Below are 56,308 nucleotides of genomic sequence, written 5' to 3' on the forward strand. Positions count from 1 at the left end.
TCTACGGGACCGCCCCGTTCCCGTCAACCAGACTTTTCAGTCTTTTTTCGAGAACTCCGAGATCAACTCGAAACCCTCGAAATGGTCGACGCCCAGACCGTTCCGACGCCTGCAAACCCAAGAAAACCAAGGTCTTCCGAAGTTCGTCCCGGCGGCGTCCCCGTCCAGGGAGGCGGCTATCTAGAGGGCCGCCCCGTCCTCGTCAACCCGGCTTTTTCAGCTTCTTTTCGAAGGCCTCCGGAAGAACCGGAAAACATCCGAAAACGGATCGACTCTCGACCGCTTCGCCATCGGCAAACCCAAGTGATCCAAGGGATCTCTTCAGTCCGTCCCGGCGGCGACCCGTCCGAGGAGGCGGCTGTCTAGGCCCCTCCCCTGAGGGAGTCAACAGCGCGCATGACGCTTCGATGAAACGGGTGGGGAGAACTCTGTGGGAACCGCCCGATCTGGCCCCCGCGCAGGGTCGGAGAGCGGCCGCACACCTTGTAGAAAGCCTCGCGTCGGCATCTAAGAGACGAACTAGGAGACTTATTGAAGCAATGCTCTCGCAAAAGGCCCGCTACGCGCTTCGCGCCCTCGTCGAGCTGGCGCGCGCCGACGGCGCCCAGGTCACGTCCGGAGAACTCGCCGTCCGCGCCGACGCGCCGCGCAAGTTCCTCGAGGCGATTCTGCTGGAGCTCGCCCGCAACCGCATCGTGGTCAGCCGGCGAGGAAAGTTCGGCGGCTACACCCTCGCCCGGCCGCCGGCGGAGGTGAGCTTCGCCGAAGTGATCCGGGTCATCGACGGCCCCTTGGCCCTGGCCCCCTGCGTCAGCCGCCTTTCCTTCCGCAAATGCGAGGACTGTCCGGACCTAGCCACCTGCGCGCTGCGCGAGGCCCTGCTCAAGGCCCGCGACGCCACGTCCGACGTGCTCGAGGGGTACAGCCTGGCCGACGCCGCCAAATCCGGCGGCGCCGAGGTGTTCACCGCGCCGTGACGGTCAACGGCAGGTCTTCACCGGCCTGATCGCCTCGCGCGGCAACGCCTGCCCGATCTCGAAGCCGTCAATCGCATCGAGAGAGATCAGATGCGCCGAGAAATCGGGCTCCAGCCGAACCCCCACACGATAGCGCACGCCCAGGCGCCCCAATTTTTCAGCGTCGCCATAGTCATGGCTGCAACGTCCCGTCGACACGACGAGACGCTCAGGAAATTCGTGCCAGTAAATGAAGCGCTTTCCGCCGGGTGCGACGTCGATTTCGAGAGGCGCCTTGGTCCCAGACCGCCAATTGTTCTTCACGGCTTGAAAGCTGATCGGCGCGCCAGTCTCGTTGACCACCAGCACCCCTGCGGGCGGCATGCATGCGGCCATCGACAAAAGGCCAGCCACAGCAACAATTCTCCCTCGCATCATGGCTTCGTCACCGGCCAGGGGCGTGGAGGATTCTGCAACGGGCCCGTCTCGTTCCAGTTGCCCCGCCCCCATGCCAGCCCTTACCGCGCACAACCGAATTCAGTCCGCCAAGCACATTTGACGGCAGATAAAATGGCCCCAGTTGCTCCCCCTGATAGGTGTGCTGCTTCTCGTGCTCGATCGCATTCTGCGGATCCGGCCAGAGAGGTCCCTTGGAATTCTTCGGATCATATGGATCCCCATTCCAGATGACGGTATTGCCCAGCGTGATCGCGCTCACGCCGCCGACCGGGTTGTTCGTGAACTGAATGGCGTTATCACGGACCCTGATACGTGGGTTCTTGCCCATGACCTTGCCGACACCATGCCCCGCCAGGCCGACGAGCGTCCCTCAGCCCGTGGCGATATAGGCCTTCAAGCCGTCGGCCTCAGCCTCGACCTCGGAGATTTTCCACTTCACCAGGTCGCCGATGGAGATGATTCCGACTAGGCGCTCCTCGACGCACACCGGCAAGTGACGGACGCGGCGGTCGGTCATTCGACCCAGCAACGAATCCACCGTCTCTCCGGGCTCGGCGAAGATCACGTCGTGGGTCATGAAAGCCGACACCGGCTTGTCGAGCGCGGCCGCGCCTTCCTTGGCCATGGCGCGCACCAGATCGCGTTCAGAGACGATCCCGACCACCCGGTCGGCGTCCAGCACCACCATCGCGCCCACCCTGCGGGAATGAAGCAGGGCGCAGATCGCGCCGACGGTTTCCGCCGGGCCGACCGTGAACACCAGGTCGCCCTTGGCCTTGAGGATCTGAGACACAAGCATCTGCACGTTCTCCCTGACACCGTCAGGGAAGCGTCGCGCAGGACGCCAGCGAAATCAACGTTCTCGCGAAAACGTCAAGCTTGCTGGGCGCCCGCCACGCGGCCGAACGCGCCGATCAGCAGCAACCCGGCGATGTAGCCGAAGATATGCGCTTCCCAGGCCACCCCGGCCCCGCCCAGCCCCGGCGCGAAGCCGACCAGGGCCAGCATCAGGTTCACCGCGATCCAGCCGAGCGTCATGCTGATCACCGGCGGGCTGAGGAAGGGACCGGGGGTCGGGCGTCCAATCAGGCGCGCGGCCGCGCCCACCAGCCCGGCCACCGCGCCCGAGGCGCCGATCATCAGCGTCGTGCTGCCCGGATTGACCAGGCCGTAGCCCAGGCTCGCGAGCCCGCCGCACAGCAGATAGAAAATGAGAAAGATCAGCGCGCCGCGGAGGCTGGCCCCGAAGTAGCGCGCGACCGGCGTCCCGAACGCCAGGGCCGCACCAGCGTTCATGAGGGCGTGCGCCCAGCTGCCGTGCAGGAAGATGGCGGTGAACAGCAACGGCCAGCGGCCCTGCTCGAAGGCCGCCGAGGAAAAGGCGAAGTTCGCCAGCAGCCAGTTCTGCGGCAGCAGGGTCTGCACGAAGTAACCGCCGACGATGACCAGCGTGGCCACGACCGCCGGCCACGGGGCGTTGAAGATCGGCTGCCGCTCGTCGTCGCTCAAGATCCGCACTCCGCATCCGGCCGGAGAGAAATGACCGGCCCTTCACCCTGGTTGACCGCCGAGCCAAATCGCCAGGGCCAAATCGCGAGGGGTTGGTCCCTAGATACACTCAAGTTCGGCCAGTCTGAGCGCAATGTGCGACCGGCCGTCGTCTTTTTCGGGGAGCGCCTGCCCCCAAGGCCGCTCGGCCGCCCGGTCGCTCTTCGGGCCATCCTGCGCCGCAACCGCGCCTTGCGAAGGCCACGCTCGCCTGCGCATGGTTCCATGGCTCAACTGGTCTCGGATCCGTAACACCTGATGCGACGTCTCTTCGGCGCGGCCTCCGTGCTCGCTATCGCCCTGTCCCTGCCCGTGGACGCCTCCAGCTTCCCCCTCCCGAAACTGGGACGCGACAAGGCGGCGGCCGACACGGCGCCGGCGGCGCTGAAGCCCGGCGAGTGGGCGCAAGCGCGCTCCGACGTCGCCCCTGACCCGACCATCCGCTTCGGCGCCCTGCCCAACGGCATGCGCTATGCGATCCGCAAGCAGACGATTCCCCCGGGGCAGGCGGCGATCCGGCTGCGCATCGGCGCTGGCTCGCTGATGGAGACGGACGCCCAGCAGGGCCTGGCCCACTTCCTCGAGCATATGGCCTTCAACGGATCCAAGGCGGTTCCAGAAGGCGAGATGATCAAGATCCTGGAGCGGCTGGGCCTGGCCTTCGGCGCCGACACCAACGCCTCCACCAACTTCGACGAGACGGTCTACAAGCTCGACCTGCCGCGCACCAACGACGAGACGGTCGACACCGCCCTGATGCTGATGCGCGAGGCGGCCGGAAATCTGACCCTCGACCAGGGCGCCATCGACCGTGAACGCGGCGTGGTGCTGTCCGAGGAGCGCGCCCGCGACACCCCGCCCTATCGCATCTACAAGGAGCGGCTCGGCTTCTTCCTGAAAGGCCAGCGTCCGCCGACCCGCTATCCGATCGGCCAGGTCCAGGTGCTGGAGGCCGCGCCGGCCGCCGAGTTCACCGATTTCTACAACCGCTACTATCGCCCCGAACGCGCAGTGCTCGTCGCTGTCGGCGACTTCGACCTCGATGCGATGGAGGCCAAGATCAAGGCCAAGTTCGGCGACTGGACGCCGACCGGTCCGGCCGGCGAATCCCCGAACCTCGGGCAGTTGCAGCCGCGCAAGACCGAGGCCAAGCTGGTCATCGAGGCCGGTGCGCCGCTGTCGATGCAATTCGCCTGGATGCGCAAGCCGGACCTGGCCGCCGACACGGTCGCCAAGCGCAAGGCCGACCTCATCGAGCAACTGGGCTTCTCGGTGGTCAACCGGCGGCTGCAGCGCCTGGCGCGCGCCGGCCAGCCCCCGTTCCTCGCGGCCGGGGTCTTCAAGAACAACGAGTACGATGCGGCCGAGTCCACCCTGCTGATCGTCAATGCCGAGCCGGGCCGCTGGCGCGAGGCGCTGGCCGCCGCCGAGCAGGAGCAGCGCCGCGCCGTACAGTATGGCGTGCGCCAGGACGAGCTGGACCGCGAGATCGCCGAGTACCGCGCCAACCTGAAGGCCGACGCCGCCGGCGCCGCCACCCGCACGCCGGCCCAGCTGGCTGGCGAGATCGTCGCCTCGCTGGGCGAGCGCGAGGTCGTCACCGACCCGGCCCAGGATCTGGCGCTGTTCGAACAGACCGTGAAGGATCTGAAGGCCGAGAAAGTGTCCGCGGCGCTGAAAGCCAGCTTCGCAGGTGAAGGCCCGCTGCTGTTCATGGCCTCGCCCCGACCGATCGAAGGCGGTGAGGCGAGCGTGCTGGCCGAACTGGACGCTTCGCGCAAGGTGGCGGTGGCCGAGCCGTCGGCCGCGGCCGAGGTCGCCTGGCCCTACACGTCGTTCGGCGGCGCGGGCCAGGTCGTGGAGACCAAGGAGGCGCCGGACTTCGACACCACCTTCATCCGCTTCGAGAGCGGGGTGCGCCTGACCGTCAAACCGACGCGTTTCAAGGACGACGAAATCCTGGTGCGGGTGAACATCGGCGACGGTCGGCTCGACCTGCCCAAGGACGCGCAGAGCCAGGGATGGGCCTCCGGAGCCTATATCGAAGGCGGCCTCAAGCAGATCAGCGCCGAGGACATGGAGCAGGTGCTCGCCAGCCGCGTCTATGGCGCGCAGTTCAGCGTCGCCGATGACGCCTTCGTGCTGAGCGGCTCCACCCGGCCCGAAGACCTGGATATCCAGCTCCAGGTGCTGACCGCCTATGCGGCCGAACCCGGCTGGCGCGGCGAAGCCTTCACGCGGCTGCAGAGCGCATACAAGACCGCCAACGACCAGTACGAGTCCACCGACTCCGGCGTGCTCAGTCGCGACCTGTCGCTCTTGCTGCGCGAGGGCGACAAACGCTGGGCGTTCCCCAGCCGCGAGCAGATCGCCGACGCCAAGCTGGACGACTTCCGCAAGATGGTCGCCCCAGCCCTGGCCGACGGCCCGGTCGAGGTCGTCATCGTCGGCGACACCACGGTCGAAAAGGCCACCGAAGCCGTCGCCCGCACCCTGGGCGCGCTGCCGCCCCGTCCCGGAACCCAGGTCCCCGCTGCACAGCGCGAGGTCGGCTTCCCGGCCGGCGTGCAGCAGCCGGTGGTCCTGACCCACAAGGGCCGCGCCGACCAGTCGATCGGCTATATCGCCTGGCGCACCAACGACTTCTTCGCCGACCCGCAGAAAGCGCGGGACACCGCCGTGCTGGGCGAGATCCTGGAGCTGCGGCTGGTCGAAGAACTGCGCGAAGCGCAGGGGGCGACCTATTCGCCCAGCGTTGTCTACAGCCACAGCATGATCTGGCCGCGCTGGGGCTATGTCTCGGCCAGCGTCGAGATCCCTCCGGCCAAGCTCCCGAACTTCTTCGCCGACGTGAAGAAGATCGCCGCCGACCTGCGCGACAAGCCGGTGACCGCGGACGAGCTGGCCCGCGCCAAGAAGCCCAGGATCGACCAGATCGAAAAGATCCGGGAAACCAACGGCTATTGGCTGTCCGAACTGTCCGGCGCGCAGACCGACCCACGCCGCCTGGACGCGACCCGCGCCCTGATCCCCGGCACCGAACGGGTGACCGCGGCCGACGTTCAGCGCGCCGCCCAGGCGGTGCTGAAGGACGACGCCATGTGGATGCTAGAGGTCGTTCCGGCCAAGAAATAGGGAACGGCGCCGATCGTCGCGCCCCGCGCGGCATAGCGTCATATGGTCAAGCTGTGGCCGCTCTGGCTCTATGGCTCAAGCGAATCCGCGGCGCTGTCGCGGGGCTGGAACGGCAGTTGGGGGGCCTCGCCCGTATCAGCGACCCCATCGCGCAGGCTTGCACATGTTCGGGATTGGCCGATGATCGTTCCCCAGCCGAGGGGGCCGGCCCATGCTGCCGTTAGACCACATTCCATTTCCCGGCCCTGACCTGGCGGCGACGGCCGTGGCGTTCGCCGCATTGGGCTTCAACGTCTCCCCCCGGTGCGCCTATACCTCCCCCGACGAGCCGGGCGCCCGCTGGGACAATCACTGCGTCTTTCTGGACAAGGGTTGGTTCGACCTGCTGCAGGCGCACGGCGCCCCGCAACCTGTTCGGCCGGGCGGAGCGCTGTTCCTGACCGGCGACCTGGACGCGGCGAGCGCGCGCCTTTCCTCGATGCGGCAGCTCCCGCCCTATCGGCTCATCCGCGGCTGGGACGACGCGCCGGGTCGCGGCCAGGAGGATTTCGCGATGTTCGCCGTGCGTGAACGTATCAGCCCGCTCGGCCTGGCGGTCATCCAGCACCACTATCCCTGCCTGGACGCCTCGCCTGCCTGGTTCGTCCATCCCAACAGCGCGAAGGAAGTCGCCGGCGTGGCTTTCGCAGGCGCCGAGCCTGGGCCCTTCGCCCAGGCGGCGGCCGAAGCCCTGGACCTGTCGGGCTTTGAGTACTGGGAGCAAGCGGAATTCAGCGATGCGTTCGGCGAGGGCGTCGACTGCGCGGTCCGCGTCCGCGTCAGTTCGCTGGCCGCTGCGCGGGCGTCGCTGAGCCCCAGCCTGGCGGTGGTGGAATCAAAAGGGCGGCTGCATGTGACGCCGCCCTCCCCGCTCGGCTGCGGGTTCCTGTTCTTCGAGAGCTAGCGCCCTCGGTCGATCTCCGATCTGCAGGTTCGACGCGTCTCGTTCTGGCACGTCCGCAGCGTGGCCCTGAATCTGCTTGCAAGCCCCATGCGGTCGCCAAGGGCCGCCTCGGAGGCGTCGAGATGTTCCATTCGAACACGCAGCAGATGATCGACTACTGGCGCAGCAAAAGCGGCGTTTCGGGGCTGCCCGTGCGCGCCGACATTGATCCGACGGAGTTCGCCAAGCTGGCGCCCCAGGCCTTCATGCTGGGCCGCGAAAGCGCGGGGATCTATCCGGTGCGGCTGTCGGGGGCCCTGGTGTCCGAACTGCACCAGCGCGACTTGCGCGGGCGCAACTTCCTGACCCTGCTCGATCCGCTCGGCCGCCACGAAGTGCAGACCGCCCTTGAGACCGGCCGCCGCCGTCCCGAGCCGGTGGTCGCCCGTATCGACGCGCTCAGCGACACCGCCACGCTCGAATTGGAGCTGCTGTTCGCGCCGATCGCCGGAGGTCGTGGTTCGCCGGAGCGCTACCTCGGCCTCTATCAGCCGATTTCGCTGGTCGCCGCTCTGCGCGACGAGCCGATCCGCCAACTGTTCGTGCGCGAGGTCCACGGCGTGGGCCACGCCAACGAGGAAACCCATCGTCTGCGCCTGGCGACCCTCGACGGCCGCTGGGTCGCCTGAGGCTCAGAGTGCTTCGCCGGCGTCGTCCAAGATCCGGGATACGGCCTCTTCGGCCCGCGCGCGGGCGTTGGGGGCGTGGAACAGCTTGGCCTGCTGCTGGAACGCCAGGCTGACGCCCACCAACTCGAAGACGACCTGCCGACAGTAGTCGGGCGGCGCCTTGCCCGCCTTGGGCAGGTCCGCGGCCACCCGGACCAGGGTTTCGTGCCACTCGCGTTGCGACTCGACCAGCCGGTCGCGGATGGCGCCGGGCCGGTCGTCGTACTCTTGAGCCGAGACCGCGAAGATGCAGCCGCGCATGTCGGGCTCGCCCTCCAACCAATCGAACCAGCGGCTGAGCAAGGCGTCCATGCGCGCCCGGCCGCGCGGCATGGCCAGGCTGGGCTCGATCACACGGCTGCTGAACCGCGCGATCGCCTCCTCAAGCACCGCCAGCTGCAGCGCTTCCTTCGAGCGGAAGTGAGCGAACAACCCGCTCTTGGACAGTTCCAGGCTGTCGGCCAGCGGGCCGAGCGACAGTCCCTCCAGTCCGACCGCAACGGCCTGCTGGAGGGCCCGCCCGACGATAGCCTCTCGTGTCGCGGCGCCTTTTTTCATGCGCCGCACATTAGCACGATCGGTCGTTTTTTCAAGAATCGATAGCGGACGCCTTGTCCAGCGTCGCCAGGTCCTCGGCGGTCAGCGTCAGGCGGGCCGAGCCCATCAGTTCGTCGAGCTGCTCGAGGCTGGTCGCCGAGGCGATCGGGCCGGTCAGGCCCGGCTGGGCCATGACCCAGGCCAAGGCGACCTGCGCCTGTGACGCCGTCCGGGCGGCCGAGACCTCGTCGAGCGCGTCCAGGATACGCATGCCGCGGGCGTCCATCATCCGCTTGACGCCCTGGCCGCGCGGGCTCTTCGAAAGGTCGGCCTCGGTGCGGTACTTGCCGGTCAGGAAGCCCGAGGCGAGGCCGTAGTATGGGATCACCCCCACCTCGTTCTCGATGCAGACCTGCTGTAGCCCGCTTTCGAAGCCTTGGCGGGCATAGAGGTTGTAGAGCGGCTGCTCGCTGTTGTAGCGGGCCAGGCCCTTGGCCTGGCTGATCTCAATGGCGGACTTCAAGCGCTCCGGCGTGAAGTTCGATGAGCCGATGGCGCGCACCTTGCCGGCCTTGACCAGCCGGTCGAAGGCCTCGGCGGTCTCCTCCTGCGGGGTGTCAGGGTCGTCGCGGTGTGACTGGTAGAGGTCGATGTAGTCCGTCTGCAGACGCTTGAGCGAGGCCTCCACCGCCTCGACCATGTACTTGGCCGAGAGGCCCTTCATGCCCTCGCCCATTTCGGAGCCGAACTTGGTCGCCAGCACGATCTTGTCGCGCTTGCCGCCTTGGGCCAGCCACTTGCCGATCACCGTTTCGGAGGCCCCGCCGCCGGCCGGCGCCCAGCGCGAATAGACGTCGGCCGTGTCGACCATGTTGAAGCCGCCGGCCACAAAGGCGTCCAGCAACTTGAACGAGGTGGCCTCGTCCGCTGTCCACCCGAACACATTGCCGCCGAGCACCAGCGGCGCGACCTTCAAATCGGACTTGCCCAGCCTGCGCAGTTCCATCGTCGCCTCCCATGAAAATTGCTAAAAGAAAAAGGCCCCCTCCAATCGGAGAGGGCCAAATCATAGCGCTAAGCGGCCTTCTGGTCGTCCTCGTAGACCGGCGCGTCCTCCGCCGGCAGCGCGGCCCGCCCGCGGATGATGTCTGAGATCTTTTCGGCGATCATGATGGTCGGGGCGTTGGTGTTGCCCCCGACCAGGGTCGGCATGACCGAGGCGTCGACCACCCGCAGCCCCTCGATCCCGCGCACCTTCAGTTCGCCGTCGACGACCGCCATCTCGTCGCCGTCCGCGCCCATCTTGCAGGTGCCGACGGGGTGATAGATCGTCTCGGCGTGTTTGCGGATCCAGGCGTCGATCTGCTCGTCGGTCTCGACGTCCTTGCCCGGGAACAGCTCCTGGGTGCGGTAGGGATCCAGCGCCGACTGGGCGGCGACCTTGCGCATCATCCGCACGCCCTCGCGCAGGGCGCGGCGGTCTTCCTCGGTGGCCAGATAGTTCGCGAAGATCGCCGGATCGTCCGACGGATTGGCCGACCGCAGGCCGACGCGGCCGCGGCTCTCCGGCCGCAGCTGGCAGATGTGGAAGGTGAAGCCGTCCTTGGGAACCGCGACCTTGCCGTGGTCCTGCATGATCGCCGCGACGGTATGGACCTGCAGGTCGGGACGGTCGAGATCCGGACGCGACTTCAGGAAGGCGCCCGATTCCAGGAACTGCTGGCGGCCCAGCCCCTTGCCGAAGAACATGTAGTTCATGCCGATGGCCAGGGTCTTGATCAGGCCCTTGCGCAGCGAGTGGGCGGTGATCGGCTGCGGGCACTCCCAGGACATGCAGACGTCCAGGTGGTCCTGGAGGTTGGCGCCGACGCCCTTCAACGCCTTGACCACCGGGATGCCGAACTTGCCGAGCTCCTCGGGGTCGCCAATCCCCGACAGTTGCAGGATCTGCGGCGATTGCACGGCGCCAGCCGAGAGCAGCACTTCCTTGTCGGCGTGTACGACGCGCTTTTCGCCGCTCTTGGCGTCGATGTACTCCACGCCCGTGGCGCGGCCGTTCTCGATGACGATCTTGCTGGTCCGCGCGCCGGTGATGCAGGTCAGGTTGGACCGCGACAGGGCCGGGTGCAGATAGCCGCGGGCGGCGCTCCAGCGCTGGCCGTCGTGAATGGTCAGCTGGTACGGCCCCCAGCCCTCCTGCTGGAAGCCATTGAAATCGCTGGTGACCTTAAAGCCCGCCTGGCGGCCGGCCTCAACCGTGGCCGAGTAGATCGGGTTCGGGGTCGAGGCCTTGGAGACCTTCAGCGGACCATCGCCGCCGTGCCAAGCGTCGCCGCCGCCCTCAAGGCTCTCCGAGCGCTTGAAGTAGGGCAGCACGTCCCGATACGACCAGCCCTGAAGGCCCATCTGCCGCCACTGGTCGTAGTCGCGGGCATGGCCGCGGATGTAGATCATGCCGTTGATCGACGACGATCCGCCCCAGCCCTTGCCGCGCGGCCACCAGAGCTTGCGGTCTTCCAGATTCGGCTCGGCCTCAGTCCAGAACCCCCAGTTGTAGGTCCCTTGCTTGCTGATCAGCGCGCCGACGCCGGCCGGCATCTTCACCAGAATCGAGCTGTCTTTGCCGCCCGCTTCCAGCAGCAGCACCTTGACCTGCGGATCCTCCGTCAACCGATTGGCGAGCACGCATCCTGCGGACCCCGCGCCAATGATGACGTAGTCGAAGCGATCCATCTGTTCCGTCCCTAAACACTGTTAAGTTAGCCGCACACTGGCCGAACCCCGAGCGCGAGACAAGGGCCGCAGAACTCTGTTTTTGGGCGCCCCAGCGGCAGGTTTCCCCGGACGCCCGTCAGGAATCGGCCGGACGGCATGACGCCTTGAGCGCGATTGAGTTTCATGCGCCAATGGACTTAGGCGGCAATCCGGTCCTAACGGCAGTCCATGAGCGCCCAGCAGACGGCCTCGGCGGGAGGCGGACACCGCCTCCTTCGAGGCCTGAACCATCAGGTGACCGCCGGCCTGACCGTCGGCGCGATCGTCTTTCTCGCGGCGATCGCAGGCATCCTGCTGCGCCCCAGCGGACACCTCAGCACATTCTGGGCGGCCAACGCGATCCTGCTCGGCCTGCTGGTGCGGCGCCCCGACCTGGCGACCCCGGCCGGCTGGCTGGCCGCCGCAGCCAGCCTGATCGCGGCCGACACCCTCACCGGCAGCGGCTGGGCGCGTACGCTGCTGCTGACCGCCGGCAATCTGGCCGGCGTGCTGACCGGCTATCTGCTGTTCAAGCGCCTATCGCCCGAGGACCGGCTGCTGCAGCGGCCGGCGTCCCTGCTCTCGGTCACCCTGATCGCACTGGCCGCCTCGGCGGCGACCAGCGTGCTGGGGGCGGCGGTCAACGCCCTGCTCTTCCACCGCGACCCGATCAGCGGCTTCTTCATCTGGCTGGCGACGGAACTGGCCAACTACATCGTCGTGCTGCCGGTGGCGCTGACCTTCCCGCGCCCGTCGGACCTCAGGTGCTGGCTGACGCGCACCTTCACGACCCGTCCGCAGCTGCGCACGGCCGCGCCGCTGCTTCTCTACCTGATCAGCCTGGCGATGGTGCCATCGGTAGGCGGCCCCGGGGCCCTGGCGTTCCCGGTCCCGACCCTGCTTTGGTGCGCCCTCACCTACAGCCTGGCGGCCACGACGCTGCTGACGCTGTCCTTTGCGGTCTGGAGCCTGCTGTTCCTGTCGACGGCGTCGGCCTCGATGGGCTTCGTCTCGGTGATGGGTTTCGACCTGATGTCGCTGCGCCTGGGCGTGATGCTGGTGGCGCTGGCCCCGATCACGGTGGCCGGCGTCATGGCCAGCCGCAACGCCTTGCTTCGCGAAGCCGAGGTCGCCCGCCGCGCGGCCGAGGAGGCGATGAGCGCCCGCACGCTGCTGCTGGCGACCATGACCCACGAACTGCGCTCGCCGCTGACCGCCGTGGTCGGCTTCTCAGGCATGATGGCGCGCCAGGCCTACGGGCCGGTCGGTCATCCGAAGTACCTCGACTACGCCCAGTCGATCGAAATCGCCGGCTCGCACCTCAGCGAACTGGTCACCGACCTGCTCGACACCGCCAAGATCGAGGCCGGGCAGATCGAACTGTCGCCGACGCCGGCCTCCAGCCGCGAGATCGTCGAGCAGGCGTTGCGGCTGGTCCGGGGCCTGTCGATCGACGCCGGAGTCACGGTGGTGATGGAGCCCGGCGACTGGCCGGAGGTCCACGCCGACCACCGGGCCGTAAAGCAGATCCTGATCAACCTGCTGGCCAACGCGGTGAAGTTCTCGCCCCCCACCGGCCTGATCGAAGTCTCCTCCGAGGTCAGGAACGAACGCCTGGTGATCTGCGTCCGCGACTTCGGCCAGGGAATCCGTGAGGAGGACCTGGCCGTCCTCGGCCGCCCCTATGTCCAGATGGGAGATCGGGTGACCCGCGCCGAGGGCTGGGGCCTGGGCCTGGCGCTGTCGCACGACCTGATCGAGCGGCACGGCGGGCGCCTGGAACTGGACAGCAAGCTCGGCGCAGGCACCCGCGCATGTTTCGACCTGCCGCTGGCCGACGCCGAGCCGGAAGCCATGACCGCCGGCTCGGCCCGCTAGTCCCGCTAGCCCCGCGGCAGCGCGGTTTCCGGCATCTCGATGTCGATCTCCAGGGTCGAGACCTGATCGCCGCGATCGAGCTTGACCACCACGCGGTCGCGGTCGATCGGGATGTGCTTGGCGATCACGGCCAGGATCTCCTGCTGAAGGATGGCCGCCAGGTCCTCGCCGCCTCCCAGCCCCCGCTCATGGGCCAGGAGCAGCTGCAGGCGGTCGCGCGCCACGGGCGCCGAACGCCGCCCTTTGCCGAAGAAATTCAGGAGGCTCATGCGACCGCCTTGCGGCCGAACAGCCGGCTCATGAAGCTCTGACGTTCCTTGGGCACGCTGACGGCGACATTGTCGCCCATCAGCCGCCGCGCGGCCTCGCTATAGGCCTGGGCGGCCGGCGACACCGGGTTGTGCAAGGTCACCGGACAGCCGACGTTGGAGGCGCTGAGCACGTCCGGGCTTTCCGAGACGATGCCCAGCAGCGGGATCGCCAGGATCTCCAGCACGTCCTCGACGCTCATCATCTCGCCCTTGGCCGCGCGGGCCGGGTCGTAGCGCGTCAGCAGCAGCTGTTTTTCCATCCGCTCGCCGCTCTCGGCGCGCTGGGTCTTGGAGTCCAGCAGGCCGATGATGCGGTCGGAGTCCCGCACCGACGAGACTTCCGGATTGGTGACCACCACCGCCAGGTCGGCGAACCGCATGGCCAGCGTGGCGCCCTTCTCGATTCCGGCGGGGCTGTCGCAGATCACCCAGTCGAACTGTTCGCGCAGATCTTCGATGACCCGCCCGACACCTTCCTCGGTCAGGGCGTCCTTGTCGCGGGTCTGCGAGGCCGGCAGCAGGCTGAGCGTCTCGACCCGCTTGTCGCGGATCAGGGCCTGGGCCAGCTTGGCGTCGCCCTGGACGACATTGACGAGGTCGAACACCACCCGCCGCTCGGCCCCCATGACCAGATCGAGGTTACGCAGGCCGACGTCGAAGTCGACCACCACCACCTTCTGGCCCGCCTGGGCGAGCGCCGCGCCCAGCGACGCCGAGGACGTGGTCTTGCCGACGCCCCCCTTGCCCGACGTGACGACGACTACCTTGGACATGTCTCACCGTTCCTTCCCCTCGCCCCACGACGAGCAACGCAACTAGCCGAGCGCCGAGAGGCGCAAGGCCCCACGATCGCAGCGGACCTGGACGGCATGGCCATGGAGGTCGGGCCCCCAGTGCTCGGCCGTCCGATACAAGTGATCGACCCCGACCAGCTCGGCCTCGAGCCGGCGGCAGAAGATGCGGGCCTCGGCGCCGGTCCGCAGGCCGGCGATCGCCCTGCCCCGCAGCGCGCCGTAGACGTGGATCGAACCGCCGGCGAGCACCTCGGCCCCCGAGGCGACCGCGCCGACGATGGTCACGTCGCCCTCCTCGAAGATCACCGACTGGCCGGAGCGCACCGGCCGGTCGATCAGCAGCGACGGAGAAACCGGCGAGGCGGCGGGGACGTCGACGGCCTCGGGCGCGACCGCGGCCGCCACGTCGCTGCGGGCCTTGCGGGCGACGTTGCCGTGCAGATTGGTCGGCAGGTGCGCCCATGGCGTTCCATTGAGCCCGGCCGGGCGCAGCCCCTCGACGCCGATCAGCTTGAGGCCGCGGGCGCTGATCCCATCGAGCGCGACCAGCACCGACTCGGGCCCGACGCTCTCCAGGGCCGGGCCAAGATCGACGACGATCGGGCGGTTATCGAACAACCCGGCCGAGGCGTGAAGCTGCTGGTCCAGCGCCGCAAACCACTGCGCGAACGGGGCTTCCGGCGCCAGGATCAGCGCCATGATGCTGCGCCCGCGCACCCGGATCTTAGGCAGGGAGAACGTGTCGGCGTTCACGTCGCGCGCCCGGCGATCCGATGCGAATTGTCGATATGCGCAGCCATGACGCCTCCGTCCGGATTGGGGGGACTGGGATCCCGCTCCGGGCGCTCCCTGCGTCGTAAGTTCTAGATTCGTGGGGCTTTCTTGCGGCCTGATCCCGCCGCAGTTTCGGCGCCATGCGGCCAAGCTTCAACGCGCCGGGCGGCGAAACTCCATGATCCAGTTGGTCTCCCAGGTCGCCCCGTCGTCGTACGAGAAGGCCTGGCTCCAGCGCGGGGTTTCGGTGTCGGTCCCGCTCCAGTCGAACAGCACCTTCACCGGATTGCCGTCATCGAAATCGTCGCCGGCGAAGACGCCCCGGCCGTTCTCGAAGCGACCGTAGACCGGCGGCTGCAGCTGACCGTCCTTCGAGTTGATCCAGTAGATGGCCCAGCGATCCTGGCCGGGGTCGTAGAGCCGCAGGGTCATGCCCCTGAAGCCCTTGGTCGGAAAGTCGCTCTCGTCGATCGAAACCGCGCCGTCCATCAGCAGCTGGGCGGTCTCGAAGGAGGGAAACACCTCCCAATCGTCCGAGCCGACGCCGCGGACCTTGAGCCGGCGGTTCGTCACGTCCCAGTCGCCGTGATTGAAATCGAAGTCGTGAGCCGCGCTCATCACCGGTCCTCCTGTCATGGATCGCCGGTCTAGCGAGGGGCTGCTGACAGGGGTCTGTCAGCAGCGTGTCAGGACACAGGTCAGGGGCGCATCGAACCGGTCTCGACGAACCGCTGGTGCCAGGACAGCGCCTCGTTCAACAACGACGGCGACTGCTGGCCGTAGGCGTGCTGGCGCGCGCGGGCGTAGTAGTCGGCCAGGGCCGGGCGATAGTCGGGGTGGGCGCAGTTGGCGATGATCACTTCCGCCTTCTGCTTGGGCGAGAGGCCGCGCAAATCGGCCAGGCCCTGCTCGGTGACGATCACCTGGACGTCCTGGTTGATGTGATCGACGTGGCTGGCCTGCGGCACGATCGCCGAGATCTTGCCGCCCTTGGCCGTCGAGGGCGTGACGAACATCGAGACATAGGCGTTGCGCGCGAAATCGCCCGAGCCGCCGATCCCGTTCTGGATCCGCGAGCCCATGATGTGGGTCGAGTTCACGTTGCCGTAGATGTCGGCCTCGATCATGCCGTTCATCGCCAGGCAGCCGAGGCGGCGGATCAGTTCGGGGTGATTGCTGATCTCCTGTGGACGCAGGATCAGCTTGTCCCGGTAGAAGGCCATGTTGTCGTTGAGCGCAGCGGCCGCTTCGGGGCTCAGCGAGAAGGCGGTGGCCGAGGCCATGCGCAGCTTGCCGGCGGTGATCAGGTCCAGCATGCCGTCCTGGATGACCTCGGTATAGGCGGTCATGTTCTCGAACGGGCCGTCGACCAGGCCGGTCAGCACGGCGTTGGCGATGTTGCCGACCCCCGACTGCAACGGCAGCAGGTTGGCGGGCAGCCGGCCCTTGGCGACCTCGTGGGCGAAGAACTCGAGAACGTGGCCGGCGATGGCCGAGGCGACGCCGTCCGGCGCGGCGAACGGCAGGTTGCGATCCGGCGCCTGCGTCTCGACAATGGCCACGACCTTGTCCGGGTCGCAGCGGAAGTAGGCCTCGCCGATGCGGTCGTCGGCCCGCACCAGCGGGATCGGGACACGGTCGGGCGGCAGGGCGGTGCCGTAGTAGATGTCGTGCATCCCCTCCAGCGCCGGATTCTGCCAGCTGTTGACCTCGAGGATCACCTGCTTGGCGCGGTCCAGCCAGGTCTTGTTGTTGCCGACCGAGGACGACGGAATCAACGAGCCGTCAGGACGGATGCCGGAGACTTCGATCACCGCGGTGTCGAGCGGGCCGAGGAACCCCTGCCAGGCCATGGGGGCGACCTGGCTGAGGTGCATGTCGAAATATTCCATCTCACCGCGGTTGATCTTCTCGCGGGCGATCGGGTCGGAATTGTAGGGCAGCCGGAACTCGATGCCGTCGGCCTTGGCCAGGGCGCCGTCCAGTTCAGGCCCGGTCGAGGCGCCGGTCCAGACCCGGACCTGGAACTTGCGGCCGGCGGCGTGCTCGGCCTCGATGCGGCTGGCGAGGGCCATCGGCACGGCCTTCGGATAGCCCGAGCCGGTGAAGCCGCTCATCGCAACGGTCGATCCCGACGCGATGAGCGAGGCGGCGTGAGCTGCGTCCGTCACCTTGGCGCGAAGTCTCTCGCAGCCGATCCGGGTGTTGCCTGCCATGGGGACGCCTCCACTGAAACTCACTCCTCCATACTCTCCCAGGCAGGGCGAGGACGGCGAAATCTTGTCGCAGCGTAAGGCGCCAATGAGACGGCCGGCGCGGCCTCAGCGTCCCTTCCAGGCCGGCGCGCGCTTCTGGGCGAAGGCCATCGGCCCCTCGACGAAGTCCTCTGACTTGAACAGCGCGCTGACCGCCGGATAGCGGTTCTGGCCCTTGATCGCCGCTTCCAGGGTCGGCTCGTCCAGCCCCTTGTAGACGGCCTCCTTCGAGGCGCGGATCGACATCGGCGACAGCTCGCAGATCTGGCCGGCCCAGCGGCGGGCGGCGGCCATCAGTTCCTTGGGCGGCGTGACCTCGTTGACGAAGCCGAGCACCTGCCCCTCGGCGGCGCTGACCCGGCGGCCGGTGAGGATCATGCCCAGCGCCTGCTTCTGGCCGATCATCCGCGGCAGGCGGTGCAGGCCTCCAGCCAGCGCGGCCAGGCCGACCCGCGGCTCCGGCAGGGCGAAGGTCGCGGTGTCCGCGGCCACGATCAGGTCGCAGGCCAGGGCGATCTCGAACCCGCCGCCCATCGCCACGCCGTTGACCGCGGCGATCAGCGGCTTGGTCAGGTCGAAGCGCGAGGTCAGGCCGGCGAAGCCCGACGGCGGGGACTTCATCTCGCCGCCGGTGGCCTGGTGCTTGAGGTCGTTGCCCGCCGAGAAGGCCCGATCGCCCGCGCCGGTGACGATGCCGACCCACTGGTCCGGATCGGCGGCGAAGGCGTTGAAGGCGTCGTCCAGCTCAAAATGGGCCGGCGAATGGAGGGCGTTCATCACCTCCGGCCGGTTGAGCGTGACGATGGTGATCGGACCCTCGCGGTCCACGCGGATGAACTCATAGGCCATCGAGGATCCCTTCCCTTTGCGGTCTGCGGCGCCCAGGGTTCAGTGGGCGCCGCTACGTCGGTCAAGCGTCAGCCGACGGGACGCAGGCCGGCGCGATACCGTTTCCAGTTCTCGACATAGTGCATGGCTCCGCCGGCCAGCGCTTTGGCCTGGTCTTCGGAAATCTCGCGCACGACCTTGCCCGGCGCGCCCATGACCAGCGAATTGTCCGGGATCTCCTTGCCCTCGGTGATCAGGCAGTTGGCGCCGATCAGGCAGTTCTTCCCGATCTTGGCGCCGTTGAGCACGATCGAGCCGATGCCGATCAGCGAGCCGTCGCCGATGGTGCAGCCATGCAGCATGACCTTGTGGCCCACGGTGACGTTGGCGCCGATGGTCAGCGGATAGCCGGTGTCGGTGTGCAGGACGCTGCCGTCCTGGACGTTCGAGTTCTCGCCGATGGTGATCGGGTCGTTATCGCCGCGGATCGTCGCGCCGAACCAGACCGACGCGTTCTTCTTGAGAATCACCCGGCCGATCACCGCCGCGTTCGGCGCGATCCAGTATTCATCTTCTTTAGGCAGTTGCGGGGCGACTTCGCCCAAGTTGTAGACACTCATCCGTACACCCCGTTTATTTAATCAAATGAGCCATTTAAGGATTCAGAAACCGCGTTAGCATCATTCTAGTGATGCGATTCGAGAGGGGCGAGAGCCCTTCCGCATCACGCCGCGAGTCGGCGTCCGGTTCGCGGCCTGCGTTATGGGGCGGGGTACTAAGGTGTCGCGTTTGCTACGGCGGGGCTTCCCGCCTGGATCACGAACCGAAGACGGACCTCCGGGCCGTTGCGCGCGGCCCCGCCGCACCACTGCGAACTTCATCGATCCTCGAGGGCGAGCCGTTTCGGCGTCGCCCTTTTTTCTTGCCCCTATGGAGGCCTAGATGACCAAGCGAGCTCTGAAGCGACAACTGCGCGAAGGCGCGTTCGACGCCGCCCAGTTCGAGGATGACGCGAAAGTCCGCCGCCTGCCGGTGGACCGCGCATGGTCCCCCTTGGCTCATCACAACGACGACCGCGACCAGGCCTATCTCAAGACGATAAAGGCCAAGTCGCCGGGCCAGCAGGCGCTGATGGACGCGATCGACGCCAAGAACCTGGTCATGGCGCTCGGCCCGGCCGGCACCGGCAAGACCTATCTGGCGATCGCCAAGGCGGTGGAGGCGCTGGAGGCCGGGCGCGTCGGGCGCATCGTCCTGTCACGCCCCGCGGTCGAGGCCGGCGAATCGATCGGCTTCCTGCCCGGCGACGCCGAAGACAAGCTCGCCCCCTATCTGCGCCCGCTCTACGACGCGCTGTCGGACCGGCTGTCGATGAAGCGGGTGCGGGCGCTGATGGCCGAGGGCGCCATCGAGATCGCGCCGGTCGGGTTCATGCGCGGCCGCACGCTGAACAACGCCTTCGTGGTCATCGACGAGGCGCAGAACTGCACCTACGGGCAGCTGAAGATGCTGCTGACCCGGCTGGGCTGGCATTCGACCATGGTGGTGACCGGCGACCCGGCCCAGTCGGACCTGCTGCCGGAGCTCTCGGGCCTGGGCCCGGTCGCCGACCGCTTCGAGGAAATCTCGAACATCGCGGTCGTGCGGCTGAAGGACGTCGACATCGTGCGCCACCCGCTGGTGGCCGAGATGCTGGGCGTGCTCTGACGCCGTCATAGAGCCCGGCCCCGGAGCCCGGGGCCGGCGCTCGACCTGCGTTTAAGGCAGGTCTTCGGCCAGGATGGCCATTTCGAACATGAACGAACCGTCGCCGTCCTCGTCCTCGAAGACGACGCCGATGAACTCTTCGCCGATATAGACCTCGGCCGAGTCCTTCTGCTTGGGGCGGGGGACCAGCGTAATCCGCGCATTGGCGAAGGTGCCGCGCAGGTGGCCTTCGACTCGGCGGATAGTTTTTTCGTCCAGCACGCTGGGCTCCTTCGTAGATTTCGCCGGGAACCTAAGGGTTTTGCGCCGAGCCGCAAAGCGCCTGCGTCCGAAAAAGCTGGGGACGCGGCGCCGGCGCCCGCTAGTCTGGCCGCCGAACGAGGGGGAGGACCGCGTGGCGAACGTCGAGCTGGGACTGGTCGAGGGTTATTACGGCAAGCCGTGGTCGTGGGCCGAGCGGCGCGCGGTGGTCGAGGCGCTGGTCCCGCACGGCTACCGCTTCTTCCTCTATGCGCCGAAGGCCGACGCCTTTCTGCGCCGCCGCTGGCAGGAACCGCATCCGCAGGAGGCCGCCGCCGAGTTGCGGGCCTTTTCCGCCTTCTGCCGCGCCGCCGGGGTGCGGTTCGGCGTCGGCCTCAGCCCCTACGAGATCTATCGCGACTTCGGCCCTGCCGCGAAGGACGCGCTGGCCGCCAAGCTCGCCCAGCTCGACGCGCTCGGCCTCGACGACCTGGCCATCCTGTTCGACGACATGCGCGGCGATCTGCCGAACCTGGCCGCCAGCCAGGTCGACATCGTCCACTGGATCGCCGAGCGGACCACGGCGCGCCGGGTGATCGTCTGCCCGTCCTACTACACTGACGACTCGATCCTCGACCGCGTGTTCGGCCAGCGGCCGGAGAACTATCTCGAGGACCTCGGCGCAGGCCTCGACTCCGCCATCGAAGTGTTCTGGACCGGCGAGGAGGTCTGCGCGCGCGAGTTCAGCCCCGGGCACCTGGAACGGGTCGGCCGCCAGCTGCGCCGCAAGCCGCTGCTGTGGGACAACTATCCGGTCAACGACGGGCCGTTGATGTCGCCGTTCCTGCATCTGCGCGGCTTCACCGGGCGGCCGGCCAGCATCGGGGCCCAGATCGCCGGCCACGCCGTCAACCCCGCCCTGCAACCGACGCTGTCGCTGATCCCGGCGATCACCCTGGCGCGGAGCTATGCCCAGGGCGAGGCCTACGAATATGTCCGCGCCTTCCAGGACGCCGCCTGCCAGGTGCTGGGCGCCGACCTCGCCGCGGCGGTGGAGCGCAACATCACCCAGTTCCAGGGCTTCGGCCTCGACCGGCTGACGCAAGAGAACATGAGCCGCATGCGGCCGCGCTATGCCGGCTTCGACCATCCGGCCGCCCGCGAGATCGTAGCCTGGCTGGACGGCGCCTATCGCATCAGCCTCGCCGAGATCGAAGCGACTTGAGCCCTGCTCCGCCAGAGGCCTAGACTGAATAACCGCGTTCGCGGGAGAGCCGAGAGAACCGCCCAGTGGCCGTCTGATTCCGTCCTGAACCGCCATCCGCCCGCGCAGGTCCTGACCTGCGCCGCTCGACGCGCGCCTTCCGGACAGACCCATGGCCTTCTTCCGCAACACCACCGTCAATCTGCTCAATCTGCACTATGGAATCCACGCCCTCGCGCTCAGCGGCGGCGGCGCGTTCTTCGCCGCCTTCCTGCTGAAGGCCGGCGTCCCGGCGCATGGGGTGCTGACGGCGATGGCCGCCATCCTGATCGGCCGCTTCCTGATCCGGCCGGCGATCCTGCCGCTGGGCCGCCGCTTCGGCCTGAAGCCGCTGGTGATCGTCGGGACGATCATCAACGCGATGCAGTACCCCTTGCTGGCCGAGGTGCACGGCGTTGGCTGGCCGCTATTCGCGCTCTGCGCGTTCTCGTCGGTCGGCGACACGTTCTACTGGACCGCCTATCACGCCTACTTCGCCTCGCTGGGCGACGCCGAGCATCGCGGCCACCAGATCAGCGCCCGCGAGGCCGCCTCGGCGCTGGTCGGCATCGCCGCGCCCCTGCTGACGGGCTGGGCCCTGGTGACGCTAGGGCCGCGCTTCGCATTCGGGGCGACCTGCCTGGTCCTGATCCTCTCGGCCGCGCCGCTGCTGTGGACGCCCAATGTGGCGATCGCCGACGAGGCCCCGAACGCCCTGCGCGCAGCCATCCCCGGGGTGCTGCTGTTCGCCGCCGACGGCTGGACCGCCATGGGCTATGTCTTCGTCTGGCAGATCGCGCTGTTCAGCGCCCTGAAGGAGAGCTTCACGGCCTTCGGCGGGGCCATGGCCTTCGCCGCAATCGTCGGGGTGACCAGCGGCCTGGTGCTCGGGCGGTTCATCGACGCCGGACATGGCCGGCGCGCCGTGTGGTTGGCCTGCGGTGTGATGGCGGCGACGATCCTGGCGCGGACCGGAGCCTATCTGCATCCGGCCACCGCGATCCTGGCCAACGCCGCCGGCGCGGTCGTCGTCGGGCTCTACACGCCGACCATGATGACCGCGGTCTACAACCTCTCGAAGCGCTCGCCGTGCGTGCTGCGCTTCCACATCGCCGCCGAGGGCGGCTGGGACGCCGGCGGGGCTAGCGCCTGCCTGCTGGCCGCCGGCCTCATCTGGGCCGGCGCGCCGCTGTCGGCGGCGATCGCCGTTTCGTTGTTGGGCACGGTCGCGGCGTTCGTCCTGCTGCGCCGGGCCTACGGCGCCGAGCAGCCCGCGCCTCAGATGACGTAGTCGTAGACCGCCTCGGCCAAGGTGTGGTCCATGCTGCGCGCCGGCTCCTCGCAGGTCGGGCAGTTGACCAGCCGGGCCGGCACGCCGGCCGCCGTGCAATGCGGCGGCACGGGCTTGAGCACCACCGAGCCGGAGGCGACCTTGGCGTAGTCGCCGATGGTGATGTTGCCGAGGACCTTGGCGCCGGCGCCCAGCAGAACGCCCTTGCCGATCTTCGGATGGCGGTCGCCGCGTTCGGCGCCGGTGCCGCCCAGCGTCACGCCCTGCAGCAGCGAGACGTCGTCGCCGATCACTGCGGTCTCGCCGATGACGATGCCGGTGCCGTGGTCGATGAACACCCCCGAGCCGATCTTGGTCGCCGGGTGGATGTCGACCTGGAAGATCTCGGACATCCGGCTCTGCAGATAGTGCGCGATGGTCTCGCGGCCCTGATGCCACAGCCAGTGGGCCACGCGCTGGGTCTGCAGGGCCTGGAAGCCCTTGAAGAACAGGAACGGCTGGACGTAGCCCTTGCAGGCCGGGTCGCGTTCGAACACGGCCTTGAGATCCAATTCGGCGATCTCGACCAGCCGCGGATCGGCGCGATAGGCCGCGTCGGCCAGTTCGCGCAGGCTCATGGCCCGCAGCTCCTGATCGCCCAGCTTGCGCGCCAGTTGATACGACAGCGCCGCGCCCAGGTCGTCGTGGCTGAGCACCACGGCGTTCAGCAGCGAGGCGAGCGCCGGCTCGGCCTTGGCGGCCCGTTCGGATTCCATGCGCAACGCGGCCCATACCGGCGGCGCAGCCGAGGGGTCGATCACTTCCAGGCGCTGGCTCAAAGGCTCCTCCCGTCCCAAAGGCGGTCCCCTATCCTAGCATGGCGCGCGCGAGCGGCGCCGACAAAAGTCCTTCTTGGGCCATGTGGTATGCCCGAAGCAGCATGGCAACCGTTAAGGCGTCGCGGATGTGGCCGTCGATCGCCGCCTGCAGCGCCTCGCGAAACGGAACCCGGACCATGGCGATGTCCTCGGTGTCGTCGGCATGGACTGTCCCGGAGGCCGGACGCAGGTCGGTCGCCAGGTAGCCGATCGCCAGTTCGTCCGTAACCGAGTTCGACAGCTGCACGCGAAGGATCTCACGCCAGTCGCCCGCCGCCAGATCGGCCTCCTCGGCCAGCTCGCGCTGCGCGCCCGCCAGCGGGTCCTCGTCCTTCGGGCCTCCGCCTTCCGGAATCTCCCAGCTGTAGTCGGCGAATGGGAACCGGTGCTGCCCGACCAGCACCACCGCGCCGTCCTCGTCGATCGGCAACACCGCCAGGGCGTAGTTCTTAAATCCGACCACGCCGTAGAATGCGGCCGCACCAGTCGGCGCCGTGGCGTCGTGCTCGGTGATCCTGATCCATGGATTCTCGTAGGCGACCTTGGATTCGCCACGAAGCCAGGGCTTTCCATGCTCGGTCAGCCACGCCGGTTTTTGCGACATATTCTCAACTAACCTTGCAGTTCACGCCCGCGGCCCCCAATAAAGGCGCCTGACGATCACTCATCCCAGCGAGAAGCCCGTCTTGTCCATCGCACTTCCCGACGCCCCGTCCTTCGGCGCCCCGGTCGACCAGCATCCCTGCCCCGAACTGCTGAACTTCCTGGCCACCCGCCGCTCGGCCTCGGCAGTCACCCTGGCCGAGCCTGCGCCGGGCGACGACGACGTCGCCGCGCTGATTCGGCTGGCGGCCCGTGCGCCCGACCACGGCAAGCTGGCGCCGTGGCGCTTCATCGTGCTGCGCGGCGAGAACAAGGCCGCCTACGCCGCTCGCCTGGAGGCGTTGGCCCAAGGGCGCGGCGACGTGCGGGCCGCGGCCAAACTGGCCAAGCTGAAGACGCCGCCGCTGGGGATCGCGGTGGTGTCGGCCCCGCGCGCCCACGAGATTCCGGAATGGGAGCAGGTGCTGTCGGCCGGCGCGGTCTGCACTGGACTGCTCTACGCCGCCCAGGCGCTGGGCTACGGGGCCAACTGGATCACCGACTGGTACGCCTATGACGCCGAGGCCAAGTCCGTCCTGGGGCTTAATGCGGGTGAAAACGTCGCCGGCTTCATCTTCATCGGGACGGCGAAGGAACCGCCGATGGAACGCGAACGCCCCGACAGCGCGGTGTTGACCTCGGTCTGGAAACCGTAGCCCGACGGCGCTGCGCCAGAGACTCGGGCCCAAGAATCACGGCGGCCGGACAGCGATGGCCCGCTGCCCGGCCTGATGTGACACGCCCGAGGAGAGATGGGCACGGTCCTTATATCACGCGGCGGACCGACCCGCTAGTCAATCGCGCCTCTCGGTCACGCGGCCGGAGGCGGCTGCAGGTTCAAGAGCCGCCAGAACTACAACCATTGCGATGTATTCGGCGGAATGAATACTGTCAGGCGGCGGACCGACCCATATCCGTCAACCGTCCGGACCAGGATTACCGGCCCGGAGCATCCAAGGATGCTGGTCAGCCGCGCCCGCGATACGTGGCGACACCCTGATCGGGAACCCAAAGACCCTCCGGCGCCGGGCCGCTTTGCCAGAAAACGTCGATCGGAATCCCTCCGCGCGGAAACCAATAGCCGCCGATGCGCAGCCAGCGCGGCGCGGCGATCTCGACGATCTTGCGTCCGATAGCGACCGTGCAGTCCTCGTGAAACGCGCCATGGTTGCGGAACGAACCGAGGTACAGCTTCAAGGACTTCGATTCGATCAGCCAGTCGCCAGGCGCATAGTCAATGACCAAGTGCGCGAAATCAGGCTGGCCGGTCACCGGGCAGAGCGAGGTGAACTCAGGCGCCGTGAACCGCGCCAGATAGAGCGTGTCGCTCTGCGGATTGGGGACGCGCTCAAGGACCGCGGTCTCCGGGCTGTCGAAGCCCCGGACGTCCCGTCCCAGCTGGGTCAGATGCAGTTCTTCCATCGCCGGGATTTATCCCGACGGACGGTTTGCGGCAACCGAGCGACCCGCTATCAAACAAGCAAATAGACATATGGGGAGAACGCCATGTCCGGCGGCGATTTCGAAGGCTTCATAGTGGTGATCACCGGCGCATCGACGGGGCTCGGTCGGGCCATCGCCGTGGAGACGGCCAGCCGGGGCGCCCGGGCCGTGGTCATCAACTACGCGCGCAGCGCCGACGAGGCCAAGGAAACCGCTCGCCTGGTCGAAGCGCACGGCGCTCAGGCGGTGCTCGTGCAGGGCGATGTCGCCAATGACGCCGACTGCCGCAAGATCGCCGCGGCGGCCGAGCCGTTCGGCCGCATCGACGCGCTGTTCAATAATGCCGGCGTCACCAAGTTCGCGCCCAACCACGCCGACCTCGACGCGGTGTCCGCGGAGGACTTCCTGAACCTCTACGGCGTCAATGTCGTGGGCGCCTTCCAGATGACCCGCGCCGCCCGCGCCCTGCTTGAGGCCGCCGAGCGTCCGGGCGCGGTGGTCAACACCTCGTCGATCGCCGGCGTCGCCGGCATCGGTTCCTCGGTGCCCTACGCCGCCTCGAAGGGCGCCATGAACACCATGACCCTGTCGCTGGCCCGCGCCCTGGCGCCGAAGATCCGCGTCAACGCGATCTGTCCCGGCTTCATCGACACGCCCTGGTTCGACAAGGGCGTCGGCGCCGAACGCGCCCAGAAGATGCGCGAGGGCGCGGCCGCCAGCACCCCGCTGAAGGCCGCCTCGACCGCCGAGGACGTCGCCGCCGCCGCGGTGTTCCTGGCCTCGCCCGGCTCACGTCACGTCACCGGCGAGACTCTGCTGGTCGATGCGGGCACGCACCTCGGCTACGCGCCGATGGCCATGCGCTGAGCAGCAGGCTGACGCAATCTGGGGTGAAACCCTGACGCACAGGGAAGCCGTGGCGCCGAAGGCACAGTCATTCGCCCAAAAGCGCGGCGCCAGGGTTTGTTAACGCTCAAAAATCAAACAGCGAATACCCAGCGTAGGTGATCAGCTCCGCTCACGTTGATCTGCCGGTCGGCCGCATGGCGATCTCGGCTCGACGGTCAGCTGGAGCCTGATCGAATAATGGGGATACAACGCAAATGAAGACTCTCACCACCGCGCTTCTGGCCGCCGCAGCCACCGCCGCCATGAGCGGCGCCGCCTTCGCCCAGGACGAAAGCCCGCTGGACCTCTCGTTCAACGTCGGCGCGGCCACCGATTATGTCTGGCGCGGCGTCAGCCAAACCGATGAAAGCCCGCAGATCTACGGCGGCGTCGACGCCACCGTGGGCATGGTCTACGCCGGCACCTGGCTGTCCAACGTCGACTTCGGCACCGGCAACGACACCGACTTCGAACTCGACCTGTACGCCGGCATCCGTCCGCAGCTCGGCCCGGTGGCCCTCGACCTGGGCATCCAATACTACGGCTACATCAACGCCCCGGCCGGCTCGGACCAGGACTTCGTCGAATTCAAGCTGGCCGGCTCGGTTCCGGTCGGCCCGGCCACGGTCGGCGCGACCGTGTTCTGGTCGGACAACTTCTACGGCGGCACCGGCAACGCGACCTATGTCGAGCTGAACGGTTCGAGCCCGATCGGCGAGAAGTTCAGCGTCTCGGGCGCCGTCGGCCATCAGGACGTCGACTATGACGGCGACTACACCACCTGGAACCTCGGCGTCGGCTATGCGCTGACCGACTTCCTGGGCGTGGACCTGCGCTACCACGACACCAACGAGCACGACTTCGGCGACCTCTATGAGAGCCGCGTCGTTCTGGGTCTCAAGGCCGCCTTCTAAAGGCCGCGAGATTTGAGGAAATGGAGAGCCGCCTCGGCGACGGGGCGGCTCTCTTGCTTTATTCCCGGCGACTACTGCGGGAATTCGGCCACAGGGTAAAAAAACATCGTTCTCCTGCGGAGCGAAAACCTCGCCTTGGAGTTTCATTGGACGGTCGCGTTGACGCGTCTATGTTGCCAACCTTCGGACAGGACGCGGAGCGCGATTCATGGAGCAGATGGCCAATCGGGCTCAGACCATCGTCGCTGACGCCTTGATTGCAGCTGGCGGTTTCTTCCTGGCGTACCTGCTGGCCTCTGGTCAGTTCCTGGATACTGTCGATCCTGCTCTTCCTGCCTTGAAGCTACTTCAACTGATCGGAATCTATACCGGTCTGGCCGCGCTGTTTTCGACGCTGTTCCGCCGCGAGCTGTCGCCCTGGCGATACGTCTCGATCCCGGACGCCCTGGTCCTGGCCCGCACGGCCTTTCTCACCGCTGGCGTCTTCCTGCTGCTGGTGTTCGTGCTCAATCGCGCCGAAGGCCTGCCGCGCTCGGCCCTGGCCATGGCCGTGATCTTCCAGATGGGCGGTTCGATGGGCGCGCGCCTGATGCGCCGCGCCATGCACGAGCACGCGCTCGACAGCTTCTCGCCGCTCAAGACCATCAAGGACCGCGCGCCGAACACGCCGTCGCTGCTGCTGATCGGCTCGCCGGCGCTGGCCGACTCCTATCTGCGCGACGCCGCGCGCCGGCATGACCAAGCCTGGACCCCGGTCGGCATCGTCAGCCCCGACGCCCGCGACCTCGGCCAACAAGTCCGCGGAGTCTGCGTCATCGAGAGCCTCGCCAACCTGGACGACGCCCTGGCCGACCTGCGCCGGTGGAACCGCTATCCGCGCGCCATCCTGTTCCTCGACGAACCGGGCCGCCTGAAGGGCCTGACCGCAGACCAGTTGGGCCAGCTCAAGAACGACGGCATCCGCCTGCTGCGCCGCCCTTCGATCGTCGAACTGGCGCATCACGAGGGCATGCCGCTGCTGCCGATGCGCGAGATCAGCGTGGAGGAACTGCTGGCCCGCGACCCGATCGAGCTCGATCGCGCCGCGGTCGGCGCGCTGATCCAGGGCCGCCGCGTACTGATCACCGGGGCCGGAGGCTCGATCGGCGCCGAGCTGGTGCGCCAGGTCGCCCAGTTCCGGGCCGCCCACGTGACGTTGATGGATTTCTCCGAGACCTCGCTGTTCGAGATCGACCGCGAGATGTCCGAGACCTGGCCGCAGCTGTCGCGCACCGCCGTGCTTTGCGACGTGCGCAACGCTCATCGCCTGCACCAGGCGTTCCAGCGCGAGAAGCCGGACCTGGTGTTCCACGCCGCGGCGCTGAAACACGTCTCGATGGTCGAACAGCACCCCTGCGAAGGCGTGCTGACCAACGTCGTCGGCACCTGGAACGTGACCGAAGCGGCGCGCGCCTGCGGCGCGGCGCAGATGATCCTGATCTCGACCGACAAGGCCGTCGATCCGTCGAACGTCATGGGCGCCACCAAGCGCCTAGCCGAGGCGGTCATCCAGGCCCAGCAGTCGGGGCAAGGCACCCGCTTTTCGGCGGTCCGGTTCGGCAACGTGCTCGGCTCAGCCGGCTCGGTGGTGCCGATCTTCCGCTCGCAGATCGAGCGCGGCGGGCCGGTTCGGGTGACGCACGAGAACATCGAACGCTTCTTCATGACCATCCCGGAGGCCGCCCAGCTGGTGCTGCACGCCACCGCGCACTCGGCTGAGGGCGAAGAGACTCAGCACGCTCGCCTGTTCCTGCTGGAGATGGGCGAGCCGGTGCGAATCATGGACCTGGCCCGTCAGATGATCGCGCTGTCCGGCCACGTGCCGGGCAAGGACATCGAAATCGAGGTGACCGGCCTGCGTCCCGGCGAAAAGCTCACCGAGTTGCTGCTCGACGAGACCGAGCGCTCCCTGCCCTGCGCACCGAAGGTCATGGAGGTCGTCTCCTCCTCTGCGCTGCGGATCACCGCCAACCACCTGATCGAGCTGGAGGCCATGGCCCAGGGCGGCGACGTCGACCAGGTGCGCAGCAAGCTGTTCGACATCGTGGCCCAGGTGCGCGGCGAAAAGCCCTCGACCCCGGCCCTGCGGGTGGTGTCGAGCGCCTGACGCCCCCTGCGGCGCGGTGCGGACGTGACGTGGCCGCGCCGAACGTATAATTCGGCCATATGGCGATAATTCTGGTCACCGGCTCGGCCGGCTTCATCGGCTCCCATGTCGCGCATCGTCTGCTCGACCGCGGCGACACTGTGGTGGGCCTGGACAACCTCAACGCCTACTACGACCCGACGCTGAAGCAGGCGCGGCTGGCGCGGCTGGAGGCCCGCGAAGGCTACCGTCACGCCGCCATCGACCTCGCCGACCGCGAGGCCATGGCGCGGCTGTTCGCCGAGGCCAAGCCCGACCGGGTGATCCACCTGGCCGCCCAGGCCGGGGTTCGCTACAGCCTCGAACAGCCCGCGGCCTATGTGGACGCCAACCTCGTCGGCTTCGGGAACATCCTGGAAGGCTGCCGCGCGGTGCAGGCCCAGCATCTGGTGTTCGCCTCGACCAGCTCGGTGTACGGCGCCAACGGCAAACTGCCGTTTTCGGTGCACGACAGCGCCGTCCACCCGATCACCCTCTATGCGGCGACCAAGCTGGCCAACGAGGCCATGGCCCACTCCTACGCCCATCTGTTCGGGATCCCGTCGACCGGTTTCCGGTTCTTCACTGTCTACGGTCCGTGGGGCCGGCCGGACATGGCCCTGTTCAAGTTCACCAAGGCGATCCTGGACGACCAGCCCATCGACGTTTTCGGCCAGGGCAGGATGCAGCGCGACTTCACCTATGTGGACGACATCGTCTCCGGCGTGGTCGCCGCGCTCGACCGCCCGGCGCAGATCGATCCGAACTGGGACGCGATGGCCCCCGATCCCGCCACCAGCGGCGTCGCGCCGTACCGCATCCTCAACCTCGGCAACAGCCAGCGGGTCGAGCTGATGCGCTACATCGAGGTTCTGGAAGAGAAGTTGGGCCGTAAGGCCAAGCTGAACCTGCTGCCGATGCAGCCCGGCGACGTGACGCGCACGGAAGCCGACGTCACCGACACCAAGGCCGCGCTGGACTACGCCCCCTCCACGCCGATCGAAGTCGGGGTGTCGAACTTCGTCGACTGGTATCTCGACTACTACCGCGTCGGATCGAACTGAGAATCAGCGGCCGCGGGCTCGGTCGCGGGCGGCCGCCGCTTCTTCCTTCTCGCGTCGGGCGGCCTCGCGCGTTGCGCGACGCTCGTCGAGCACCGACCAGACGATCAGGCCGATGATGCAGGCCGCCAGGAACGGCAGGGAAAACTGGCCAAGTCGTTCCATCCGGAAGGGTCCCTCACCGCCGCGTCGATGGCTTAGTCGATAACAGGGTTCCGCGCCCTGGCAAGCGGCCCGCTAGAGCCGCAGGTCCGCCGCCCCCTGCGGGAACATCGCCTTGACGTCGTAGAGCACCGCGCCGGGCTTGCCCAAGGCGCGGATCGCCTCGACGCCCATCGCCTTGAACTCGTTATGAGCCACGGCGACCACGATAGCGTCGTAGGCGCCTTGCTCCAGCGTCGCGACCGGCGCGACACCGTATTCAGCCTCGGCCTCGGCCGGATCGGCCCAAGGCTCGTGGACGTCGACTGCGATTTCGTACTCGCCAAGCTCGCGGACGATGTCGATGACCCGGGTGTTGCGCAGATCCGGGCAGTTCTCCTTGAAGGTCAGCCCCATCACCAGCACCCGCGCCCCGCGCACCTGGATCTCGCGGCGGATCATGGTCTTGACCAGCTCCTGGGCGATGTAGCCGCCCATGCCGTCGTTGATCCGGCGTCCGGCCAGGATGACCTGCGGGTGGTAGCCGGCGTCCTCGGCCTTGGAGGTCAGGTAGTACGGGTCGACCCCGATGCAGTGGCCCCCGACCAGGCCGGGGGTGAACTTCAGGAAGTTCCACTTGGTGCCGGCCGCGGCCAGAACTTCCTGGGTGTCGATGCCCAGTCGATTGAAGATCAGCGCGAACTCGTTGATCAGCGCGATGTTCAGGTCGCGCTGGGTGTTTTCGATCACCTTCGCGGCCTCGGCCACGCGGATCGAGCTGGCCAGATGGGTGCCGGCCTGAACCACCGCGGCGTACAGCGCGTCGACGAACTGCGCGGCCTGCGGGGTCGAGCCTGCGGTCACCTTGATGATGGTCGACAGCCGATGCTGACGGTCGCCCGGATTGGCCCGCTCCGGGCTGTAGCCGGCGAAGAAGTCCGAATTAAACTTCAGTCCCGAGACGGCCTCGATCACCGGCACGCAGTCTTCTTCGGTCGCACCCGGGTAGACGGTGGATTCGAAGATCACCACCGCGCCCTTGGCGATCGCCCGGCCTACCGTGCGGCTGGCCGACAACAGCGCCGTGAGGTCCGGGCGCTTGTAGCGGTCGATCGGGGTCGGGACCGTGACGATGAAGACGTTGCAGTCTTTCAGCGCCGCCTCGTCGTCGGCGAAGGCCAGGCCAGCCGCCGCAGCCAGCTCCTCAGCCGACGTCTCCAGCGTGCGGTCGTGCCCTGCCTGCAGCTCGGCGATCCGCTCGGCGTCGATGTCGAACCCGACCACCGGATACTTTTCGGCCAGCGCCACCGCCAGCGGCAGCCCGACATAGCCAAGACCGATCACGCCGATCGCGGCCGGCGTGCGGGTGAAGGGGTTCTGCAGCATCGCCGATAGGTCTCCTAGCGTCCGGTCGCCCGGAACAGCTCCGTGCAGGCGCAGAGGATATGGTAGAATGACGTGGCCGGCGCCGGCTCGTCGACAAAGGTTCCGTCGGGCCGCAGCTTGTCGCGCCAGGCGCCAGCCGCAGGCGTCTGCAGATAGCGGCGCAGCACCTCGGCCGCCGCGATCTTGCCGGCCTCGTCGCCGAACAGCAGCTCAGCCTTCAGGTGCTCGGTCTGCGGCCAGAGGCGAGCAGTCGCCTCGCGCACCGAGAAGTCGTCCCACAGCTCGTTCATGACCACCTGGCGGCCCGGGTCGATCCCCCGCCGGCCGGCGTCATAGAGGCCGCGGGCCGCGGCCAGGGCGTCCTCGCGGCCGCGCAGGCGTCCCCATTTTTCCAGCAGCCAAGCCCACTCGAACTGGTGCCCCGGCTCGACCAGGCGACCGTCGTCGCCATCCACCAGCCGCCAGACGGCGTCGAAAAACTCGCGCAGGAAGCCGCCCTTCGGGTCGATGAAGACCCGCAGCGCCATCTCTACGATCTCGTCGGCCATGGCGTCCCAAACGCCACCGTCGTTCTCGGCCCAGGCCAGCGCACCTTCCAGCAGGTGCATGTGGGCGTTGGCCTGATAGGGATACGCAATGTTCTCGACGAAGCCGCCGGCTCGATTGCGCATCGCATCGAGGCCGTTCAGCACGCCGAGCGCGATTTGGCGCAGATCCATCCGTTCCGGATCGACCCGGTGCAGGGTCGCCGTGCCCAGCAGAGCGAATGCCTGGTCGTAGAGCATCGGCGTGTCGTCGAGCGGCTCGCCGTCCAGCCCCACCAGGGTGCGGAACAGCCCGTCCGGCCGCAGATAGCGCTCCAGGAAAAAGTCCATCCCATGCCAGGCCGCCTCGCGCCAAGGGCCGTCCCAACCCATCGCGCCAGCGGTGGCGAAGACGTAGGTCTGGCGACCCTGCACACGCGCGCGGCGCGGCCCTGGCCGCGGCTCGCCGGCGATGCTCAGCGCTTCATAGTAGCCGCCGCGCTCGCGATCGGCTCCCCGCTCCCACCACAGCGGCAGCGCAGCTTCCCGCACCCAGCGGTCGAACCATGCCCCAGCAGCATCGAGGCTCTCGAAGGGGGTTTCATCCCGAGGATCCACGCTCTCGTCCCGTCGCGGCGGCGAATCGACTTTCAACACTTCCAACCTTGTCCTCACACGCCCCTCGATAGCGCGTCGGGGCCTACGCGTCATCGCGATTGCGCCGACGCCGGATATGGGCAGCTTGGGGCGAAATTGCGGGAGCGCGCGCGCGTGCCTCCGCGAGGCCGGAATCCATTCCTCAGGGCGAGGGAGCTAGACTAGATTGGACGTCCTCGTGGACGCCGTCTGACACCATAGATGGCTCGATATGCTCGGACTGTTAAACGCCGCCGTCTTCCAGCTCAGGCTCTACCTGATGAAGCGGCGCCAGTTCGACAATCTGGCCCTGCGCAAGCTGTTCCGCGAGCGCTACGACATCGACATCGGGATGTACTCCTACGGCTGCTTCGACCAGTGGCGCATGCCAGGCCCGATCCCCGCATCGGGCGCTACTGCTCGTTCGCCAACACCGTGCGCTCCGCGCCGATCAACCACCCGCTGGAGGCCCTGACCACCCACCCGGCGCTCTACGAGAAGAAGTTCGGCGTGGTCGACGCCGATATCACCTGGGACGAACCGTTGATCGTCGAGGACGATGTCTGGGTGGCGCATAACGTGGTGATCCTGCCGAGCTGCAAGTTCATTGGCCGTGGGGCGGTGATCGGGGCCGGCGCCATCCTGACCAAAACCGTCGAGCGCTATGCGGTGATGGTCGGCAATCCGGCGCGCAAAATCCGCGATCGCTTCGACCCAGAGCTGGCCGCGGCCATCGACGCCACCCGCTGGTGGGAGCTCGACACTCCGAACTGCGCCGGCTGGTGCAGCGCCAAGGCGACATGGTCAACAATCCTAGCGTCGCGGCCCTCGAGGCCTGGCGCCGGAGCCAGCCGGTCAGCGGCTAGCGGGCTTTAGGGTCCGCAGCAGGCCGACCACTTCGCCGATCGTTTCCCGTTCGCGCAGCACCACCAGGATGGCGAGGCCGCCCAGCAAGGCGGCGAGCATGGCGGCGGCCGGGTAGTGGCCGGCGTCGACCGCCGACGCAGCAGCATAGATCGCCGCAAAGGCCACGGCGAAGGCCGCCACGCGATCCCAGCCGTCCCAGGCCGGGAAGCCGACCTGACGGTTGAGCAGCGCCAAGGCGACGATCATGGCGGTGAACTCGCCCAAGATGAAGCCGGCCAGCACGCCAGGCAGACCGCCTAGCGTCATGAAGCCGAGGATCGCCGCGGGCATCGCCACAAGTCGCGCGATGTTGTTGGTCATGACGATGCGGCTTGCCCCGACACCGAGCGCCACATTGGTCGGCCACAGTCGGATGAACCGCGCGGCCTGCAGCATGCCGATCAAGGCGATCACGGTCGCCGGAAGGTGGAAGGCCTGACCATAGAGCAAGTCGACCGCGGTGGGCGCCACAAGTGCGAAGCCAGCCGCGATGCCGAGCCCCAATAGCACCGCCCGGCCCGCTAGCCGGTCCGCCGCCTGCTTGAGCAAGATCGGGTCGCCCCGAGCGGCCGAGATCACAGGCAGATTGGTGGCCCCAAGAATGCGAATGACCATCGCTGCGGGCGAACTGACGAGCAGCAGAACCGCCGTGTAATGGCCAAGCGCGGTGACCCCCAGTTGGTGGCCGATCAACACGCGGTCGCCTTGCGATCCGATGAACAGAAGCAAGCCGTTGACGACCAGCGGACCGGCGAACATCGCCAGCCGCCTCGCATATTCCTTCGAGTAGCCGATGGCGTAGGGCCGCTTGGCCGTGAGATGCGAGACGATCACCTGCACCACGGGACGCGTGATGAGTCCGTACAGGATCGCCGTGAAATCGCGCGTGTAGTAAGCCGCGATGATGATCGCCGCAGTGCTGGCCAGCTCAGCGAGCGCGATGCCAAGCGCCTCGGGCCGGAAATCATGCGCCCTTTGCGCTCGCCGGAAGTCCAGGTGCATCCAGCCGCCGATCAACGGGGCGATCGCCAAGATCATCAGTCCGGAGGCAAGCGCCGGCTCATCATAGATCAGCGCCGTCGGATAGGCGGCGATGAGCAGCCCCAGCGAGATGAATATGCCGCGGCCGACGAAGACCAGCTGCACGAGTCTCTGCACGGTCGGCTTGTCGCCGTCGCGATCTTGAATCAGAAACCGATCACTGCCGTTGTCGCTGATCGACTCAAAGAACGACGACGTCAAAATCAACAGCGCCGCGAGGCCGAGTTGTTCGGGGCCGAGCAGCCGCACCATGATGGTGTAGCGCGCCAACGAGCACACCTGCGCGAGGACCGACGCGGCGACATATGCTCTGGTGCCTTGGCGAATGACTGCGCCCTCAACCTTCGATCAAGCCAACCGCCACTGCGACTGACGTCTCATCTGCACTCACGCCGGGGTTCACCCAGCGCCCCGGCTCGCGCCTCAGTCAGGCCGTGGCCGCCTCGAAAATCCGACGCAACTCCGTCCTGTAAACGCCGAGCAGATTATCCACCTCACGCATTCCGCCCTTGATATCCGCCGCCATTTCCTGCCGCCGATCTAGGCAGTCCTCCAGGTACCCAAGCGCCGCCTCCAATTCGACACCCGAGGTGGGGATCATCCAGTTGTACTCCAGCAAACCGAATAGCCCGCTGAACTTTCGGCTGTAGGCCACGGGCACCACCGGCGTGCCCGTGGAAAAGGCTGCGATACAGGCATGCATCCGGCCCGCGACAAGGAAGTCCAGGCTCGAAATATACGATTTAGCGTCGGAAGGATTTGTGAAGTTCCCGACTCGAAGCGTGCTGGGGAATTCCGTCGCAAGTTTGTCCGCGATCCGACCATCGTCGTCCCAGGCATAGGCCTCGGCGGTCGCGTGGGGGACGAGATGCACCTCGACGTCGTCACGTGTCGCCAGTCGGCCGAGGAACCGGCGCATGAAGAGCGCATAGTCGATGCTGAGACCGAAGCGGTTGCGGCCGCTTTCAGCCTCATTGAACAACAGGCCCGACACATTGACGCCTACGCGCAGGCGTGCCCCCCCGCGCTCGCTGCTGCGATCGACGTAGGGCAAGGCGAACGCCACATCCACAGACAAGTTCCCCCTGACCGCCGGAGCCAGGTGACGGAGCACATCGAGCGAGGGCTGATCACGGGTCAGAACGCTGTCGGCCCGCTTCAGAGCCACCGACGCTAATTGGCGATAGGGCGAGCGCGTGAACGGGCCGATCGTCTGCGGAGACAGCACGAGCGGCGTTCGCGCGGCCACCGCCTGCATCTTGGTCAGCCACAGGAACATGAAGCGACGCAGGCCGTAGATGTCGGCGAAACTGTCCCCCGCCCCGATGTCCAGGATGCAGTCCTGATCGGCGATGACTCGCAACGCCCCGCTGGGGTTCAGCAAAGTGCTGGTGTTGACGACGAAGCGTTCAGCCTCAGTCGGCGACACGTACGCCGCCCCATCATCGCGCATGCCGATGATGGTGAAACGCGGCGCCAGACCCATTTCCGTCGCGACCGTGCGCGCGATGGCCATGTTCGCCACGGTCAAGGCGCCGACGCCCAGATTTCCGGAGTTCGGCGAATGCCACAGCAGGCCAATCTTGATCGCCTTGTTCCCCATCGCGTCTACTCTCAACTCCAGTACCTCCGCAGCGTGAGCGGGCGCCGCCCGGGCGTCCCCGCCCGTCATTCGATGGCCCCCGTCCAGGGCGTCCCCGTCGGGGCCGTCAGGCCTTGATGGCGCTCGCTAGTTGCGTCCCGATCAGCGCATTGCGACGCGAAGCCGGCGTGGCGGCCAGCAGCGCGGGCACGAACCTGTCGATCAGCGCGAACGCCGTCTGCGGATCCGAGCCAAGCGCGGAAAACCTCACCAGCACGCCATCGGGGACGTAGCCTTCCATCGCCGTCTTCAGGCGAACGGAGCGCTGGTCGCCCGCGCTCTTGGGCAAGTACTCGCCCATCCGCGTCCAGTAGGTGACGTACTCGACCCGGTCGGCGCCCTTGGCGACGATGCGGCGCACCGGCAGCTCCGCTCCGCCCGGCAGCGCCATTTCGCCGGCGCGCACCGACTGCAGTTCGAAGCCCAACGCCGGATAGCAGGACTCCGGCCGGTGCAGTTGCAGAAGGTCGCTCTGGGTATCGCCGTAAGCGATCAGCATCATGACCTGCTCACCGGTTTCCAGGTCGCGATAAATGCGGCTGACCATCTCGCTGTAGAGCGTGGCGGCGAGCCCCTCGGTGTTCGGCTGCACCAGACCGTCGCTGTCCTCGGACGACCATTGGCCAAAGCGCACCGGGACGATCGCCTCGATCTTTTCGCCCGATTTCACCAGGCTGAGGCGCCGGCGCGGCTTGAGCCCGTACGAGATCCCTGCGGCGCCCACGCAGGCGCCGAGGAACAGCAGTTCGCGCCGCCCGATCATGCCCCCGCTCCCTTCAACTTCAGCAGTCGCGACATCAGGTTGTCGACCGCGAAGACCAGCAGCAGGGCCGTGACGAACAGGAAGATGCCGGCGGCCATGTGGAGGAAACCCTGGGCCACGGCGTCCCCGAAGAAGTAGGTCAGCAGCACCAGCACGACGATCCGGATGATGTTGGCCACGATGGCGATCGGGATCACCAGAGCGACCAGGAACAGCGAGTAGCGCCAGGACGCATTGCGCAGCAGGTAGATGTAAAACAGGCTGATCGCCACCAGTCCGGTGATGGAGTTCATGCCCGAGCAGGCGTCCTCCACCAGCAGCTGATAGTGGCCGATCATCAGCGTGACGCCCTCCCGGAACACCGGAATGCCCACGGCCTGCAGGCCTTCGGTGGCCGCGAACGAAACGAACAGCTTCAGCGGCGCGGTGATGCTGTCCATGAACCAGCCGGGCGGCGGAACCAGGAAGGCCAGATAGAACAGCGGGAACCAGTTGGTCAGTAGGACCCGCAGGCCAAAGCAGGCGTAGAGCAGCGACAGGCCGACGCCGTAGAGCCCCACCACCTCGAGGCTGATGAAGTCATAGGCCCGGCCGAAGACGTAGAGCGCCAACGAGGCGGTCATCGCCGGAATGGTCAGCCAGTCGCTGCCCGGGACCGCGGCCGCCCGCATCTCGTCACGCTTGCGCCAAAGCAGCCACAGGCCGGTGACCAGCACGATTGGGCCGTGCGCGCCGGACTCCTGCGACCAAACCTGCTCACCCAGTGTGGCGATCGTCGGGATCGCCAGCAGCGCCATACCCAGCGCGATCACCCAAGCGCCGGTGACCGCCAGGCCGGAACGCGGCGCGTTATCTGATACTGCGGAGGCCACTGATCAGCCTTCGTTCATCACCGTGCCGACAATGCGGGCGCGGTCTTCGTTCAGTTGGGCGGCCAGGGCCTGCATGTCGCCGATGAAGCTGCGATTTCGCCGAACCACGATCAGACTATAGCCGACCACAGTGCTGATCCGCCGCGCGTCGGCGCAGCTGTTGGCGGCCGGGGTATCGATGATCGTCATGTCGAAGTCGCGCAGCTGCTGGTCGACGAGGTCCTTGAACCGGTCGCTGGCGAGCAGTTCCTGCGCGTCAGGGGCTGCGCCCCCCGAAAACATGATCGACAGGTCCGGCAGGACCGACGACTGGATGACGCCGTCCAGCGGTTCTTCCGAACTCAGCGCCTGTCGCAGGCCGATGACCGGCTTGGCCGGGCGAATAAGGTCCTGAACGGTCGGATGGCGCAGGTCGCCGTCGATCAGCAGAGTGTTGACGCCAATCTGCGACAGCGCCACCGCCAGATTGACGGCCGTAAAGGTGCAGCCCACGCCGACGCTCGGGCCGCAGATCGCCAAGCCTCGACGGCCGTCGTCGACGTGCTGGGCCATGATATGCGTGCGCAGGGTGCGAATGGCCTCGGCCTGCTCGCCGTGCGGCGCGGACAGGCTGACGACCGAGGGCGCGAAGGCGAAGGCGCCCTCCCCGCTCCTGGGAAGGCTCGTCTCGCCGATCGAGGCGCCGCCGACAGGGGCGGCTTCATGGGTCCGAGGCACTTGCGTTTCCTTGCTCATGCGTTCGCGAGCTTGCGACGCGCCGGTCCCCGGGCGCCGCCGCCGGAGGGCAGCGAGAAGCCCATAAAGGTCCGCGGCTTACGCGGGCCGGCGATCACCGCCAGCAGCGGTGCGTCGATGATGGCGGTGACATCCTCGGCGCCGCGGACGCGGCGGCCGAACAGTTCGATCAGCAGGGACACCAGCACCCCGAAGCCAAGGCCGAAGCCAAGGGCGCCGAACATGATCAGCGGCATGTTGGGGAAGCTGGGGCTCTGCGGCGTCACCGCGCTGCCAAGCGGAACCAGGTTGGTTTCGCCGACCTCGGCTTCCTGGCGCAACTCGGCGGTGCGGGCGGCGGCCTTCTCGAACTGGGCGCGGCGCAGATCGACCTCGGCCTGCAGCTGGCGCAGACGCTCGACCTGGTCACGCTGACCGATGACTTTGCTCTTCTGGCGCTCCAGGGCGCCGGCGCTGACCGCGTTGGCCCCAGCCATGCCGGAGGCGGCGGACCGCTCCTGCGCGACCTGCTGGGCCATCACGTTGCGCTGCTGGCGCATGGCGATCAGATCGGGGTGGTTCGGGCCCAGCACGCGCGAGGCCTGAGCGATCGAGGCGTCGATCTGGGCCAGTTGCAGCGATGCGGCCGACGGGCCGGTGATCACCGGAGCGGCCGACGCGGCCGAAGCCTGGGCCAGCGCGCTCAGCTTCGCGCTTTCGATGTCGGGACCGCCGTCCTGCAGCACGATGCCGGTCTGCTTTTCGTAGGCGGTCTTGGCAGCTTCGGCCGCGACCAGCACGTTTTTGGCCTTCACCGTCTGCTCATCGTACCACTCAGCCGTGCGTCGCGCGCCCTCGCGGCGGAACGCCAGGCTCGTGTCGATATAGGCCTTACGCAGGGCGTCGGCGACGGTGCGCGCCGATTCCGGAGAATTCGAGGTGTAGCTGATCTCGAGGATGTTGCTGCCCTCGATCAGCGAGGCCGAGGTGCCGTCGATCACGCGCTGGGCGGCCCAGCGGCGGAAGTCGCGGTCGTCGCCCGGTCCGCGCATGTCGTACTGGGTGATCAGATTGGGGTCCTGCAACCAGCCGAGGTCTTCGACGACCTGGCCGGCGACCCGATAGTCCTTGATCAGCTCGATCTGGGTCTTGGTATAGGCGCGCGCGAAGCTCGGCGCGGCGGTGACCTGACCGGTCACCGGGTCCGGCTTCACCAGGTCCATCATGACCCGCGAATAGGCCGAGTACCGCGGCGGGACGATCAGAGTGACGATGAACGCGCCGAGGACGCAGCTCACCGTCGCGGCGATGGTCACCCACCGCCGGGCCCAGAGGATCCGCAGGAACTGGATTATGCTCATAGCCTGTCTCCGGCCCCCAAAGCCGCCTTAGAACAAACGCTCGCCGATGACGATTACGTCGCCCGGCTCGACCTTGTCGTCGAGATTGACCTTCAGCTTCTCGCCAGCGCGGGTGACCTTAAGCCGCCGGTCGGAGCCCGCCGGGCCGAGGCCGCCGGCCTTGGCGATCGCCAGCCGATAGGTCAGGCCCGTGGCCACCGCATAGGAACCCGGCGAATTGACCTGGCCGCTGATGTAGAAAAGCTCGGCTTGCGGGGCGAAGATCTTATCCCCGGCCGCGACCACCGGATCCTGCGAGGGATCGCCCGTCGCCAGATCCTTGATCAGCAGGCGCTTCTCAGCGCTGCCGTCGGCCGGACGCAGGATGATATAGTCGGCGCCGGACGAGTTGACCCCGCCGACCCGCGCCAGGATTTCAGACAAGCGGTACGAACGGTTGACCGTGACAAGGCCCGGCGACGTGACCGCGCCCAGCACCGTCACGTAGCGGCTCGAGTACGAAACTACTTCGACATTGACGATCGGGCTGGCGAAGTAGCCGCCCGCCTGCAGCGCCGCCCGCACCTGCTCGCTCAGCGCACGGGCCGTGCGGTCGCCGGCCGCGATGCGGCCGATCAGCGGCAGCTGGATGGTGCCGTCGGCGCCGATCCGCGCCCGGGTCTTGAAGTCAGCCCGGCCCAGGACCTCGACGTCGACGACGTCATCTGGCCCCAGGATGTAGTCAGGCGACGGCGCCGGCTGCGCGTCGGGCGCCGCCACGGACGGAGCGACGGCTGGAGCCATGGCCGGGCCTGCCGCGGGGCTGTTCGTCTGCGCCTGCACGCTCAGCGGCACGGCGAGGGCGGCGCCGATAGTGACGATCAGTTTGGGCAGGCTATTGCGCATGGTCAGGCCTCAGTCCGATTAAAACGCGACCCCCGCCGCAAGCGCGACGACAGTCCGATCATAGGTATATTGCGGGGCGTTGGCGTCCCGATCCTCGTAACGCGCATTCAGGGACCAACGGATCCGCTCGCTCTGCGCAAACGTGATGCCCCCGAACACGGCGTAGCTCTGGGAATCCGTCAGCACCGGGAACACAGAGGCGAAAGAGCCGTCCGTTTCGTCGTCCACAAACTCCGTCCCGAGCGACACTGCAATTCGCGAGCCAAGAGCATAATCGCCGGCGATACGGTAGGACGTGGAGATGCTGTAGAGACCGCCGATGCTGTTCGCGGGCGTCACCGCCCGGCCCATGCTGATCTCCGCGCGCATCCGCTCGGTGGGACGATAGGTCAGCGCGACGTTCCAGGTTGATCCTTCGAAGTCGCTCTCGGGGACCAGGCTGTCCGTCTCGACGGTCGTATACCCGTAGCTGATCACGCCTTGCAGGCGACTGCTGATCCGGCGCTCGAAGGACACGCCGAGGGTCGTGCTCTCGTAGCCGCCGGACGCGGTCGGCAGGATCCGGTTTGGATAGTCGGTGTCGGAGTAGCCGGCATAGACCGTGAACGTTCCCAGCGCGGGACGCGAATAGGTCACGCCGACGGTGGCGTCCCAGGTCTCTGAGTCATTTTGGAACACCACGGCGTTGCCGTTTTCGGACCAGGTCTTGTGAGCAGCGGCCGTCACACCGAGGCCCGTACCCCGCGTACAGCCGACCGTTCCGCCGATCGTGCTGGTTTCGATCGCATTTTCGGATTCCACCAGGGTCACGGTCTGCACATTGGCCTGACCATGATGGAAGGCGGCGGCGAGCTGGCCTTCACACGGACCGAAGCGAAGATTGATCCCGCCTTCCAAATCCAAGTTCTCACTGTCGAGTTGGGTGTTTTTGTCGTGGAAGTCGTAGCCGGCGCTGCCACGAAGAAAGAGCGACTGGCGGCTGAGCGGCAGCAGTACGTCGGCGGTGACCGCTGGGCTGAAGATCGTGTCTTCGCGCTGAATGCCGCGAATGGCCGCGGTCGCGGCGTCCGAGCGCGCGACGTTGCTATCGTGAATGACCGTCGCCTGCACCCCGAACCGAACGCTTCGCGTCTCCTGCGCGAGCGCGGGCGTGGTCAGCGCCGCAACACCAAGCAAACTACCACAGACGATCTTTCCGTAATGCATGCGCGTGCCCCCCAATTCGTAACGCCTTCTGACAGGCCCAAAACCCATCAGAGAGATAGCGCCCGCGATTTGCGCGTGCACTAACAAAGTAGGCTAGAGTTTGTGAACAATCTGCTGATGAGCAGTTCGGTTAACTAGCGCCTCCCAGTGAGCGTCCGGTGAACCCCACCTTGTGAGCCGTCACTGGCGCCGCGACCATGCTTGGATAGCGGTTGACGTGACCCCCATTTCTCATCCAGCGACAACGAGGGTCCTGGGTTGATCTGAGCCTTGCTCGGCTGGTGTTGCAAGAGGCCGGCACGCGGAGAGGTCAGGGTTCGCAGCGTGCCGGCCGGACTCTCCGGATATGGCTCTGGCGTAGTCCCTGGGCGTCAGCCAGCCGAGCTTCGAGTGCGGCCGGGCTTCGTTTTAGTCCCGCCGCCAGGCTTCCAGCACAGCACGGGCATGGGGCAGCGAGCGGAAGAGCGTCTCGTTCAGCAGCTCGTCGCGCAGCCGACCGTTGAAGCTCTCGTTGAAGCCGTTCTGCTGGGGCTTGCCCGGGGCGATGTAATGCCAACCCACGCCCGCCTCCCGTTCGCGCAGGATCCCGATGATCTGCTCTTCCGTGAACCTTGATCGCTTCATTCGTCCGTCCTTTGGTCGGGCGGACTCTAGCTATTTCTGGCTGAGTTTCAGGGGTCACGTCACCGGACGCTCACTCGAGGTCGAGGTTGCTCACGTAAGCAAATTTTAATAGCGGTGCTGTGTGTCGTGCCACATCAATTGCTTAGTCTGAATCCGGTGTCCAGCACGGAGCTGCTCCGGCCTTAGTGGAGAAGCGCGATGAATGAGCTTCCTCAGAATGCGCCTCTCTTGATAGAGGACGATGTTTGGAGATTGCGTTCGCCCCAACGGCGGCCAACGTCGGTGCTTGGCAGAATGACCACCGCGCTTTGGGTTAAGGGGGGCGGCCCGGTACAATGAGTATGCGGCTAATGAGCAGCGCCCCCAAGGTCAGTGTGATTATACCACACTACAGCGACCTAGAACGGTTGGATATTTGTCTGGATGCGCTTCGACACCAGACTCTTTCAAGTGACTTCGAGATCATTGTTGCGGACAACGGCTCGCCAGAAGGTCCCGACGCCGTTCGCGCAGTCATATGCGAGCGCGCGAGACTTGTTGTGGTGAGTGAGAAGGGGGCCGGACCTGCCCGAAACGGCGGAGTGGGAGTGTCAACTGCTCCCATTCTCGCCTTTACCGATTCTGATTGTGTTCCCGAGCCAGGATGGCTCGAAGCGGGCCTCGAGGCGCTCGAACGCTGCGATTTCGTGGGGGGGCGCGTGTGTGTGCTGGTTGAGGACCTTCAGCGCATGACAGGGAGCGAAGCCTTCGAAAGAGTTTTCGCATTCGACTTCAAGTCTTACGTCACGCGCAAAGGGTTCGCTGGCGCGGGAAATCTGTTCTGCAGGCGCGAGATGTTTGACCGTGTCGGCGGCTTTAGCGTGGGCGTTTCGGAAGATATCGAGTGGTCTCATCGCGCGCGGAGTATGGGTTACCGCTTGGCGTACGCTCCGCGAGCCGTAGTCGGCCATCCAGCGCGCCATAATTGGAGCGCGCTCTGGGTAAAGTGGCAGCGCGTGAATCTAGAAACCTATGGTCTTTATCGCGAGCGGCAGTTTGGTGAGTTGCTGTGGCTCCTCCGGAGCTTGGCGCTACCGCTCTCAGCCGTCGTGCACACACCAAGGATATTCTTAAGCGATCAGTTGACTTCCTTTGAACAGCGCGGCCGTGCAGTCGGCACGTTGTTCAAGCTCCGGAGCTGGCGCGCTTGGCATGCCATATCTCTATTGGCTGGCACACGTTCATGAACACGCACGTAGCAATTTGCATTGTCGCCTTTCAGAACGCGGAGGACATAAGGAGATGCCTCCGGGCGGTAGAGCAATCCTCGCATACTGCATTCGAGGTGATAATTTGCGAGAACGGCGGGCCCATAGCTTTTGAGCAGCTCAAGGCCTCACTCCCGGAAAAGCTGCGGGGCGGGCAGCCGGTCGAGGTGATTTTGGCAGAACGAAATTTGGGTTTTGCAGGTGGCGTGAACATCTGCATCTCAGCGACGCCCGATGCCGACGCATGGTGGATCCTAAACCCGGATACTCAACCGGATCCCACAGCCCTTGAGCTCACGGTGGAGCGGCTTGGGCGCGGCGACTGCGATGCCGTCGGGGGGACAGTCTATCTTCCCGATGGGCGGGTGCAGTCGTTCGGCGGCAGATGGCGAGGATGGATGGCGCGAGCCGAATCCATCGGCCACGGCAGCCCAACATCCGCCAAGCCAGATCCACGCCGAATCGAGGATGAACAAAACTATCTGAACGGCGCGTCGATGCTTGTTAGTAGGCGGTTCCTTGAAGTCGCTGGCCGCATGCGCGAGGAGTATTTTCTATACTGCGAAGAAGTGGAGTGGTGCTTACGCGCTGTAAGGCGCGGCCTTCGTCTTGGATATGCGGAGGGCGCCATGGTTCTTCATCATGCGGGATCTACTACAGGTTCATATGAGCAGATTCGGAAGAGGCCTAGAACGCCAATATACCTAAACGAACGCAACAAGATGCTAACAACGCGCGACGTGTATCCGTTATTATTGCCGGTCGCCGCGATTTTCTCGTTGGCGCTCATTTTCCTACGCTTTGGTCGGCGTGCTGCTTGGCGTCAGGTCGGTTATGGACTGGCTGGTTGGGGCGCCGGGTTAGCAAATGCGCGCGGCGTTCCGCCCTTTTTGCAGAGAACCTAAGTCTGGATCTGTAGGCAGAGCCGATATTGACCTGCCCCCTTCCTGATCCCGCGTTCTGGGTGAGAGTCCGTCACCTAGAGGAGACGGACGTGAAGTAGAGCAGGTTCAACGAGGCGCAGATCATCGGCGTGTTGCGTGAGCAGGAGGCCGGGGGCCCGACTGCGGATGTGTGCCGGCGGCACGGGATCAGCGAGCAGACCTTCTACCGCTGGAAGGCCAAGTACAGCGGGATGAGCATGTCGGACGCGCAGAAGCTGAAGACGCTGGAGGACGAGAACCGGCGGCTGAAGAAGCTGCTGGTGGAGTCGATGCTGGACGTGTCGGCGCTGAAGGACCTTCTGGGAAAAACTGATCGGGCCTGCAGCGCGCCGTGAGGCCGTGCTTCGCCTGATGGCGGAGCGCGGCTTCTCGCAGAGGCGCGCCTGCGGGCTGGTCCAGGTCGATCCGAAGACCGTGCGTCGCGTGACCCAGCCGGGTGACGCGGACGTGCGCGAGCGGCTCGAGGGCTGGCGGCGGAGCAACGCGGCTTCGGCTACCGGCGGCTCGGCATCTTGCTGCAGCGTGAAGGCGTCAGCATGAACAAGAATAAGCTCTTCCGGCTCTACCGCGAGGAGGACCTGGCAGAGCCTGGACTTCGTCGCCGACACGCTGAGCTGGGGCCGGCGCTTCCGGACCCTCTGCATCGTCGACGACTTCACCCGCGAGGCCCTGGCGGTGGTCGTGGGCACCTCGATTGGCGGCCATCGCATGGCCCGCGAGCTCGACGCCCTGATCGCCCGGCGCGGCAGGCCCGATCGTCAGCGACAACGGCACGGAGATGACCAGCCGGGCCATGCTGGAATGGACCAACCGCACCGGCGTCGACTGGCATTACATCGCGCCGGGCCAGCCGCAGCAGAACGGCTTCGTCGAGAGCTTCAACGGCAAGCTGCGCGACGAGTGCTTGAACGAGGAGGTCTTCGCCAACCTGGCGCCGGCAAGGCCATACTGCTTTCCCTGAACTGCGCCGACCGCGCGTGGTCTCCCTACGACAAGAAAAGTTTCGCGGCGTTTTAGCGGCGACTGGCCGACAAATATCGAGCCACGTAGTAACCCGTCTTTAGATGTCTGCCTGGTAGTGAGAGATTTCACGCGTGGAAAGTGATGGCAAGACGGTGGCGGTTTCAGACGTCGTGATTTCGGATGCGGCGCCTGCGAACGGAGCCAAGCCGGATGGCCGTCGCCTCCGGCTATGCCTCGCCGCGTCCGGGGGCGGGCACGTTCGCCAACTGCTCGATCTAGAGAGCGTCTGGTCCAAGCACGACTACTTCTTCGTGACGGAGGATACTGCGCTAGGCGCGACCCTCGCCCAGAGCCATCGCACGCATTTCGTCCCGCACGTGGCCATCGGCCAGGCGCGGCTGGGCGCGCCCTGGCGGATGGTTCGCGCGGCAATCAGCAACTTCTTCCGCTCGGCGTCGATCATCGCGCGGGAACGGCCTGATGTGGTGATCTCGACGGGCGCCGGCGCCGTGTTCTTCGCCGTCGCATGGGCCCGCCTGCGCGGCGCACGCGCCGTCGTCATCGACTCCTTCGCGCGCTTCGATCGCCCATCGCTGTTCGCGCGCATCGCAGCGCCGATCGCAGACGACATGGTCGTGCAGTCAAAGGCCCTGGCGACGCACTTCCCGAACGCCAAGGTCTTTGATCCGTTCAGGATGCTCGACACCCCGCCGCCGCCAAAGAAGCCGCTTCTGTTCGCCACGGTAGGCGCCACCCTGCCCTTCGAGCGCCTGGTCTCTTCGGTCGCCGAACTGAAGGCGCGAGGTGGGCTGACCGAAGACGTCGTCATCCAGACTGGTGTCGGCGCCGCCCGGCCAGACGGGGTCACCGCGGTTGAAACGCTTCCATTCGACAAAATTCAGGACCTGCTCACCGACGCGGACATCGTTGTCTGCCATGGCGGAACCGGCTCGCTAATCACCGCCCTACGCAAGGGTTGCCGCGTGGTCGCCTTCCCCCGCCTCCCAGAAAAAGGCGAGCACTACGACAATCACCAGGCCGAGATCACTGGCGCGTTCGCCGCCCGCGGCCTGATCGAGGTGGCCAACGACGTCGACGAGCTGGCGGCCGCAATCGCTCGCATCAAGGCTCGGCCGCCAGTTCTGGCGACCACCGATCCCAGCGAACTGATGGAATTCCTCGACGGCCTGCTCGAGAAGGAGCGCCGCAAACGCAGGTTCAAAACGCAAAGGGCGTGACGACCGCGAGGATCGTCACGCCCTTTGGCGCTTTGATGAACCACCCCGAACCTGAGCCCTAAGGACAGGTTCGGGGGATCCAGGCAGACTGCTTAGAGTGCGAACTCCGAGCCATCGAGGCTGTGAACGCCCGTCAGCTTGATGTGCAGGTCAGCCACCTTGTCGCCATTCATATCGCCGTAGACGTGAGTTTCGCCCTTGGTGACCTCGTAGCGAAGTTGGCCGGCCTGGCCGCTGAACGCCTTGGCCCCGATGAAGGCGAACTTGTCGTTCGCCGCCGTATTGGTGTTGGCGTCCAGCTCGCTGAGCAGGATCTTGTCGCCCTGCGCCTTCGAGAAGTCCGTGATCGTATCGGTCGCCGCCAGGTCGGTCGGGCGGAACGCGAAGCTGTCAGCACCAGCGCCGCCGGTCAGGGTGTCGGCGCCGGAGCCGCCGTCCAGGCGGTCGTTGCCGGCTCCACCGATCAGGACGTCGTCGCCGTCGAGGCCGTTGAGCGTGTCATTGCCATTGCCGCCTTCGAGACGGTCAGCGCCGGCGTCGCCCAGCAGGCGGTCGTTGCCGTCGCCGCCCGACAGGGTGTCGTTACCTTCTCGGCCGCGCAGGACGTCATTCCCGCCGAGACCCGACAGATTGTCGGCCTTGGTGGTGCCGGAGATGTCGTTGGCCAGCGCGTTGCCGGTGCCCGACGTGGCGCCCTCCCAGAGCCTCAGGTTCTCGACGTTGTCGGCCAGCGTGTGATTGACGTAGGCATAGACTTGGTCGACGCCGCCGTTCGCGGATTCCACGATCTTGTCGTCGTCGTCCTTGATCACGTAGGTGTCGTTGCCGGCCCCGCCGATCAGGACGTTGGCGCCCTTGCCGCCGGTCAGCACGTCGTTACCGGCGCCGCCTTCCAGTTGCATGTTCTCCTTGCCGTTGACCGTCAGACGGTCGGCGCCCGAGGTGCCCTTAACCACCGTCAGCGAACCATTGCCCTCGCCCGGACCGGGATCCGGCGTCGGGTCGGGAGTCGGATCCGGAGTCGGATCCGGCGTGGGATCCGGCGTCGGGGTCGGATCCGGGGTGGGGTCCGGGGTCGGCTCAGGCTTCGGGTCCGGAGTCGGAGCGCCGCCCGGCAGCGGGAAGGTCGAGATGTCGCCAGCTTCACCTTCGTGCGCCTTGATCCACGCATTGATCTTGGCGATGTCGGAGGCCGTCAGGGCGCTGATCTTGACGTTGCCGCTATTGGCGGTCGTCGTCGTACCCGAAAGGATGAAGCTGCCGGCTTCGTTGTTGGTGATCTTGGCGTTGGTCGAGTCGGCGATCCGGATCCAGGAGGTCATGTCGCCGTAGGGCGAAATGGTGTTGCCATCGACAACCAGGCCGTTGGCGTTGGAGACCATGATGCCGTTGTACATGCCGCCGGCGACCACGTTGTCGGTCACGGTCACGTTCTTATAGGCGTAGCCGGCCTGGTCGGTGATGAAGATGCCCTGGATGATGCCGCCTTCGCCGCGTGCAATCACGTTACCGCTGACCACGATGTTCTCCGCCGACGAGGTGGCGCCGCGGGTCAGGAACTGGATGGCGTCCGGGTGGTCGCCGGTGGCCGGCGCAAAGTCGTGGAAGGAGTTGTTGAGCACCTGCACGTTCGAGGTGCCGAGCGACATCACGCCGTCAGCGCGCATGTCGTGCATGTTGTTGCCTTCGATGCGCACGCCGGAGCTGTTCATCATGCTGACGCCGTGCGAGAGTTCGTAGAACTCCGAATTGGTCACCGTGACATTCGTGCTGCCACGAATGAGCATGGCGTTTTCATCATCGGCCGGGTTGTTGTTCAACGACCCGTGGAAGTTCATGTTGTCGAACGAGATGTTCTTGGAATTGTTGACCTGAGTGTTCCACACGGTCCACGGATTGCTGTAATCCATGTGCAGGTTCTCGAACGAGAGGCCCTGGCTGTTGGCCACGGTCAGACCGGTCAAGGTCGCTGGATTACCCGCATCCTTCGAGGTGATCGTCACCTCGCCGTTGAAGACAATGTCTTTCAACGAAACATTGCCGTAATTCCCGGCCGAAAGCAGGATCGTGTCGCCCGACTTAGCAGTCGTAAGAGCGGCACGCAGCGAATCTGCACTATTAACAGTAATATTAGTCACGTAGGGAGACCCTCACTATTGGTGGCCAAAGTCCGATACACTTGCGTGCACCAAAGCCACTGAATGTGAGCGTCTATCTACATACTCAGATTGCACCCATCCAGGTGACGGAACGTCGCAACAATCCTGAAATGTCGCGAATTTAGACTGTCATATAATTGGATGTTGCCTGTCGATTCGCGACCAGGACATGTCCTGAATGGGGCGGAAACGGGGCAATCTCCAACTAGTCTTCAGTTCACTTTGGCGACGACCAAAAGAAAACCCGCCGCTGCGGGGGACGCAGCGGCGGGATGGTGTTCGAACTCGGTTTTCAGCTCGGTCAGAGCATGAAGTCGGCGCTCGTGAGCTTGGTGACACCCACGACGTTTATCTCGAAGTCGGCGACGCGGTCGCCGTTCATGTCGCCATAGACGTGTGCGTCGCCGTTGATGACCTGGAACCGCAACTCGCCGCCCTTGCCGCTGAACGCGCTGGTCCCGATGAACGAGAATTTGTCGTTGGCGGAGGTCTTGAGGTTGGCGTCCAGCTCCGCAAGCAGGATGCGGTCGCCCTGCGCGGAGGAGAAGCCCTCGATCCTGTCCACATCGACCAGGTCCCACGGACGGTAGACGAAGCTGTCGGTCCCCGAGCCGCCAACCATGGTGTCGGCTCCGGGCCCGCCTTCAAATCGGTTGCTGCCGGCGCCGCCGATCAGGACGTCATTGCCTTCCCCACCGTACAGGCTGTCGTTGCCGGCGCCGCCGTCCAGGCGGTCGCCGCCCGCTTCGCCGAAGAGCTTGTCCGCGCCGTCGCCGCCGACGAGCGTGTCGTCGCCGTCGCGACCACGCAAATCGTCGTCGCCGCCCAGGCCCGACAGACTGTCGGCCTGGCCCGTGCCGACGATGCTGTTGGCCAGATCGTTGCCGACGCCGACGGTGGCGCCTTCCTGCAGCCTCAGCGTCTCGACGTTGGCGGCCAGCGTGTGATTGACGTAGGCATAGACGACATCGGCCCCGCCGCCCGAGGCCTCAACGATCCTGTCGTCGCTGTCGCGGATAATATAGACGTCGTCGCCGGCGCCGCCGATCAGCGTGTTGACGCCCGCCCCGCCGGTCAGCGTGTCGTTGCCCGCGCCGCCCTCAAGCTGCATGTTGGCCTTGCCGCTGACGGTCAGGCGATCGTCGCCAGCCGTGCCGGTCAGCACGATCACGTCGACCTTGATCGGGTCCGGATTGGTAACGACCGGCGCGGTCGGCGTGGTCGGGACCGTCGGCGTGGTCGGAGTCGTGGGCGCCGTCGGCGTGGTCGGGACCGTCGGCGTGGTCGGCTCGACCGGCACGGCCGCACCGTCCAGCATGCTCACCAGCGTGCTGGAAATGTCGGTGTTCGCAGCCAACCAGGTTTTCAGGTTCGCGACCTGCTGGTCGGTGATCGCGGGAAGGACGATGTCGCCCGTCTGCGTCAGGTTGGTGTTGTTCTGCAGGACATAGGACCCCGCCTGATTGTTGCTCAACTGAGCGTTCGTCGAGTCGACCACGCGGATCCAGGACTTCTGGTCGCCGTACGAGGCCACGACATTCCCGTCGATGACCACGTTGTTGGCCAGCGCGACCATGATGCCGTTGTACATCCCGCCAGTGACGACGTTGTCGGTGATAGTGACGCGCTCGTAGCCGATGCCGATCTGGTCGGTGACGAACACGCCCTGGATGACACCGCCCTCACCGCGGGTGATCAGATTGCCGCTGACCAGGATGTCGTGGGCCTTTTCGGTCGTGCCCCGGGTCAGGAACTGGATGGCGTCAGGATGATCGCCGTCCGACGGGAAGAAATCGGTGAACACGTTGTCGACGATCTGGACGTTCGACGTTCCCGCCCCCATCACCCCGTCGGAGCGCAGGTCATGGAAGCTGTTGCCCTCGATGCGCACGCCGCTGCCGCCCATCATGCTGACGGCGTGGGAGAACTCCTGGAACTCCGAGCCCGTAATCTTGACGCCTTCGCTGTTGCGGATCAGCAGCGCGTTCTGGTCGTCAGCCGGGTTGCCGTTCAGCGAACCATGGAAATCGAGATTGTTCAGCTCGATGTTCTTCGAGTTGACGATCTGAGCGTTCCAGACCGTCCACGGTGAACTGAAGTCCATGTGCAGGTTCTGGAAGGACAGGTTCTCGCTGCCCGTCACCACCAGGCCGGTGAAGGTCGCCGGATTGCCCGGATCCTTCGAGGCGATGGTCACCGTCCCGTCGAACACGAAGTTCTTGATCTGGACGTTCGAGTAATTGCCAGCCTCAAGAAGGATCGTATCCCCAGCCTTAGCTGAATTAAGCGCCGCCGTGAGGGTTTGAGCGCTATTCGCCGTGAGTATCACGATATCTCTCCGCCACCAGATCCGCACACGGCCATGTATTGCCGCATAAGGGATGCCCCGTTGTGGACTTACGAGTAACAAACGTCGGCTTGAACCGACCTTAATCAGTTGGGTTAATTGAAGTATAACATAAACGCCCCGAAACCATGTCTTCCGAAAGCGGCAGGCGCGCCCAGGCTCGCCGCCCTCGACGCGCGGCGTAGCGCCCGAGTTGGCGGGTTTCGACTTAGGTCTGCTGGGCGGCCAATCGGCCCGCGCGCCGATGGCGACGATAGGCGTCGAGGGCCGGACGCTCGACCAGATGCCAGGACAGCGCCGCCAGCGGAACCGTCGCGGCCATGGTGACCGCGGTCAACGCCATGTGCGACGACGTCGGCCAGAAGGCGTAGATCAGGACCATAATCGGATAGCCGTAGATGTACATGCCATAGCTGTAGTCCGGCCACTTGGCCGAGAAGACCCTGCGTTGGGCGGTCAGCAGCCCCAGGCAGAGCACCGCATAGCCGATCAGGAGCGCCCGCATGTGCAGACCGACGCCCAGGACTTGTGCGGCGAGCGTAGCGAGAAACAGCGCCCCCAGCGCCCACCAGGAGAGCGGGATGCGCTCCCGGAAAAGGTAGGCGGCGATCCCCACGGCGAAGGCCGCCCACAGCCGGTCGAAGGTATCGATCAGATAGACCGCGCCGTCGCCGGCCAGGCTGCGCGCGAGCTCCTGCACCTGCGGAATGTCCCAGACCAGTACGCCGATCAGGCTGAGCGGCAGCACCGCCCACTTCATGATCGCAGGTCGCGCCAGGCCCAGCACGCCCAGCAGCGCCAGGACCGCATAGCAACGGACCTCCCAGGGCAAGGTCCAGAGCGAACCGTTAAGGACGCAGGCCTCCCCGCCGCACTCGACGCCGGTCAGGCGGTAGGAGGCCACCGTGAAGGTCAGATTGCTCAGAATGAAGCGCGCCGTCTCGCCGCCGAGATAGTCCCCCGGCGGCGCCGACGTAAAGAAGACGCCGGCCAGGACCGTCAACAGCACGCAGAGGGCCAGCCCCGGCCAGAGCCGCACGAAGCGTGCGGTCAGAAAGCGCACCGAGCTGCGCAGCCGCAGCAGGCTTGGGTAGACGAGAAATCCGCTGAGGAAGAAGAACCCGTCGACGGCGTAGGCCGAAATCGGCGCCCCCAGAATTCCGCTCAGGTCGTCGGCGTTCCTCACACCGAAGACCGTAAAGTAGCAGTGCGTGTAGATGACCGAGGTCGCCAGCAACAGCCTCACCGCAGTGAAGTTGTTGGCGTCGGCGTCCAGACGCTCGTCAGTGACCCGCATAGCGCGCCCCCTCCAGCTGGCCTGACCTCGTTGGGTGATCCGCGTTCGATGTTAGTGCATGGCTGGCCGCGACGCCACGGTTTGGGCGCCCACCAAACTCAAAGTAGGATCATTTGACAAAATTGGAGTGCTAGTTGCAAAGGTGGGCCCAGCAGGGGAATTGCTTTTGCAGTCGATTAGGTGGGGAATATTCGGGACCGGCCCAGTCGCCGAGAAATTTGTGCTGGCGCTCAAGAGCCTGCCTGGGGCGTCCGTTGAACTCGTAGTATCGCGGACCGCAACCAAGGCCGAGGCGTTCGCCGAACGCCATCGGGTCCCGATCGTTCGCACGCAATACGTCCTGGAGCCGACCGATCCGGTCGACATCGTCTACATCGCCACCCCGCCGAGCGAGCACGTCACCCACGCCCTTGCAGCGATCGCCGCCGGCAAAGCGGTCCTGATCGAAAAGCCCTTCGCGGCCACTCGGGCGGATGCGGCGCGCATTATTGAAGCCGCACGCGCCGCAGGCGTCTTTTGCATGGAGGCGATGTGGACCCGCTTCCTGCCAGCGGTCGCCAAGGCCCGGCAGCTGCTGGCGGACGGGGCGATCGGCGAAGTGCGCAGCCTTTGGGCGAGCTTCGCCGTGCCTCAACGCGTCGAGCCCGCCACCTCCCTCTTCAGCCAGGCGAGCGGCGGCGGGGCGCTTGCGCATCGGGGCGTCTATCCCACGTCCCTCGCACTCGACCTCCTGGGCCCTGCCCACCTCGCCGGCGCCACCGTCCAGATCGGCGCGACCGGCGTCGACGAGGATGTCTCGGCAATGTTGATCCACGCGGCCGGGGCGGTGTCGCACGTTCATGCCGGGCTTCGCAGCCAAGCAGACAACACCCTCGTCATCCTGGGGGACCACGGTCGCCTCGCGTTTCAGGGCCCTATCTACCGCCCCACGGGCGTCGTGCTGACTAGGTCCCTTCCGCGCGGTCCCGAGCGGTTCTCCCAAGGCTTGATCGCCCGACTCAAGGAAACGTCGGCGGCGCAAGCCATGCGGGCGCACCTGGCTTCGCTGCTCGCTCGGCCTCACGTTTACGCAGCCCCCTACTTGGGCAACGGCTACGGGCACGAAGCCCTGGCGGCTATGGCTGCGATGCGCGCAGGCGAATTGGAGCACACCGGCATGTCGCACGCCGATACGCTCGCCACGGCCGAACTCCTGGATCAAATTCGAGGCAGCTGGCGCACGACTGGCCGTTCAGAGGGGGGCTAACGATGCGGGTTGGGATCATCGGCTGCGGCTACGTCTTCGATCATTACATGTCGACGTTCCGCAACCATCGCGGCCTCGAACTGGCCGGCGTCACGGACGTCGATCGGCCGCGCGCCGAACACGTCGGGCAAGCCTACGGCCTGAAGGTCTATGCTTCGAACGAGGAGCTCCTCGCCGATAGTTCCATCGAGCTGGTTCTGAACCTCACCAGTATCGAGAGCCATTACGAAGTGACGCGGGCCGCGCTCATGGCCGGCAAGCATGTCTACAGCGAAAAGCCGTTCACACCGGACCTGGCGAGCTCTCGAGAGCTGGTGGCCATGGCCCGGGAGCGAGGACTCCACGTGTCGGGCGCGCCGTCCAACGCCATGTCCGACACGGTTCAGACCATGTGGCGGGCGCTACGAGCTGGCGCGGTCGGCAAGGCCCGGGTGGTGTACGCCGAGTTCGACGACAATCCCGTCTACCTGATGCATCCGGAGACTTGGCGCAGCCGCACCGGCGCCCCCTGGCCCTACCAGCACGAGTACGAGGCCGGATGCACCTACGAGCATGCCGGCTATTATCTCAGCTGGCTTTGCGCGATGTTCGGGCCCGCCGAGCATGTTTCGGCGTTCTCCACCTGCCTCGTGCCGGACAAGGCGCCGGGCGTGCATCTCGATCCGCCGGATACTCCGGACTTCTCGGTGGCCTGCATCACGTTCCGCTCGGGCGTCGTGGCCCGCCTGACGATCAGCATCGTCGCAACCTTCGACCAGCGGATGCGTATCATCGGCGACGAGGGCGAGCTGTCGGTGAACACCTATCGCGACTACTACTGCCCAGTGCGGCTGGAACGCTATTCCGGCCTCTCCCTCAACGCGCGCAAGGCGCGCTGGGTGCGCGAGAATTCGCTCCTGCAAATGCTGTTGGGCGTCGGAGGACGTTCGGTCCCATTGCTGTCCAGCGGCCTGCGGCCCTCGTGGCTCCGGCGCTGGAAGAACCCGATCGCGGCGCTCAAGCGCATGCAGCTCGGCCAACAGGACAAGAGCGTGGGCGTCGCCGAAATGGCGGCGGCGATTGAGGCCGGGCGCGAGCCGTGGCTGAGCGCCGATTTCGTACTGCACGTGACCGAGCTGACGCTCGCCATTTCGGCGGCGCGGGAAGGCAAGGTCACTCGCCTGGAGACCACCTTCAAGCCGCTTGAGCCGCTGGACTTCGCCGCCGACGCACGCCCCCTCAAGCTGAAACTGAGACCCGGGCTGGCGGCCCGCCTTGTGGAACCGATCCTGATCCGAATGCACGGCTAAAGCGGCATCCTGCCTGCCTGAAGCTCGCGGGATCCCGATTTGGGCAGGATCTGCCAAGCTTCAAGTACGCTTCGATCGCAGCGCGCTACGGCTCTAACCGTCAAGCTCACTCGCGCGCTCAGGCTGTAGATGAAACCACATGCCTGGCGCTTGATTACCCTTTCGGTAGCGCCTCGCGTAACATGAACTCTGCCGACGAAGAGCGATCGAAATGAGCATTTCAGCCACATGCGCGACCATTCTCGGCGTACTCGCCGCCGCCAAAGGCGGTGAGGCCATCACGCTGAAAGGCGATTGCCCCCGGATCACGATCACGCGGAGTTATTCGAGGCCGGTGACCATTCAAGCTGACGGCGCAAGCGTTCGCGGCCTGGCCATTACCGGGGGCCGGAACATCTCCTGGCGCGGCGGAACCATATCGGCGCCGCAAGGCCCGCACGCCGTGGGGCCTGACGGCTACGGCGTTCTCATCCGCGACGCCGCCAAGGTGTCGATCACCGGCGCGCTGATCACCAGCGCCAAGAAAGGCGTTGTGCTGGACGGCGCCA

53 protein-coding genes and 2 pseudogenes (1 of these 55 cut by a window edge) are annotated in these 56,308 nt (G+C 66.3%); 22 read left to right on the forward strand and 33 right to left on the reverse strand.

Annotation, left to right across the window (positions count from 1 at the left end):
• Window positions 1-539: 539 nt before the first annotated feature.
• A complete protein-coding gene (locus OUA97_RS03075; RefSeq protein WP_267230338.1) occupies window positions 540-977 on the forward strand; it encodes an RrF2 family transcriptional regulator in 438 nt (145 codons plus the stop codon).
• A gap of 3 nt (window positions 978-980) precedes the next feature.
• On the opposite strand, the gene OUA97_RS03080 is transcribed toward OUA97_RS03075, so the two are convergent.
• The 4 genes from OUA97_RS03080 to OUA97_RS03095 all read right to left on the reverse strand — a co-directional run bounded on the left by OUA97_RS03080 (window position 981) and on the right by OUA97_RS03095 (window position 2,924).
• Window positions 981-1,370: a hypothetical protein gene (locus OUA97_RS03080; RefSeq protein WP_267230340.1), complete on the reverse strand. Its 390-nt coding sequence runs from the start codon at window positions 1,368-1,370 to the stop codon at window positions 981-983.
• A gap of 31 nt (window positions 1,371-1,401) precedes the next feature.
• The gene (locus OUA97_RS03085) at window positions 1,402-1,743 is read right to left on the reverse strand and encodes a hypothetical protein (RefSeq protein ID WP_267230342.1); all 342 of its coding nucleotides are present in this window, start codon (window positions 1,741-1,743) and stop codon (window positions 1,402-1,404) included.
• Between the two features lie 42 nt (window positions 1,744-1,785).
• Window positions 1,786-2,214, reverse strand: coding sequence for a CBS domain-containing protein (locus OUA97_RS03090; protein ID WP_267230344.1), 429 nt, complete (start codon window positions 2,212-2,214; stop codon window positions 1,786-1,788).
• A gap of 74 nt (window positions 2,215-2,288) precedes the next feature.
• The gene (locus tag OUA97_RS03095; protein ID WP_267230346.1) at window positions 2,289-2,924 is read right to left on the reverse strand and encodes a rhomboid family intramembrane serine protease; all 636 of its coding nucleotides are present in this window, start codon (window positions 2,922-2,924) and stop codon (window positions 2,289-2,291) included.
• 297 nt (window positions 2,925-3,221) lie between these two features.
• Between OUA97_RS03095 and OUA97_RS03100 the strand changes: the two genes are divergently transcribed.
• From OUA97_RS03100 to OUA97_RS03110, 3 genes are all read left to right on the forward strand, one after another.
• Entirely contained in the window at window positions 3,222-6,098 is a 2,877-nt protein-coding gene (locus tag OUA97_RS03100) for a M16 family metallopeptidase (protein ID WP_267230348.1), read from the forward strand.
• Window positions 6,099-6,309: 211 nt separating this feature from the next.
• Window positions 6,310-7,041: a hypothetical protein gene (locus tag OUA97_RS03105; protein WP_267230350.1), complete on the forward strand. Its 732-nt coding sequence runs from the start codon at window positions 6,310-6,312 to the stop codon at window positions 7,039-7,041.
• Window positions 7,042-7,163: 122 nt separating this feature from the next.
• Entirely contained in the window at window positions 7,164-7,709 is a 546-nt protein-coding gene (locus tag OUA97_RS03110) for a PAS domain-containing protein (RefSeq protein ID WP_267230352.1), read from the forward strand.
• 3 nt (window positions 7,710-7,712) lie between these two features.
• On the opposite strand, the gene OUA97_RS03115 is transcribed toward OUA97_RS03110, so the two are convergent.
• The 3 genes from OUA97_RS03115 to OUA97_RS03125 form a co-directional block, all read right to left on the reverse strand.
• On the reverse strand, window positions 7,713-8,306 hold the full coding sequence (locus OUA97_RS03115) for a TetR/AcrR family transcriptional regulator (protein ID WP_267230353.1): 594 nt from the start codon (window positions 8,304-8,306) through the stop codon (window positions 7,713-7,715).
• A 31-nt stretch (window positions 8,307-8,337) separates the two neighbouring features.
• On the reverse strand, window positions 8,338-9,291 hold the full coding sequence (locus OUA97_RS03120) for an aldo/keto reductase (protein ID WP_267230355.1): 954 nt from the start codon (window positions 9,289-9,291) through the stop codon (window positions 8,338-8,340).
• 68 nt (window positions 9,292-9,359) lie between these two features.
• Window positions 9,360-11,018, reverse strand: a complete 1,659-nt coding sequence (locus tag OUA97_RS03125) for a choline dehydrogenase (protein ID WP_267230356.1) — start codon at window positions 11,016-11,018, stop codon at window positions 9,360-9,362.
• A 210-nt stretch (window positions 11,019-11,228) separates the two neighbouring features.
• Between OUA97_RS03125 and OUA97_RS03130 the strand changes: the two genes are divergently transcribed.
• The gene (locus tag OUA97_RS03130) at window positions 11,229-12,917 is read left to right on the forward strand and encodes a sensor histidine kinase (protein ID WP_267230357.1); all 1,689 of its coding nucleotides are present in this window, start codon (window positions 11,229-11,231) and stop codon (window positions 12,915-12,917) included.
• A 5-nt stretch (window positions 12,918-12,922) separates the two neighbouring features.
• On the opposite strand, the gene minE is transcribed toward OUA97_RS03130, so the two are convergent.
• From minE to OUA97_RS03165, 7 genes are all read right to left on the reverse strand, one after another.
• Entirely contained in the window at window positions 12,923-13,186 is a 264-nt protein-coding gene (minE, locus tag OUA97_RS03135; protein ID WP_267230358.1) for a cell division topological specificity factor MinE, read from the reverse strand.
• A complete protein-coding gene (gene minD / locus OUA97_RS03140; RefSeq protein ID WP_267230359.1) occupies window positions 13,183-14,001 on the reverse strand; it encodes a septum site-determining protein MinD in 819 nt (272 codons plus the stop codon). The genes minE and minD overlap by 4 nt, the downstream gene beginning before the upstream one ends.
• A 42-nt stretch (window positions 14,002-14,043) precedes the next feature.
• The gene (gene minC, locus OUA97_RS03145) at window positions 14,044-14,775 is read right to left on the reverse strand and encodes a septum site-determining protein MinC (RefSeq protein ID WP_267230360.1); all 732 of its coding nucleotides are present in this window, start codon (window positions 14,773-14,775) and stop codon (window positions 14,044-14,046) included.
• A gap of 174 nt (window positions 14,776-14,949) precedes the next feature.
• Window positions 14,950-15,414, reverse strand: a complete 465-nt coding sequence (locus OUA97_RS03150; RefSeq protein ID WP_267230361.1) for a DUF1579 domain-containing protein — start codon at window positions 15,412-15,414, stop codon at window positions 14,950-14,952.
• Between the two features lie 80 nt (window positions 15,415-15,494).
• Window positions 15,495-17,012, reverse strand: coding sequence for an acetyl-CoA hydrolase/transferase family protein (locus OUA97_RS03155; RefSeq protein WP_267230362.1), 1,518 nt, complete (start codon window positions 17,010-17,012; stop codon window positions 15,495-15,497).
• Window positions 17,013-17,117: 105 nt separating this feature from the next.
• On the reverse strand, window positions 17,118-17,900 hold the full coding sequence (locus tag OUA97_RS03160) for an enoyl-CoA hydratase-related protein (protein ID WP_267230363.1): 783 nt from the start codon (window positions 17,898-17,900) through the stop codon (window positions 17,118-17,120).
• A 68-nt stretch (window positions 17,901-17,968) separates the two neighbouring features.
• Window positions 17,969-18,499, reverse strand: a complete 531-nt coding sequence (locus tag OUA97_RS03165) for a gamma carbonic anhydrase family protein (RefSeq protein WP_267230365.1) — start codon at window positions 18,497-18,499, stop codon at window positions 17,969-17,971.
• Between the two features lie 322 nt (window positions 18,500-18,821).
• Between OUA97_RS03165 and OUA97_RS03170 the strand changes: the two genes are divergently transcribed.
• Window positions 18,822-19,586, forward strand: a complete 765-nt coding sequence (locus OUA97_RS03170) for a PhoH family protein (RefSeq protein WP_267230366.1) — start codon at window positions 18,822-18,824, stop codon at window positions 19,584-19,586.
• A gap of 51 nt (window positions 19,587-19,637) precedes the next feature.
• Here OUA97_RS03170 and OUA97_RS03175 read toward each other — a convergent pair whose 3' ends face one another.
• Window positions 19,638-19,844: a DUF3126 family protein gene (locus OUA97_RS03175; protein WP_267230591.1), complete on the reverse strand. Its 207-nt coding sequence runs from the start codon at window positions 19,842-19,844 to the stop codon at window positions 19,638-19,640.
• 136 nt (window positions 19,845-19,980) lie between these two features.
• Between OUA97_RS03175 and OUA97_RS03180 the strand changes: the two genes are divergently transcribed.
• Together OUA97_RS03180 and OUA97_RS03185 are read left to right on the forward strand one after the other, a co-directional pair.
• The gene (locus OUA97_RS03180; RefSeq protein ID WP_267230367.1) at window positions 19,981-21,051 is read left to right on the forward strand and encodes a beta-N-acetylglucosaminidase domain-containing protein; all 1,071 of its coding nucleotides are present in this window, start codon (window positions 19,981-19,983) and stop codon (window positions 21,049-21,051) included.
• A gap of 151 nt (window positions 21,052-21,202) precedes the next feature.
• Window positions 21,203-22,360, forward strand: a complete 1,158-nt coding sequence (locus tag OUA97_RS03185; protein ID WP_267230369.1) for an MFS transporter — start codon at window positions 21,203-21,205, stop codon at window positions 22,358-22,360.
• Here the strand turns inward: OUA97_RS03185 and cysE are convergent.
• Complete coding sequence (gene cysE, locus OUA97_RS03190) at window positions 22,348-23,178, reverse strand: serine O-acetyltransferase (protein ID WP_267230370.1); 831 nt, start codon at window positions 23,176-23,178, stop codon at window positions 22,348-22,350. The genes OUA97_RS03185 and cysE overlap by 13 nt on opposite strands.
• A 28-nt stretch (window positions 23,179-23,206) precedes the next feature.
• Window positions 23,207-23,821, reverse strand: coding sequence for an NUDIX domain-containing protein (locus tag OUA97_RS03195; RefSeq protein WP_267230371.1), 615 nt, complete (start codon window positions 23,819-23,821; stop codon window positions 23,207-23,209).
• Between the two features lie 82 nt (window positions 23,822-23,903).
• Here OUA97_RS03195 and OUA97_RS03200 point away from each other — a divergent pair, with 82 nt between their 5' ends.
• Window positions 23,904-24,515, forward strand: coding sequence for a nitroreductase (locus OUA97_RS03200; RefSeq protein WP_267230372.1), 612 nt, complete (start codon window positions 23,904-23,906; stop codon window positions 24,513-24,515).
• 310 nt (window positions 24,516-24,825) lie between these two features.
• Here OUA97_RS03200 and queF read toward each other — a convergent pair whose 3' ends face one another.
• Window positions 24,826-25,281: a preQ(1) synthase gene (gene queF, locus OUA97_RS03205; RefSeq protein WP_267230373.1), complete on the reverse strand. Its 456-nt coding sequence runs from the start codon at window positions 25,279-25,281 to the stop codon at window positions 24,826-24,828.
• Between the two features lie 84 nt (window positions 25,282-25,365).
• Between queF and OUA97_RS03210 the strand changes: the two genes are divergently transcribed.
• From OUA97_RS03210 to OUA97_RS03225, 4 genes are all read left to right on the forward strand, one after another.
• Window positions 25,366-26,169, forward strand: a complete 804-nt coding sequence (locus OUA97_RS03210) for an SDR family NAD(P)-dependent oxidoreductase (protein WP_267230374.1) — start codon at window positions 25,366-25,368, stop codon at window positions 26,167-26,169.
• Between the two features lie 236 nt (window positions 26,170-26,405).
• Window positions 26,406-27,104, forward strand: coding sequence for a TorF family putative porin (locus tag OUA97_RS03215; RefSeq protein ID WP_267230375.1), 699 nt, complete (start codon window positions 26,406-26,408; stop codon window positions 27,102-27,104).
• 217 nt (window positions 27,105-27,321) lie between these two features.
• Window positions 27,322-29,250, forward strand: coding sequence for a polysaccharide biosynthesis protein (locus OUA97_RS03220; protein ID WP_267230376.1), 1,929 nt, complete (start codon window positions 27,322-27,324; stop codon window positions 29,248-29,250).
• 59 nt (window positions 29,251-29,309) lie between these two features.
• Window positions 29,310-30,332: an NAD-dependent epimerase gene (locus tag OUA97_RS03225; RefSeq protein WP_267230377.1), complete on the forward strand. Its 1,023-nt coding sequence runs from the start codon at window positions 29,310-29,312 to the stop codon at window positions 30,330-30,332.
• A 3-nt stretch (window positions 30,333-30,335) separates the two neighbouring features.
• Here OUA97_RS03225 and ccmD read toward each other — a convergent pair whose 3' ends face one another.
• The 3 genes from ccmD to OUA97_RS03240 form a co-directional block, all read right to left on the reverse strand.
• Entirely contained in the window at window positions 30,336-30,494 is a 159-nt protein-coding gene (gene ccmD, locus OUA97_RS03230; RefSeq protein WP_267230378.1) for a heme exporter protein CcmD, read from the reverse strand.
• Between the two features lie 72 nt (window positions 30,495-30,566).
• On the reverse strand, window positions 30,567-31,856 hold the full coding sequence (locus OUA97_RS03235; protein WP_267230379.1) for a nucleotide sugar dehydrogenase: 1,290 nt from the start codon (window positions 31,854-31,856) through the stop codon (window positions 30,567-30,569).
• A 14-nt stretch (window positions 31,857-31,870) separates the two neighbouring features.
• The gene (locus OUA97_RS03240) at window positions 31,871-32,998 is read right to left on the reverse strand and encodes an AGE family epimerase/isomerase (RefSeq protein ID WP_267230380.1); all 1,128 of its coding nucleotides are present in this window, start codon (window positions 32,996-32,998) and stop codon (window positions 31,871-31,873) included.
• 250 nt (window positions 32,999-33,248) lie between these two features.
• Between OUA97_RS03240 and OUA97_RS03245 the strand changes: the two genes are divergently transcribed.
• Both OUA97_RS03245 and OUA97_RS03250 read left to right on the forward strand, forming a co-directional pair.
• A complete protein-coding gene (locus OUA97_RS03245) occupies window positions 33,249-33,491 on the forward strand; it encodes a hypothetical protein (RefSeq protein ID WP_267230381.1) in 243 nt (80 codons plus the stop codon).
• Window positions 33,452-33,892 carry a hypothetical protein gene (locus tag OUA97_RS03250; RefSeq protein WP_267230382.1) on the forward strand — a complete coding sequence of 147 codons (441 nt, stop codon included), beginning with the start codon at window positions 33,452-33,454 and terminating at the stop codon, window positions 33,890-33,892. The genes OUA97_RS03245 and OUA97_RS03250 overlap by 40 nt, the downstream gene beginning before the upstream one ends.
• Here the strand turns inward: OUA97_RS03250 and OUA97_RS03255 are convergent.
• The 9 genes and pseudogenes from OUA97_RS03255 to OUA97_RS23395 form a co-directional block, all read right to left on the reverse strand.
• Window positions 33,872-35,290, reverse strand: coding sequence for an oligosaccharide flippase family protein (locus OUA97_RS03255; protein ID WP_267230592.1), 1,419 nt, complete (start codon window positions 35,288-35,290; stop codon window positions 33,872-33,874). The two genes, OUA97_RS03250 and OUA97_RS03255, sit on opposite strands and share 21 nt — an antisense overlap.
• A 100-nt stretch (window positions 35,291-35,390) precedes the next feature.
• On the reverse strand, window positions 35,391-36,566 hold the full coding sequence (locus tag OUA97_RS03260) for a polysaccharide pyruvyl transferase family protein (RefSeq protein WP_267230383.1): 1,176 nt from the start codon (window positions 36,564-36,566) through the stop codon (window positions 35,391-35,393).
• A gap of 106 nt (window positions 36,567-36,672) precedes the next feature.
• Window positions 36,673-37,368, reverse strand: coding sequence for an exosortase-associated protein EpsI, V-type (gene epsI, locus OUA97_RS03265; protein WP_267230384.1), 696 nt, complete (start codon window positions 37,366-37,368; stop codon window positions 36,673-36,675).
• On the reverse strand, window positions 37,365-38,240 hold the full coding sequence (gene xrtV, locus OUA97_RS03270; protein ID WP_267230385.1) for an exosortase V: 876 nt from the start codon (window positions 38,238-38,240) through the stop codon (window positions 37,365-37,367). Before xrtV ends, epsI begins: the two co-directional genes overlap by 4 nt.
• A gap of 3 nt (window positions 38,241-38,243) precedes the next feature.
• Complete coding sequence (locus OUA97_RS03275) at window positions 38,244-38,957, reverse strand: CpsD/CapB family tyrosine-protein kinase (RefSeq protein WP_267230387.1); 714 nt, start codon at window positions 38,955-38,957, stop codon at window positions 38,244-38,246.
• A 14-nt stretch (window positions 38,958-38,971) separates the two neighbouring features.
• The gene (locus OUA97_RS03280) at window positions 38,972-40,315 is read right to left on the reverse strand and encodes a Wzz/FepE/Etk N-terminal domain-containing protein (protein ID WP_267230389.1); all 1,344 of its coding nucleotides are present in this window, start codon (window positions 40,313-40,315) and stop codon (window positions 38,972-38,974) included.
• 27 nt (window positions 40,316-40,342) lie between these two features.
• Complete coding sequence (locus OUA97_RS03285) at window positions 40,343-41,200, reverse strand: polysaccharide biosynthesis/export family protein (RefSeq protein ID WP_267230390.1); 858 nt, start codon at window positions 41,198-41,200, stop codon at window positions 40,343-40,345.
• A gap of 18 nt (window positions 41,201-41,218) precedes the next feature.
• Window positions 41,219-42,406, reverse strand: coding sequence for an outer membrane beta-barrel protein (locus OUA97_RS03290; protein ID WP_267230391.1), 1,188 nt, complete (start codon window positions 42,404-42,406; stop codon window positions 41,219-41,221).
• Between the two features lie 411 nt (window positions 42,407-42,817).
• Window positions 42,818-42,976 (reverse strand): annotated as a pseudogene (locus OUA97_RS23395) (integrase core domain-containing protein); the annotation flags it as partial.
• A gap of 404 nt (window positions 42,977-43,380) precedes the next feature.
• Here OUA97_RS23395 and OUA97_RS03300 point away from each other — a divergent pair.
• The 4 genes and pseudogenes from OUA97_RS03300 (at window position 43,381) to welK (ending at window position 47,422) form a co-directional block, all read left to right on the forward strand.
• Window positions 43,381-44,256 (forward strand): glycosyltransferase family 2 protein, encoded by an 876-nt coding sequence (locus OUA97_RS03300; protein WP_267230392.1) that lies wholly within the window; start codon window positions 43,381-43,383, stop codon window positions 44,254-44,256.
• Window positions 44,253-45,182: a glycosyltransferase family 2 protein gene (locus OUA97_RS03305; RefSeq protein ID WP_267230393.1), complete on the forward strand. Its 930-nt coding sequence runs from the start codon at window positions 44,253-44,255 to the stop codon at window positions 45,180-45,182. The genes OUA97_RS03300 and OUA97_RS03305 overlap by 4 nt, the downstream gene beginning before the upstream one ends.
• Window positions 45,183-45,301: 119 nt before the next feature.
• A pseudogene (locus tag OUA97_RS03310) lies at window positions 45,302-46,164 on the forward strand (transposase); the annotation flags it as partial.
• 151 nt (window positions 46,165-46,315) lie between these two features.
• Window positions 46,316-47,422, forward strand: coding sequence for a beta-1,4-glucuronosyltransferase WelK (welK, locus tag OUA97_RS03315; protein WP_267230394.1), 1,107 nt, complete (start codon window positions 46,316-46,318; stop codon window positions 47,420-47,422).
• A gap of 92 nt (window positions 47,423-47,514) precedes the next feature.
• On the opposite strand, the gene OUA97_RS23335 is transcribed toward welK, so the two are convergent.
• From OUA97_RS23335 to OUA97_RS03340, 3 genes are all read right to left on the reverse strand, one after another.
• Window positions 47,515-49,452, reverse strand: coding sequence for a right-handed parallel beta-helix repeat-containing protein (locus OUA97_RS23335; protein ID WP_323690516.1), 1,938 nt, complete (start codon window positions 49,450-49,452; stop codon window positions 47,515-47,517).
• A gap of 430 nt (window positions 49,453-49,882) precedes the next feature.
• Complete coding sequence (locus OUA97_RS23340; protein ID WP_323690517.1) at window positions 49,883-51,910, reverse strand: calcium-binding protein; 2,028 nt, start codon at window positions 51,908-51,910, stop codon at window positions 49,883-49,885.
• Window positions 51,911-52,136: 226 nt separating this feature from the next.
• Window positions 52,137-53,225 (reverse strand): acyltransferase family protein, encoded by a 1,089-nt coding sequence (locus OUA97_RS03340; protein ID WP_267230395.1) that lies wholly within the window; start codon window positions 53,223-53,225, stop codon window positions 52,137-52,139.
• A 58-nt stretch (window positions 53,226-53,283) separates the two neighbouring features.
• Between OUA97_RS03340 and OUA97_RS03345 the strand changes: the two genes are divergently transcribed.
• The 3 genes from OUA97_RS03345 to OUA97_RS03355 all read left to right on the forward strand — a co-directional run.
• Window positions 53,284-54,471, forward strand: coding sequence for a Gfo/Idh/MocA family protein (locus OUA97_RS03345; RefSeq protein ID WP_267230396.1), 1,188 nt, complete (start codon window positions 53,284-53,286; stop codon window positions 54,469-54,471).
• Window positions 54,472-54,473: 2 nt separating this feature from the next.
• Window positions 54,474-55,760, forward strand: a complete 1,287-nt coding sequence (locus tag OUA97_RS03350; protein WP_267230397.1) for a Gfo/Idh/MocA family protein — start codon at window positions 54,474-54,476, stop codon at window positions 55,758-55,760.
• A 334-nt stretch (window positions 55,761-56,094) separates the two neighbouring features.
• On the forward strand, window positions 56,095-56,308 hold the start of the coding sequence (locus OUA97_RS03355) for a NosD domain-containing protein (RefSeq protein ID WP_267230398.1). It continues 554 nt past the right edge of the window; only the first 214 of its 768 coding nucleotides appear in the window; its start codon is at window positions 56,095-56,097; its stop codon lies off the right edge, out of view.

This window comes from Phenylobacterium sp. 58.2.17, from assembly GCF_026411515.1.
GTDB lineage: Bacteria > Pseudomonadota > Alphaproteobacteria > Caulobacterales > Caulobacteraceae > Phenylobacterium.

Excerpts from the sequence above, each read along its gene's own strand:
- OUA97_RS03075 (WP_267230338.1), top strand. The coding sequence starts at position 540 with ATGCTCTCGCAAAAGGCCCGCTACGCGCTTCGCGCCCTCGTCGAGCTG.
- OUA97_RS03085 (WP_267230342.1), bottom strand. The coding sequence starts at position 1,743 with ATGGGCAAGAACCCACGTATCAGGGTCCGTGATAACGCCATTCAGTTC.
- OUA97_RS03090 (WP_267230344.1), bottom strand. The coding sequence starts at position 2,214 with ATGCTTGTGTCTCAGATCCTCAAGGCCAAGGGCGACCTGGTGTTCACG.
- OUA97_RS03100 (WP_267230348.1), top strand. The coding sequence starts at position 3,222 with ATGCGACGTCTCTTCGGCGCGGCCTCCGTGCTCGCTATCGCCCTGTCC.
- OUA97_RS03105 (WP_267230350.1), top strand. The coding sequence starts at position 6,310 with ATGCTGCCGTTAGACCACATTCCATTTCCCGGCCCTGACCTGGCGGCG.
- OUA97_RS03110 (WP_267230352.1), top strand. The coding sequence starts at position 7,164 with ATGTTCCATTCGAACACGCAGCAGATGATCGACTACTGGCGCAGCAAA.
- OUA97_RS03115 (WP_267230353.1), bottom strand. The coding sequence starts at position 8,306 with ATGAAAAAAGGCGCCGCGACACGAGAGGCTATCGTCGGGCGGGCCCTC.
- OUA97_RS03120 (WP_267230355.1), bottom strand. The coding sequence starts at position 9,291 with ATGGAACTGCGCAGGCTGGGCAAGTCCGATTTGAAGGTCGCGCCGCTG.
- OUA97_RS03125 (WP_267230356.1), bottom strand. The coding sequence starts at position 11,018 with ATGGATCGCTTCGACTACGTCATCATTGGCGCGGGGTCCGCAGGATGC.
- OUA97_RS03130 (WP_267230357.1), top strand. The coding sequence starts at position 11,229 with ATGAGCGCCCAGCAGACGGCCTCGGCGGGAGGCGGACACCGCCTCCTT.
- minE (WP_267230358.1), bottom strand. The coding sequence starts at position 13,186 with ATGAGCCTCCTGAATTTCTTCGGCAAAGGGCGGCGTTCGGCGCCCGTG.
- minD (WP_267230359.1), bottom strand. The coding sequence starts at position 14,001 with ATGTCCAAGGTAGTCGTCGTCACGTCGGGCAAGGGGGGCGTCGGCAAG.
- OUA97_RS03150 (WP_267230361.1), bottom strand. The coding sequence starts at position 15,414 with ATGAGCGCGGCTCACGACTTCGATTTCAATCACGGCGACTGGGACGTG.
- OUA97_RS03155 (WP_267230362.1), bottom strand. The coding sequence starts at position 17,012 with ATGGCAGGCAACACCCGGATCGGCTGCGAGAGACTTCGCGCCAAGGTG.
- OUA97_RS03160 (WP_267230363.1), bottom strand. The coding sequence starts at position 17,900 with ATGGCCTATGAGTTCATCCGCGTGGACCGCGAGGGTCCGATCACCATC.
- OUA97_RS03165 (WP_267230365.1), bottom strand. The coding sequence starts at position 18,499 with ATGAGTGTCTACAACTTGGGCGAAGTCGCCCCGCAACTGCCTAAAGAA.
- OUA97_RS03170 (WP_267230366.1), top strand. The coding sequence starts at position 18,822 with ATGACCAAGCGAGCTCTGAAGCGACAACTGCGCGAAGGCGCGTTCGAC.
- OUA97_RS03185 (WP_267230369.1), top strand. The coding sequence starts at position 21,203 with ATGGCCTTCTTCCGCAACACCACCGTCAATCTGCTCAATCTGCACTAT.
- OUA97_RS03195 (WP_267230371.1), bottom strand. The coding sequence starts at position 23,821 with ATGTCGCAAAAACCGGCGTGGCTGACCGAGCATGGAAAGCCCTGGCTT.
- queF (WP_267230373.1), bottom strand. The coding sequence starts at position 25,281 with ATGGAAGAACTGCATCTGACCCAGCTGGGACGGGACGTCCGGGGCTTC.
- OUA97_RS03210 (WP_267230374.1), top strand. The coding sequence starts at position 25,366 with ATGTCCGGCGGCGATTTCGAAGGCTTCATAGTGGTGATCACCGGCGCA.
- OUA97_RS03215 (WP_267230375.1), top strand. The coding sequence starts at position 26,406 with ATGAAGACTCTCACCACCGCGCTTCTGGCCGCCGCAGCCACCGCCGCC.
- OUA97_RS03220 (WP_267230376.1), top strand. The coding sequence starts at position 27,322 with ATGGCCAATCGGGCTCAGACCATCGTCGCTGACGCCTTGATTGCAGCT.
- OUA97_RS03225 (WP_267230377.1), top strand. The coding sequence starts at position 29,310 with ATGGCGATAATTCTGGTCACCGGCTCGGCCGGCTTCATCGGCTCCCAT.
- ccmD (WP_267230378.1), bottom strand. The coding sequence starts at position 30,494 with ATGGAACGACTTGGCCAGTTTTCCCTGCCGTTCCTGGCGGCCTGCATC.
- OUA97_RS03235 (WP_267230379.1), bottom strand. The coding sequence starts at position 31,856 with ATGCTGCAGAACCCCTTCACCCGCACGCCGGCCGCGATCGGCGTGATC.
- OUA97_RS03245 (WP_267230381.1), top strand. The coding sequence starts at position 33,249 with ATGCTCGGACTGTTAAACGCCGCCGTCTTCCAGCTCAGGCTCTACCTG.
- OUA97_RS03260 (WP_267230383.1), bottom strand. The coding sequence starts at position 36,566 with ATGGGGAACAAGGCGATCAAGATTGGCCTGCTGTGGCATTCGCCGAAC.
- epsI (WP_267230384.1), bottom strand. The coding sequence starts at position 37,368 with ATGATCGGGCGGCGCGAACTGCTGTTCCTCGGCGCCTGCGTGGGCGCC.
- OUA97_RS03280 (WP_267230389.1), bottom strand. The coding sequence starts at position 40,315 with ATGAGCATAATCCAGTTCCTGCGGATCCTCTGGGCCCGGCGGTGGGTG.
- OUA97_RS03285 (WP_267230390.1), bottom strand. The coding sequence starts at position 41,200 with ATGCGCAATAGCCTGCCCAAACTGATCGTCACTATCGGCGCCGCCCTC.
- OUA97_RS03290 (WP_267230391.1), bottom strand. The coding sequence starts at position 42,406 with ATGCATTACGGAAAGATCGTCTGTGGTAGTTTGCTTGGTGTTGCGGCG.
- OUA97_RS03300 (WP_267230392.1), top strand. The coding sequence starts at position 43,381 with ATGAGCAGCGCCCCCAAGGTCAGTGTGATTATACCACACTACAGCGAC.
- OUA97_RS03305 (WP_267230393.1), top strand. The coding sequence starts at position 44,253 with ATGAACACGCACGTAGCAATTTGCATTGTCGCCTTTCAGAACGCGGAG.
- OUA97_RS03340 (WP_267230395.1), bottom strand. The coding sequence starts at position 53,225 with ATGCGGGTCACTGACGAGCGTCTGGACGCCGACGCCAACAACTTCACT.
- OUA97_RS03345 (WP_267230396.1), top strand. The coding sequence starts at position 53,284 with ATGGCTGGCCGCGACGCCACGGTTTGGGCGCCCACCAAACTCAAAGTA.
- OUA97_RS03350 (WP_267230397.1), top strand. The coding sequence starts at position 54,474 with ATGCGGGTTGGGATCATCGGCTGCGGCTACGTCTTCGATCATTACATG.